At 38.8% G+C, this 54,432-nt stretch carries 54 protein-coding genes, 1 tRNA gene and 2 pseudogenes; 31 read left to right on the plus strand and 26 right to left on the minus strand.

The window, feature by feature from the left end; translation table 11 throughout:
* On the minus strand, positions 1–590 hold a 590-nt coding region (locus tag VB711_RS02740; RefSeq protein ID WP_323284156.1), incomplete at its 3' end, for a peptidoglycan-binding protein.
* A gap of 163 nt (positions 591–753) precedes the next feature.
* Between VB711_RS02740 and VB711_RS02745 the strand changes: the two genes are divergently transcribed.
* Positions 754–2,196 (plus strand): hypothetical protein, encoded by a 1,443-nt coding sequence (locus tag VB711_RS02745; RefSeq protein ID WP_323284157.1) that lies wholly within the window; start codon positions 754–756, stop codon positions 2,194–2,196.
* Between the two features lie 247 nt (positions 2,197–2,443).
* Here VB711_RS02745 and VB711_RS02750 read toward each other — a convergent pair whose 3' ends face one another.
* Positions 2,444–3,553, minus strand: coding sequence for a hypothetical protein (locus VB711_RS02750; protein ID WP_323284159.1), 1,110 nt, complete (start codon positions 3,551–3,553; stop codon positions 2,444–2,446).
* 96 nt (positions 3,554–3,649) lie between these two features.
* Here VB711_RS02750 and VB711_RS02755 point away from each other — a divergent pair, with 96 nt between their 5' ends.
* Positions 3,650–4,192, plus strand: coding sequence for a DUF721 domain-containing protein (locus tag VB711_RS02755; protein WP_323284160.1), 543 nt, complete (start codon positions 3,650–3,652; stop codon positions 4,190–4,192).
* Between the two features lie 378 nt (positions 4,193–4,570).
* A complete protein-coding gene (locus tag VB711_RS02760; protein WP_323284161.1) occupies positions 4,571–4,906 on the plus strand; it encodes a hypothetical protein in 336 nt (111 codons plus the stop codon).
* Positions 4,907–5,031: 125 nt separating this feature from the next.
* Here VB711_RS02760 and menB read toward each other — a convergent pair whose 3' ends face one another.
* Both menB and VB711_RS02770 read right to left on the minus strand, forming a co-directional pair.
* Positions 5,032–5,865, minus strand: coding sequence for a 1,4-dihydroxy-2-naphthoyl-CoA synthase (gene menB, locus VB711_RS02765; protein WP_323284261.1), 834 nt, complete (start codon positions 5,863–5,865; stop codon positions 5,032–5,034).
* 775 nt (positions 5,866–6,640) lie between these two features.
* A complete protein-coding gene (locus VB711_RS02770; RefSeq protein WP_323284162.1) occupies positions 6,641–7,153 on the minus strand; it encodes a tetratricopeptide repeat protein in 513 nt (170 codons plus the stop codon).
* A gap of 91 nt (positions 7,154–7,244) precedes the next feature.
* On the opposite strand from VB711_RS02770, the pseudogene VB711_RS02775 reads away from it, so the two are divergent.
* The 5 genes and pseudogenes from VB711_RS02775 to VB711_RS02795 form a co-directional block, all read left to right on the plus strand.
* Positions 7,245–8,732 (plus strand): annotated as a pseudogene (locus VB711_RS02775) (protein kinase domain-containing protein); the annotation flags it as partial.
* A 429-nt stretch (positions 8,733–9,161) separates the two neighbouring features.
* Positions 9,162–9,458 (plus strand): hypothetical protein, encoded by a 297-nt coding sequence (locus VB711_RS02780; RefSeq protein WP_323284163.1) that lies wholly within the window; start codon positions 9,162–9,164, stop codon positions 9,456–9,458.
* Between the two features lie 8 nt (positions 9,459–9,466).
* Positions 9,467–9,868, plus strand: a complete 402-nt coding sequence (locus VB711_RS02785; protein WP_323284164.1) for a PIN domain-containing protein — start codon at positions 9,467–9,469, stop codon at positions 9,866–9,868.
* 190 nt (positions 9,869–10,058) lie between these two features.
* Positions 10,059–10,460: a hypothetical protein gene (locus tag VB711_RS02790; RefSeq protein WP_323284165.1), complete on the plus strand. Its 402-nt coding sequence runs from the start codon at positions 10,059–10,061 to the stop codon at positions 10,458–10,460.
* Entirely contained in the window at positions 10,460–10,975 is a 516-nt protein-coding gene (locus VB711_RS02795; protein ID WP_323284166.1) for an HNH endonuclease signature motif containing protein, read from the plus strand. Before VB711_RS02790 ends, VB711_RS02795 begins: the two co-directional genes overlap by 1 nt.
* Here VB711_RS02795 and VB711_RS26435 read toward each other — a convergent pair.
* The 6 genes and pseudogenes from VB711_RS26435 to psbZ all read right to left on the minus strand — a co-directional run.
* Positions 10,891–11,304 (minus strand): annotated as a pseudogene (locus VB711_RS26435) (COP23 domain-containing protein); the annotation flags it as partial. The gene VB711_RS02795 and the pseudogene VB711_RS26435 overlap by 85 nt on opposite strands.
* A 61-nt stretch (positions 11,305–11,365) precedes the next feature.
* A complete protein-coding gene (locus tag VB711_RS02800) occupies positions 11,366–12,631 on the minus strand; it encodes a glutamate-5-semialdehyde dehydrogenase (RefSeq protein ID WP_323284167.1) in 1,266 nt (421 codons plus the stop codon).
* A 92-nt stretch (positions 12,632–12,723) separates the two neighbouring features.
* Entirely contained in the window at positions 12,724–13,131 is a 408-nt protein-coding gene (locus tag VB711_RS02805; RefSeq protein WP_323284168.1) for a hypothetical protein, read from the minus strand.
* A 190-nt stretch (positions 13,132–13,321) separates the two neighbouring features.
* Positions 13,322–13,393: transfer RNA gene (locus tag VB711_RS02810), tRNA-Gly, on the minus strand.
* A 190-nt stretch (positions 13,394–13,583) separates the two neighbouring features.
* Complete coding sequence (gene ribH, locus VB711_RS02815; protein ID WP_323284169.1) at positions 13,584–14,126, minus strand: 6,7-dimethyl-8-ribityllumazine synthase; 543 nt, start codon at positions 14,124–14,126, stop codon at positions 13,584–13,586.
* Positions 14,127–14,322: 196 nt separating this feature from the next.
* A complete protein-coding gene (psbZ, locus tag VB711_RS02820; RefSeq protein WP_323284170.1) occupies positions 14,323–14,511 on the minus strand; it encodes a photosystem II reaction center protein PsbZ in 189 nt (62 codons plus the stop codon).
* Positions 14,512–14,807: 296 nt separating this feature from the next.
* Between psbZ and VB711_RS02825 the strand changes: the two genes are divergently transcribed.
* The 3 genes from VB711_RS02825 (at position 14,808) to VB711_RS02835 (ending at position 19,349) form a co-directional block, all read left to right on the plus strand.
* Complete coding sequence (locus VB711_RS02825; RefSeq protein WP_323284171.1) at positions 14,808–17,501, plus strand: CBS domain-containing protein; 2,694 nt, start codon at positions 14,808–14,810, stop codon at positions 17,499–17,501.
* 258 nt (positions 17,502–17,759) lie between these two features.
* Positions 17,760–18,098 carry a hypothetical protein gene (locus VB711_RS02830; protein ID WP_323284173.1) on the plus strand — a complete coding sequence of 113 codons (339 nt, stop codon included), beginning with the start codon at positions 17,760–17,762 and terminating at the stop codon, positions 18,096–18,098.
* Between the two features lie 882 nt (positions 18,099–18,980).
* Positions 18,981–19,349, plus strand: a complete 369-nt coding sequence (locus tag VB711_RS02835) for a hypothetical protein (RefSeq protein ID WP_323284262.1) — start codon at positions 18,981–18,983, stop codon at positions 19,347–19,349.
* Between the two features lie 163 nt (positions 19,350–19,512).
* Here VB711_RS02835 and VB711_RS02840 read toward each other — a convergent pair whose 3' ends face one another.
* Genes VB711_RS02840 through VB711_RS02850 form a run of 3 tightly spaced genes read right to left on the minus strand, consistent with a single transcriptional unit; the run spans position 19,513 to position 22,089 of the window.
* Positions 19,513–20,487: an acetamidase/formamidase family protein gene (locus VB711_RS02840; RefSeq protein WP_323284174.1), complete on the minus strand. Its 975-nt coding sequence runs from the start codon at positions 20,485–20,487 to the stop codon at positions 19,513–19,515.
* A 33-nt stretch (positions 20,488–20,520) separates the two neighbouring features.
* Positions 20,521–21,132, minus strand: coding sequence for an urease accessory protein UreG (ureG, locus tag VB711_RS02845; RefSeq protein ID WP_323284175.1), 612 nt, complete (start codon positions 21,130–21,132; stop codon positions 20,521–20,523).
* 54 nt (positions 21,133–21,186) lie between these two features.
* Positions 21,187–22,089 carry a hypothetical protein gene (locus VB711_RS02850; RefSeq protein WP_323284176.1) on the minus strand — a complete coding sequence of 301 codons (903 nt, stop codon included), beginning with the start codon at positions 22,087–22,089 and terminating at the stop codon, positions 21,187–21,189.
* 713 nt (positions 22,090–22,802) lie between these two features.
* Between VB711_RS02850 and sigC the strand changes: the two genes are divergently transcribed.
* The 4 genes from sigC (at position 22,803) to VB711_RS02870 (ending at position 26,542) form a co-directional block, all read left to right on the plus strand.
* Positions 22,803–24,050, plus strand: a complete 1,248-nt coding sequence (gene sigC / locus VB711_RS02855; protein WP_323284177.1) for an RNA polymerase sigma factor SigC — start codon at positions 22,803–22,805, stop codon at positions 24,048–24,050.
* A gap of 199 nt (positions 24,051–24,249) precedes the next feature.
* Positions 24,250–24,705 carry a transcriptional repressor gene (locus VB711_RS02860; RefSeq protein WP_323284178.1) on the plus strand — a complete coding sequence of 152 codons (456 nt, stop codon included), beginning with the start codon at positions 24,250–24,252 and terminating at the stop codon, positions 24,703–24,705.
* A 210-nt stretch (positions 24,706–24,915) separates the two neighbouring features.
* On the plus strand, positions 24,916–25,656 hold the full coding sequence (locus VB711_RS02865) for a Uma2 family endonuclease (protein WP_323284179.1): 741 nt from the start codon (positions 24,916–24,918) through the stop codon (positions 25,654–25,656).
* Positions 25,657–25,846: 190 nt separating this feature from the next.
* Positions 25,847–26,542 carry a response regulator transcription factor gene (locus tag VB711_RS02870; protein ID WP_323284180.1) on the plus strand — a complete coding sequence of 232 codons (696 nt, stop codon included), beginning with the start codon at positions 25,847–25,849 and terminating at the stop codon, positions 26,540–26,542.
* A 210-nt stretch (positions 26,543–26,752) separates the two neighbouring features.
* On the opposite strand, the gene VB711_RS02875 is transcribed toward VB711_RS02870, so the two are convergent.
* Positions 26,753–27,037, minus strand: coding sequence for an Npun_R1517 family heterocyst differentiation transcriptional regulator (locus tag VB711_RS02875; RefSeq protein ID WP_323284181.1), 285 nt, complete (start codon positions 27,035–27,037; stop codon positions 26,753–26,755).
* A gap of 1,162 nt (positions 27,038–28,199) precedes the next feature.
* On the opposite strand from VB711_RS02875, the gene VB711_RS02880 reads away from it, so the two are divergent.
* Positions 28,200–28,556, plus strand: a complete 357-nt coding sequence (locus tag VB711_RS02880) for an NAD(P)H-quinone oxidoreductase subunit M (protein ID WP_323284182.1) — start codon at positions 28,200–28,202, stop codon at positions 28,554–28,556.
* Positions 28,557–29,122: 566 nt separating this feature from the next.
* On the opposite strand, the gene VB711_RS02885 is transcribed toward VB711_RS02880, so the two are convergent.
* Together VB711_RS02885 and VB711_RS02890 are read right to left on the minus strand one after the other, a co-directional pair.
* On the minus strand, positions 29,123–30,619 hold the full coding sequence (locus tag VB711_RS02885; RefSeq protein WP_323284183.1) for a pitrilysin family protein: 1,497 nt from the start codon (positions 30,617–30,619) through the stop codon (positions 29,123–29,125).
* Between the two features lie 12 nt (positions 30,620–30,631).
* Positions 30,632–32,161: a pitrilysin family protein gene (locus VB711_RS02890; protein WP_323284184.1), complete on the minus strand. Its 1,530-nt coding sequence runs from the start codon at positions 32,159–32,161 to the stop codon at positions 30,632–30,634.
* A gap of 143 nt (positions 32,162–32,304) precedes the next feature.
* Here VB711_RS02890 and VB711_RS02895 point away from each other — a divergent pair, with 143 nt between their 5' ends.
* The 3 genes from VB711_RS02895 (at position 32,305) to VB711_RS02905 (ending at position 33,613) form a co-directional block, all read left to right on the plus strand.
* Positions 32,305–32,919: a TetR/AcrR family transcriptional regulator gene (locus VB711_RS02895; RefSeq protein ID WP_323284185.1), complete on the plus strand. Its 615-nt coding sequence runs from the start codon at positions 32,305–32,307 to the stop codon at positions 32,917–32,919.
* A gap of 120 nt (positions 32,920–33,039) precedes the next feature.
* The gene (locus VB711_RS02900; protein ID WP_323284186.1) at positions 33,040–33,243 is read left to right on the plus strand and encodes a hypothetical protein; all 204 of its coding nucleotides are present in this window, start codon (positions 33,040–33,042) and stop codon (positions 33,241–33,243) included.
* Positions 33,236–33,613 (plus strand): hypothetical protein, encoded by a 378-nt coding sequence (locus VB711_RS02905; protein ID WP_323284187.1) that lies wholly within the window; start codon positions 33,236–33,238, stop codon positions 33,611–33,613. Before VB711_RS02900 ends, VB711_RS02905 begins: the two co-directional genes overlap by 8 nt.
* Positions 33,614–33,760: 147 nt before the next feature.
* On the opposite strand, the gene obgE is transcribed toward VB711_RS02905, so the two are convergent.
* Entirely contained in the window at positions 33,761–34,795 is a 1,035-nt protein-coding gene (gene obgE, locus VB711_RS02910) for a GTPase ObgE (RefSeq protein WP_323284188.1), read from the minus strand.
* A 565-nt stretch (positions 34,796–35,360) separates the two neighbouring features.
* On the opposite strand from obgE, the gene VB711_RS02915 reads away from it, so the two are divergent.
* Positions 35,361–36,464: a glutamate--cysteine ligase gene (locus VB711_RS02915; protein WP_323284189.1), complete on the plus strand. Its 1,104-nt coding sequence runs from the start codon at positions 35,361–35,363 to the stop codon at positions 36,462–36,464.
* A gap of 27 nt (positions 36,465–36,491) precedes the next feature.
* Here VB711_RS02915 and VB711_RS02920 read toward each other — a convergent pair whose 3' ends face one another.
* Positions 36,492–37,868: an ATP-binding protein gene (locus tag VB711_RS02920; protein ID WP_323284190.1), complete on the minus strand. Its 1,377-nt coding sequence runs from the start codon at positions 37,866–37,868 to the stop codon at positions 36,492–36,494.
* 176 nt (positions 37,869–38,044) lie between these two features.
* Here VB711_RS02920 and VB711_RS02925 point away from each other — a divergent pair, with 176 nt between their 5' ends.
* Complete coding sequence (locus tag VB711_RS02925) at positions 38,045–38,275, plus strand: hypothetical protein (protein ID WP_323284191.1); 231 nt, start codon at positions 38,045–38,047, stop codon at positions 38,273–38,275.
* A 365-nt stretch (positions 38,276–38,640) separates the two neighbouring features.
* Positions 38,641–38,850: a hypothetical protein gene (locus VB711_RS02930; protein WP_323284192.1), complete on the plus strand. Its 210-nt coding sequence runs from the start codon at positions 38,641–38,643 to the stop codon at positions 38,848–38,850.
* 6 nt (positions 38,851–38,856) lie between these two features.
* Here the strand turns inward: VB711_RS02930 and VB711_RS02935 are convergent, their stop codons facing one another.
* Both VB711_RS02935 and VB711_RS02940 read right to left on the minus strand, forming a co-directional pair.
* Positions 38,857–39,219, minus strand: a complete 363-nt coding sequence (locus VB711_RS02935; protein ID WP_323284193.1) for an aspartyl protease — start codon at positions 39,217–39,219, stop codon at positions 38,857–38,859.
* Between the two features lie 244 nt (positions 39,220–39,463).
* Complete coding sequence (locus tag VB711_RS02940) at positions 39,464–39,691, minus strand: hypothetical protein (protein WP_323284194.1); 228 nt, start codon at positions 39,689–39,691, stop codon at positions 39,464–39,466.
* 295 nt (positions 39,692–39,986) lie between these two features.
* Here VB711_RS02940 and VB711_RS02945 point away from each other — a divergent pair, with 295 nt between their 5' ends.
* Complete coding sequence (locus VB711_RS02945) at positions 39,987–40,238, plus strand: hypothetical protein (protein ID WP_323284195.1); 252 nt, start codon at positions 39,987–39,989, stop codon at positions 40,236–40,238.
* Positions 40,239–40,253: 15 nt separating this feature from the next.
* Here VB711_RS02945 and VB711_RS02950 read toward each other — a convergent pair whose 3' ends face one another.
* A complete protein-coding gene (locus VB711_RS02950; protein ID WP_323284196.1) occupies positions 40,254–40,643 on the minus strand; it encodes a type II toxin-antitoxin system VapC family toxin in 390 nt (129 codons plus the stop codon).
* Positions 40,633–40,839: a hypothetical protein gene (locus VB711_RS02955; RefSeq protein ID WP_323284197.1), complete on the minus strand. Its 207-nt coding sequence runs from the start codon at positions 40,837–40,839 to the stop codon at positions 40,633–40,635. The genes VB711_RS02950 and VB711_RS02955 overlap by 11 nt, the downstream gene beginning before the upstream one ends.
* Positions 40,840–40,997: 158 nt before the next feature.
* On the opposite strand from VB711_RS02955, the gene VB711_RS02960 reads away from it, so the two are divergent.
* Positions 40,998–41,243 carry a hypothetical protein gene (locus VB711_RS02960; RefSeq protein WP_323284199.1) on the plus strand — a complete coding sequence of 82 codons (246 nt, stop codon included), beginning with the start codon at positions 40,998–41,000 and terminating at the stop codon, positions 41,241–41,243.
* 175 nt (positions 41,244–41,418) lie between these two features.
* On the opposite strand, the gene VB711_RS02965 is transcribed toward VB711_RS02960, so the two are convergent.
* From VB711_RS02965 to VB711_RS02980, 4 genes are all read right to left on the minus strand, one after another.
* The gene (locus VB711_RS02965; RefSeq protein WP_323284200.1) at positions 41,419–42,525 is read right to left on the minus strand and encodes a hypothetical protein; all 1,107 of its coding nucleotides are present in this window, start codon (positions 42,523–42,525) and stop codon (positions 41,419–41,421) included.
* 133 nt (positions 42,526–42,658) lie between these two features.
* A complete protein-coding gene (locus tag VB711_RS02970; RefSeq protein ID WP_323284201.1) occupies positions 42,659–42,958 on the minus strand; it encodes a type II toxin-antitoxin system RelE/ParE family toxin in 300 nt (99 codons plus the stop codon).
* Positions 42,951–43,175, minus strand: coding sequence for an addiction module protein (locus VB711_RS02975; RefSeq protein ID WP_323284202.1), 225 nt, complete (start codon positions 43,173–43,175; stop codon positions 42,951–42,953). The genes VB711_RS02970 and VB711_RS02975 overlap by 8 nt, the downstream gene beginning before the upstream one ends.
* Before the next feature lie 82 nt (positions 43,176–43,257).
* Positions 43,258–43,566 carry an RNA-binding protein gene (locus tag VB711_RS02980; RefSeq protein ID WP_323284203.1) on the minus strand — a complete coding sequence of 103 codons (309 nt, stop codon included), beginning with the start codon at positions 43,564–43,566 and terminating at the stop codon, positions 43,258–43,260.
* 355 nt (positions 43,567–43,921) lie between these two features.
* Here VB711_RS02980 and VB711_RS02985 point away from each other — a divergent pair, with 355 nt between their 5' ends.
* From VB711_RS02985 to VB711_RS03015, 7 genes are all read left to right on the plus strand, one after another.
* The gene (locus tag VB711_RS02985; RefSeq protein ID WP_323284204.1) at positions 43,922–45,508 is read left to right on the plus strand and encodes a B12-binding domain-containing radical SAM protein; all 1,587 of its coding nucleotides are present in this window, start codon (positions 43,922–43,924) and stop codon (positions 45,506–45,508) included.
* A 209-nt stretch (positions 45,509–45,717) separates the two neighbouring features.
* Positions 45,718–47,025, plus strand: coding sequence for a DUF3326 domain-containing protein (locus tag VB711_RS02990; RefSeq protein ID WP_323284205.1), 1,308 nt, complete (start codon positions 45,718–45,720; stop codon positions 47,023–47,025).
* Between the two features lie 188 nt (positions 47,026–47,213).
* Positions 47,214–48,563, plus strand: coding sequence for an aminotransferase class I/II-fold pyridoxal phosphate-dependent enzyme (locus VB711_RS02995; RefSeq protein ID WP_323284206.1), 1,350 nt, complete (start codon positions 47,214–47,216; stop codon positions 48,561–48,563).
* A 207-nt stretch (positions 48,564–48,770) separates the two neighbouring features.
* Positions 48,771–49,871 (plus strand): aminotransferase class I/II-fold pyridoxal phosphate-dependent enzyme, encoded by a 1,101-nt coding sequence (locus VB711_RS03000; RefSeq protein WP_323284207.1) that lies wholly within the window; start codon positions 48,771–48,773, stop codon positions 49,869–49,871.
* A gap of 13 nt (positions 49,872–49,884) precedes the next feature.
* Entirely contained in the window at positions 49,885–50,100 is a 216-nt protein-coding gene (locus VB711_RS03005) for a hypothetical protein (protein WP_323284209.1), read from the plus strand.
* Positions 50,101–50,199: 99 nt separating this feature from the next.
* On the plus strand, positions 50,200–53,532 hold the full coding sequence (locus VB711_RS03010) for an amino acid adenylation domain-containing protein (protein WP_323284211.1): 3,333 nt from the start codon (positions 50,200–50,202) through the stop codon (positions 53,530–53,532).
* Between the two features lie 48 nt (positions 53,533–53,580).
* Positions 53,581–54,426, plus strand: a complete 846-nt coding sequence (locus VB711_RS03015) for a class I SAM-dependent methyltransferase (protein ID WP_323284212.1) — start codon at positions 53,581–53,583, stop codon at positions 54,424–54,426.
* Positions 54,427–54,432: the final 6 nt, after the last annotated feature.

Genomic DNA, 54,432 nt, shown 5'->3' on the forward strand with positions numbered 1-54,432 from the left:
GGAGTCGGAGTCGGAGTCGGAGTTGGGGTTGGGGTTGGGGTTGGGGTTGGGGTTGGGGTTGGAGTCGGAGTTGGGGTTGGGGTTGGGGTTGGAGTTGATTTAGTTTTAGAATCACCAAAGACAATTTTTTTGGCTTCTGCATCTAACTTCTGACGAAGTGCTAAATCAGCGATACCAGTTTGCTTCAATTGATATTTTTTCTGATACTCTTTTACTAACTCCTCTGTGCGAGAACCATAAAATTGGTTGCGGGGAAGGGGCGGAACCGGCTTCAATACAACATTCAAATTGCCTTGCAGAACTTGAATGATAGTAGCGGCCAAATTTTGGGTTTTTGCACCTGCTCTACCATCAACAATCAATTTATAACCTTTTTGAAATTCAGCGATCGCCTTTTTGGTATCATCAGCAGTCAAGGAACTATCATTAACTTGGACGTTATAACCCAATCCCCTCAATACAGCACGGAACTCTTCTGACCGATAATTACGTTGACGGTTGGCAAATGCCGTATCTAAAACCACTACGTTAGCTGTAACCAAGCAGGCCAAAGCAACAGTCGCACCCGATTTTCTAAAATCACACCACATTGTTAACACTCCCTTGAATTAAATCAAAAATATACAGAGGTTCTCAGGTGCATTTTAAGTTTCTTTAACAACATCTTTATTGATTCTTTATTAATTTTTATGAATTTAACAATCCAGAAACAGAAAATCACCAAAATAAATTTATACCAAATGTTTAAAGCTAATGCAAAAATTTAAACTCCCCAAACTGCGTAACCTGTGGTTTGAAAGGCTGATGGCAATCATAGCCACCCTTAATTTAGTTTTGGTACTCATAGATTTAAGTTACGTGCCTTGGCGGGATTTTTACTTAAAACGACTGCCCCAAATTACCAAAATTTATGACCCAATTAAAGGGATAGAACCCCATCGAGATACAAAAAAATATCTAGAAACAGTAGCAGCATTAGAAACACAGGTAACTGAAACAGGATTAAAATCTCCCGAAACCCAAATCAAATTTGAAGAACTGCGTCGTCTCAGCAACGAGATGATTGACAGCAACCCCTTCACAGGTGCAGGAAAAAGTGGAACACTGGAAAAAATCAAAAACCGGATGCGTTTCCGCATTGGTGAAGAATCCGCAAAAAGCGCCTTTAACACCTTTTGGAGTCAGAGTTATTTATCTGAACGTGGTTGGAATCAGGAAATTAGATTTTTTAACCAGCAAATTGCCCCCTGGATTGCCACCAATTATTACCGAAAAATCGGAGAAAACGGGGAACTTGTCGATAATTTCTGGATCATTGACTTACCATTTATAGTCATATTTGCCCTAGAACTGCTGGGGCGTAGTATTTATATCAAACGTCAACATCCTTATTTAAGCTGGTTAGAAACGATTTTATGGCGTTGGTATGACCTATTTTTGCTGTTACCCTTGTGGAGATGGTTGCGAGTTGTACCTGTACTGGTGCGCCTTGATCAAGCACAGCTAATTAATCTCTACGTGGTGAGAAAGCAAATTCATCAAGGAATTGTTGCCAACTTTGCCGAAGAAATCACAGAAATTGTCGTGGTGCGGGTAATTAACCAGATTCAGGGTTCAATTCAAAGGGGTGAGATTACCCGTTGGCTATTACAACCAGAAAATACCCGACCTTACATAGATATCAATAACGTTAATGAAGTAGAAGCGATCGCTACCCTTTTTATCCAAACCATAATCAATCAAGTTTTACCCAAAATCCAACCAGAAATCAATGCCATTTTACAGCACAACATCGAAACAGCCTTTCAGCAAATACCAGTTTATCGCCAACTCCTCATCCTCCCAGGCGTAGAAAAAACACAAAGCCAACTAAGTGAGCAACTATCCAACCAAATCACCACCAACTTATATAGTGCAGTCTTAAATGCAGTTAAAGATCCCGTATCTGCTAAACTTTCCAAACAGCTAGTAGATAAATTTAGCACGGAATTAGCAGAAGGAATCAAGAAAAAACACGTACTCACAGAAATCCAAAGTCTAATCATTGACTTTTTAGAAGAAATTAAAATCAACTACATCCAGCGTCTTTCCCAAGAAGACATAGAGCAAATTATCGAGCAAACTAGGAAAATGCGTAGCCCAACAAAGCCATCACCCTCATCAATCAGCGCCCTAGTAAATAAAATTCAAAAATAATCCAATCCTCTCTGACAAGTGTAGGTTTTTAATTTAGGTGTGAGTTGACACTCTCAAACACAATTTTAAACCGTGTGAAAACACCAAACACCTGTCAGCAGGAGGCAGGGGAGGAATAAATCTTATATTACCAATCACGATCACGGATTTAATGGATTACACAGATTACACGGATTTGAAGATTATCCCATTACCAATTACCAATCACCAATTACCAATCACCCATCACCCATCACCCATCATGATCCTATGGCGTTTGAATCTTAGCTTTAATTCCCTGGGCTTGTAGCTGCTGGACTCGTCGTAGGGCATCAGTTTTAGTCTTTAAAGCGCCCAAATAAATATACTTTTTGCTGGGTGACAGATAAGCATCACGAACCACTTTTCGAGAGGCAGCTAAACTATCATTACCTTGATTATCAGTCACTATATAATAATATCCATCTGCTGAAGGTTTAATTTCAGTATTTTCATCTATTGGCCGAGTTATTTCTGGTTTTTGGTTTGGTTTTTGGGTTGGTGTTTGAGTGGGTTGTGGTGAGGGTTCTGGATTAACACTGAGGACAGAAGCTAAGGGGGGTGGGGTGGGAATTATCGGTTGAGCCGGAATGGGATTAGGTAAAACAATCGGGGTTCGTTGTACCTTGGGTTTTAACCCCACAATATCATTAGGTTCTCTCACTTTTGGGAACTCACGGGCAGCCAAATTAGGATATTTAGGTATGGGAGTAATTACTGGTACTGCTGTAAGTTGGCGATCGCTCTCAACGGTGGGAGACGAATTAGAGTTAAAAAACTGAGCCAAACTCAACTGTGGCAAGCTTTTAGGATTAAAGACAATATAACCCAAAGTCATACTTGCCACCAATAGCAGCAGCATAGAACCAATACCCAAGGGAGAAAGTAGACTATCGCTAGAATTACTTAACTTTTTGGTTTGTGTTTCTTCTTCCTGCAAACTCCGACGCAAAGCTTCACTAGATTCTAAATAATCATCTGGTGCTTCAGAAGTATTATCAGATGGCAGAATATCTTCGCTCTCAGGAGTCTGAATCTTTGTTGGTACTATACTACTACTGGATGGTGATGCAGAAGAAAACTGAAGATAATTTAATTCAGTTGGGGACGGAGTTTGAACGAAACTGGTAGTAATGGTATGGGACTTGGAAACTTGATTAACATGACTCTCTGTACTGACTGATTTGGGTTTCTTTGACTCGTGGAGTGTGCGTCGATATCGGGTCAACTCTTGATCTAACTGCACTTCTAAACTAGCTAATGCGACCACCAGTTGAGGCTTCAAGCCAGGTATTTTAGAGGATTGATGACGGGAATTGATCGGTGAATTTTGACTCATATACACGCTGCCTACAACGTAGATTGCTGAATGGATTTTTAGTATACTTTGTTTCTATAAATATCCCAGATTACAACTTACATTATTTTCAACTCAATGTTCAAATCAGTTCATGATATTTTAAATTCTTTGGAACAAAAGGCCAAATGGCAAGAGCAGCCTTTTCAAATCTTGGTTAGGTGTTGGGCAGAAGTGGTTGGAACTGTAGTTGCTGGTAACACTCGTCCTTTGTCCATTCAGCGCGATGTTTTATCGGTGGCTACTTCTAGCGCGGCTTGGGCGCAAAATTTAACTTTTAGCCGTCAAACCCTACTTTTAAAATTAAATCAAAAGCTGGCTACCCCCTTGGTAGATATTCGATTTTCTACGGCTGAGTGGAAAACTGTACCCCTTGCTAGAAAACAGGAACCAATTGTTTCACCACAGAGTCATCCTAGTTATGTAGGTCAAGAGATCAATTTTGGCTTTCGTAGGGGAGAGAATGCTTCGGAGGCCTTTGCGAGTTGGGCTAAAGCAATGCAAGAGCGATCGCACTCTTTACCCCTTTGTCCCGTCTGTCAATGTCCCACCCCACCAGGAGAACTCCAGCGATGGAATGTCTGTTCTCTTTGTTGTTCCAAGCAGTCCATAAATCATTGATCATAGTGATCTAGTTCCTTCGTTTATCCGTAAATTATCTGCTATTATATTCAACCCCTATTTTTAGAATTAGAAGAATTAACCACCTGAACAGGACTTGAGGGTATATAAAGGACTTCTTTGAAAAGTGGTATAAATCTAAAGTTAAAGTCTTAACTTTGATCCCCAATGCTTTTTAGCCAAGATTGGCGTGCGTTCACTACAGTAATCATTTACATATATAACAAGAATCTAAAGACATCATAAAGTTTATTTTAGACTGGGGATCGCTAGAACCTATATAAAATAATGGCTGATTGCCTCTTATTGCTGTTTGGAATTGAAGGAAAATACTAAGTGTGATAACCACCGATAAATAGCACTTAAAGATGAACCCAAATGAAACCAATTAAACCTTTAGCATCTGCCTGTAAATATTGCCGTCATTACCAACCAGAAGGCCGTCGTGGTGGAACGTGCAGTAAGTTGGGAGCGCCAGTACAAGCAACATGGAAAGCTTGCCCTTTGGTACTTCCAGCCTTTGCCCCTTCTTGGGAAACATTGGAAGATGCTTGGAGTTTACCTGTAGCGACACCTGTTTTACATACAACTCATACAATCAAATCTGATTTAGATACTGTTACCCTACCAGCCGGATCATGTAGCTACACACCCACCCCAGAAACACCTATCTGCTCCTCTCCAGAGGAAAACGCTCAGACGGTACTAATTTAGACTCTCATACTTTAATCAATTTGTTTTCTGCTGAATATAAGATTTGACTTTAAAATTTTTTGATTCTACAAACTTTGTCATCTTTAAAGATCGCACCTACCTCACAGGTGCGATTTTTGCATTTTCTAAGGCAACCAAGGAAATTCCCGGAAATTAGGCGGACGTTTTTCTAAAAATGCCTGTTTTCCCTCTGCACCTTCCTCTGTCATGTAATAGAGCAGAGTAGCGTTACCAGCAAGTTCTTGTAAACCAGCTTGTCCATCACAATCAGCGTTAAATGCTGCTTTTAGACAACGAATAGCGATCGGACTTTTTTCTAAAATTTCTTGCGCCCATTTTATACCCTCAGTCTCTAGTTGTTCAACGGGGACAACGCAGTTAACCAAACCCATATCTAAAGCTTGTTGAGCATCATATTGACGACACAGAAACCAAATTTCTCGCGCTTTTTTTTGTCCAACAATGCGGGCTAAATAACTAGCTCCAAATCCGCCGTCAAAACTGCCAACTTTCGGGCCTGTTTGTCCAAAAATGGCGTTATCTGCGGCAATGGTTAAGTCACAAATCAAATGCAGAACATGACCCCCACCAATAGCATATCCAGCCACTAAAGCTATTACTACCTTGGGCATAGAGCGGATTAGCCGTTGCAAATCTAACACGTTTAAACGGGGAATACCAGCATCATCAACATAACCAGCTTGTCCCCTGACACTTTGATCTCCTCCAGAACAGAAAGCGTATTTACCATCTGTATGGGGACCCATACCCGTAAATAGAACTACCCCAATAGTGGTATCCTCACGAGCATCCCAAAAAGCCTCGTAGAGTTCAACTACTGTTTTAGGACGGAAAGCATTACGTTTATGGGGACGGTTAATGGTAATTTTGGCAATACCATCGGTTTTTTGATACAGAATATCTTCGTAGGTTTTGACGGTCTTCCAGTCAGTTTGCATCATGAATGAAGTGGGCTGTGGTGCTTGAAAATTTTATCGTGACTTGGTGTGTTTTCCATAAGAGCAAGTCCAAATTTTTGATTAATTTGTAAACCGAGGTTAAATAAGTTGTTTATTAAATAGGGCTTGCTTAATAAACCTAAAACTGAGATATATCAAGAACTTGAAGGTTAAAAGGGTGAATCAGGTGCAAGGAATAAGGGTTAAAACTACCAAAAATCTATCACTTGACCAGATTCAAGACTATCTTCTCTTCTTCTAATTCTTCCTTCTGACTCCTGACTCCTGACTCCTAGCCCTAACGAAAAGACTTTTTCAGCAACCCCTAAATATAAACCCGTTTAGTAATAAGGGTAAGGATTTCAACGAGTTCTTAACTTAACAAAATCGCATTGTCATATCTTGCAATTCCTACCTATTGCTTGTCAAAAATATTATTTATTATCTTAGTTTCTCTCTCTATTTTTAGGATTTTATTGATGATCTTTTTGATAAATGCTTGCATACCTTAAATTAAATATCGTTGTTGAAATAGCTTTTAAACCCCCATATAAAGCTTAACTTTTTGCGTTCATAATTTTGTTTGTCATTGATACTTAATTATTCAAACCATAAGTTTTGATTGACTATCAATGTAGTTTAATAATGTAGTTTAATTATACTGCAAATTGAAGTGCGGAATGTGGGATAGAAAATTATCAAAATCCCATCATTCAATTACAATCAAACATCCTGTTAATCCTTTAATCCTGGACATCCTGATTCAGACAAAATATTATTCTTGTAATTCTCTAATTCTATTCAAAGCATCTTGATAATCTTCATTTTTGCCCTGTTGTTGATATAATTTTGCTGCTTGCTGAAAATCATTTATTGCACCTTGTCTATCTCCTAAATCATAACGGGTAAGTCCCCGATTGTAGTAGGCATTGGCATAGTTAGGATTAATTTTTATAGCTTGGGTGTAATCAGCGATCGCACTTTCTTTATCTCCTAATTCATAACGGGTAGCACCACGTCCGTTGTAGGCTTCGGCAAAGTTAGGATTAATTTTGAGAGCTTGGGTGTAATCAGCGATCGCACTTTCTTTATCTCCTAATTCAGAACGGACATTTCCCCGGTTGTGGTAGGCATCGGTATAGTTAGGATTAATTTTGAGAGCTTGGTTGTAATCAGCGATCGCACTTTGTTTATCTCCTAATTCATAACGAGCAAATCCCCGGTAGATGTAAGCATCGGCATCTTTAGGATTGACGCGAATGACTTCAGTATAGGCAACAATAGACATAGATCATCATCAAAAATGGGTAATCAAACGCCTTAAACCAAACCGAAATGGCAAAAGATGAAATAGACATGAATTTGCCAAAAATAAAAAACTATTCGAGAAAGAAGCAAAACATCTAGAAAAATTAAATCATCCCCAAATTCCCAAATTAAAAGAATATATTATTGATAGCCAAAAGTTTCCATTAATAGTCAAACAAGAATTTTATCTGGTTCAGGAATATATAGAAGGTTCAGACTTGCGACGTGAATTAATTCCTAGCGTCAGAATGAGCAGTAACGAAGTCTGGCAAATGTTACATGATATTTTAGAAGTATTAGCCTTTGTCCATCGTCAAGGATTAATCCACCGCGACATCAAACCAGAAAATATCGTCAGACGCAAAAGAGACGGTAAACTGTTTTTAGTTGATTTTGGTTCAGTTAAAGATATGACAGAAGCCAAAATCAGAAAATCAAGCACTTTTGCTCACACTGAAGCCTACACTCCCATAGAACAAAAATCTGGTTTTCCTACATTTACCACAGATATCTATGCTGTAGGCATGATTGGGATTGAAGCCTTAACAGGAATACATCCTAATTTCAAAAAACAAAAATATATCACAACAGATGATACAGATACAATTATTTGGCGAGAATATGCCGGAGAAATAACCGATGACCTCAAAAAATTAGCTGATGTTATAGATATAATGGTACATCCCAAATGGGAAAAACGCTATAACACCGGAACCCAAGCCTTAGAAGCCTTACAAAAAATAGCTCCCCCACATCCCACAACCAGAATACCTAATTATCAAAACGATCTTCCTGTTAATTCCATCATTCTTTTTGAACCTATAAACAATCCTCAAGAAATAGTTGCCAATTTAATCAATACAGTATTAACATTACCAGAATTTTATGAAATCTCAATTATCCCTAGCAAAGAAACAATTGCGGTAGCTCCATCTCCACAAGGAGAAGCTACAAATTTGCAACGAATAAAGGCAATTTTACCAGTCTTAATTATTAGCGGAATATCCTTTTCTGGTTTTATTGCTGGATTTGGTATTTATCGTCTTGTAATTTATGTTTGTTGTCGTGTCCCAGAAGAAGAATTAAATCAAACATATACTCACCCAGAACCGAACATGGGTTTTATCATCAAATATTCTGACAAATGGAGAACCCAACCCATACCACCAGCAGAACAAGAAAAAGTTAAAATATTACCCCGTAACAATCAATTCCCAAAAGCCGATTGTCAGTTACAACTTAGCGTTAATATTGATGATTTAGGTAAAGCCATATCTTTAGAAGATCATCAAAAAGAAGTTGTAAAAACCATTATCAGTGATAACTTAAATAGTCTACCAAAAACGAATCAAGAAGTCACATTAAACAAATCTCAAGGTTATCAAATCGTCTGGAATCGTCAAGAAAATGGATGTACATTGAAGATATTAGAAAGGGGTACTCTATATTTCAAAAAAGCCTATTATATTATTTATAAAGCCCCAGAAAAAGAATATCAGCAGTTCTGGCCTATGGTAGAAAAAATGATTGAGTCTTTTGAAATTAAAAATGGTAATTAATTGCTGCAAAATTTTTAAGGAATATGAATTAAATAAAGTGCAAAAGTAGGGTGTGTTAGCGACAGCGTAACGCACCATTCCAGGTTAAATCAGAATTGCAGGTTATTAAACTTGCGTTCCTAAAGAAGTTACACCATAACTGTTGATAATAGTTAAGTTTTCTCTAAGGAAATTAATTAAATATTCTTTATTCACGATTATTTCTTCTAGTAGTTAATTGATTGGGTTAAGAAAATCCAATATTTTTACATTTTATATAGATTCTATGGTTGGGTTTCGTTCCTCTACCCAACCTACCAATTATAAACTTAATTATCATCCTGTAAATCCTTTAATCCTGGACATCCTGTATCCCTTACGGGAGGCGGTAGCCATTTCTGACAATTATATGATATACTATTAAAATAGTGGAGATTAGAGGTAATAATTATGCTATCAACTGATATTAAACAAGAATTAATTATTAAAAGAATTGAGCAAGTCGTATCTATTTTAATGGCAGAAGATCCTTTATTTAAAGAGGATCTTGATTATTCAGAAATAGTCAAACATTTGGTCAAAATTGTTCAAGATAATTTAACATCTGAAAGATTTAATAATATGTCTGATGAAAAGTTAAAAGAAAATTGTAGTTTTGTCATGGCAACAGAAGTATTATCTAAAATTGGAGAAGATTTCACGCCTGAACAAATGGCAATTTTTGATGCAGCAATTAAACGAAAATAGGTAATTTCATGAGTTTTTTATTAGATACTAACATTGTTTCTTTGGCTATTAAAAACGATTTTTACATCAAGCAAAAGCTAGAAGTAATGAAATTTGAGGAGGTAGATATTTATATTAGTTGCATTACCTATTTTGAAGTTAGGAGAGGGTTTTTGGCGGTTGATGCTCCCAAAAAAAGAGAAAGATTTAATCAACTTTGCCAAAAGTATTCCATTCTTTTCTTAGATGATTTGGCAATTTTAGAAAAAGCTGCGGAAATTCATGCGAATTTAAGACTAAAGGGTTTACCGATTCAAAGTGAAGATGTTTTAATTGCTGCAACTGCAATGATTAAAGGTTTAACGGTTGTTTCTAATGATAGTGATTTAACAAGAGTTGAGGGTTTGATACTTCTCAAGGTCACAATTTGAGCTTTTGTTTAAAGGGTATATATGGATGTAAAAACGCAAGTTATGAACTTCTTTAGTAGAACTTAGAGAATTGGTTGCAGTGAGAAAAGTTATTAATGAGGTGGATTAATAATTGAATTGTCAGAATCAGCCTGATTCTGACAATATTAAGTTACAATTTCAGGTATATGTACATGAGGTCAGATTGCTAATGACTGCACCTACAGAAATTCGCCAAAGAGCAATGACACTGCTAGAACAATTACCAGGAGAGTCGTTAATTAAAGCAGTGGAATTTTTAGAATCCCTTTCTCACGAGTTTTTACAGCTATCAGAAACGTCAAAAACGCCAAATAGCGAAACTGCTTTATTGCAAATTATTCAACGTCGTTTATCTCCTGAAGAACAACATAGATTATCTTATTTGCGTCAGCAAAATGAGAATGAAGAAATTACAGAAACAGAGTATCAAGAACTACTTAAATATATTAACCGCATTGAACAACAAGACGCTGAACGCGCAGAAGCATTGATTCAGTTAGCTCAACTTCGTCAAGTTGATTTGAAAGTTCTGATTGATGAGTTTTTACCTACAGATATTAATTTAACCTGATGTCAGAGCGAGTTTCAGAATCAATTAGGCGTATTGTTGCTGCTCGTAGTCGTGGTTATTGCGAGTATTGTCGTTGTTCCGAAAAATTTGCCACAGAGAGCTTTACCGTTGAACATATAAAACCTCGAAAAGCAGGTGGTGAGACAGTTTTAGAAAATCTCGCTTGGAGTTGCTTTGGCTGCAATGGTCATAAACATACTAAAACAGAGGGCATTGATCCAGAAACAGGGGAAAAAATAGCATTGTATAATCCCAGACAGCAAGTTTGGAGCGAGCATTTTGGTTGGAGTGATGATTTTACTCAGGTTATTGGTAAAACAGGTTGTGGACGAGTAACAGTTGAATCTTTGCGTTTAAATCGCTATAAAGAAATAGGTCTTGCAGTAGCACCCCGGCGAAAATATTGTAGTTGGCTTAACACTTTTCCAACATCTGTACCTGGTTTAAGGGTGATCAGAACATCTTCTTTTAAACAATTAGCGCCTTTTCTCTCAACAATACAAATGACAGGATAATTGTTCACATTTTTTCTAGATGTGAGGTAAGGGAGCATTTGATTGTCGTCGTATCGCTGTAATCTGTTGGTGATAATTTGACAGCGTTGTGCTTTATCAATACGAAAATATTTACTTCGCCAAACCAGCATGGGTATACGGCTACGATTCCCTTTCACATAGGTGATGGGATATTGACCAGTGGTGTCGCAGTTATATTTTCTACCAGCGTAGCTTGGTTGATCCAAGGCTAGTGTTATAATAGGAGTGACAGAAAGCCCTAGAAGTATCTGCCAAATTTTTTTTAGTTCCATAAATCTACTATAAAGTGGCTTAATTTTATGATACATATTATAGCAGTATTATTCAATCTTGCGATCGCTTGCGTAGCGTAACCATAGTCCTAAAACATCAAAATCGACCATTGCCCAACACAATATGCTTAACTGTAGTCAGAGTTTCTAAACTAATAAATCCCCTTCTGTGACCTTTTTGATTAGACATTCCCCAAAATACCGCATCTCCCCGTGAAGGATTGCGAGAAAAACGAGGGGAAGCATTTATATAAGTGGATGCACTGTTAACCCCTAACGCAAATTGACGACTTTCTTGATAGGAATCTGTGACAATACAATCAGCATGACCGCTACTATGTTGATTAATCCAAGCGATCGCACTCTCTAAACTATCTACCAATTTAAAAGCCACGGTCTTTGTTAAATAAGGCGTTCCCCATTCTCCATCTTTGGCTAACTGCAACTGGGGAAAGGCTTCTACCAATTCTGCATCGGCTTTGAGTTCAAAACCTTTATCTTTGAGACTGTTCCACAACACAGACAAAGAAGAAGGTAAGGCTTGACGATGAATTAAGACTTTCTCGATCGCATTCACCGGATCAGGTTCACTCTCGTGACTATCAAGAATCATCCAGCGAATCATCTCCAAACTACCATTCAGCGACCAATAAAGATAACAATTACCCATCGCTGACTTTAACACCGGACAAGTTGCCTGTCGCACCACCTGTTGAATCAAACTAGCACGTCCGTAGGGAATAATTAAATTTACATACTGATCCTGAGTTACTATATCTCTGATAGATGCACCATGTTCGGCTGTCACTAATTCTATACAACCTGCTGGTAAACCAACTTCAGTAATGGCGGTTTGCAGAACTTCCGCGATCGCTGCATTAGAATGACTAGCTTCCGTACTACCTTTGAGAATAATACTATTGCCAGTTTTCATGCAAAAACCAGCAGCGATCGCTCCCAAATCTGGAAACGCCTCATAAATAAATCCTATCACCCCCAAAGACATTAATTGAGAATAACTTTGGGAGTCTTCCTGCTGATAATCAGCATTTCTCACCCGACGCAACGGATCTGATAATTCCGCCAAGCGTCGGAGAATTTCCACTGTATTCTCTAACCTAGAGGGGGTTAGCTTCAACCAATCTAAAATCAATTCTGGAACTGCCATTTCCCGACTTGCTTCTAAATCTAAGGTATTGGCTTCCAGGATGTCATCATAACCCCTTTCTAAGGCCTGTGCCATGGCCAGTACAGCCCGACTCCGGTCTGCCCCTTTAGTAATTCCCAACTTCAGGGAAGCCTGATAAGCGCGTTTGGCGCTTTTTATTGGTTCGGGGTAATCATCAAAAACTTCAACAGTCATCCGATTTTGGATTTTGGATTGTGGATTTTGAATTTTGGCTTGATTCCACGGATAAATCCGGGGTGTTCCCTGTTCCCTTTTTTGTCATTGAGTTAACGTCTATAAGTCAGCCAGAGCATGAAACCTGGCAGAATGGCTAATACTACTGCTACCATTGCCCAAGCAATAATGCTAGAACTATTTGCCCATCGTAAGGCTAATGGTAGCCATATAATCACTAGCACGAAAATAATGCTTAACGCTATGGGTAAATAACTTTTTCCCCATCGAGGTTGGATCATATGCCAACTATTACCCATCCAGCGCCAACTGCGTTTGTAAGGATAACTTGTGGAAAGTTGCTCCAACACATAACCATTATCTTCTAGCACAAAAATTTGTTGGCAGCGATCGCAACCAAATGCTTCTGTCAAGGTAATCGGGATCAATTGTCCCCGGCGACGGCAAGGACAGTCATACTGCTTGTCTAAATCTATTCTTTCAGGTTTTTGAGATTCCACAAGCGATCTTAATAACTTGAGGGTATTTTTTCGCAAATCTTCCCCACTTACCTACACTTTTGGCAGGGATATTCTGGTACATCTTAGCAAAATACACCCTGCTTACTAAACCTTAAATGGCATAAAATTAATTTGTCAGTGGAATAATTTTTCCATTATCCAACAACCCTAATTTAATATTTATTTAGAAAGCGGGTAACGCGATTCGAACGCGCGACATTCACCTTGGCAAGGTGACGCTCTACCACTGAGCTATACCCGCAACTCTCACATAAATATTATCTTGTCAGATTTATCCTGGTTTGTCAACCCCTAACTTTTAATTTTTTATGAGGACTTACCCAATTGTGACAGTCCACAGGGGATCTCAAACCCTGACAGTCCTGTTTTCCGTTCGTGATTGAGACAACAGGCTAATTAATTTTTCCCATTTTTCCCATTTTTCCCATTCTCTATGCCATATCCCCAACCACCTGGGGCAAGGATTGAGAACTCAAAGCAAAAGGTTCTGCCAGATTAGAGCGTAATTGACGCATTAAACTGGCCATTTCTATGGCATTCATGGCATAATCCCAGCCATGATTACTTTTAATTCCTGCTCGTTCTAACGCTTGCTGCATGGTATCTGTCGTCAAAATACCAAAAATCACTGGTACACCTGTTTGAAAACTGGCGGCTGCTATACCCTTAGCTACTTCAGCAGATACATAGTCAAAATGGGGTGTTTGTCCCTTAATGACTGCTCCTAGACAGATTATAGCATCATAACGATGAGAAAGTGCCAACTGGCGGGCTACGGTGGGAACTTCAAAGCTACCTGGTACCCAAACATAATCGACTTGATTGCCTTGGGGATCAGGATTAATACCATGACGTTTTAGACAATCTTGACACCCTTCTACAAGTTTGACGGTAACTAAGTCATTGAACCGACCAATTACTATTGCAAACCTTAAAGGGTCTGTTTGAGTAAAATTTCCCTCAAAAACTGCCATGACTGCCTCTTAAATGAACTATAACTGCTTTCCTAACATACTTTTCTACATTTAATATAGAAGAGCAGGAAAGCAATTTTAGTAAAAGTGGTGGAAAAAGGAAAAAATCTCTCTTCTTCTGTCCATTACTTTTACCTGAGCCTTTCTGCCCCTCTATTTTTTATGTTATCTGCTAGTTGCTGGTGTAGGTTGTCTCTTACACCACAAAAAAGTTTAACAACCCGACTAACAGGACTAAAACAGTCCAGACTCCCGAACCAACCCAAAGCAGCTTTTTAGATTCCACCCAATTTTGGGGAGTAGCATAGGCAACAGGAACGCCGATAACTAGAACGAAAGACATCAGAACTAGCGATATTAAAGCGATTTGGAATACTATGGTCATTTTTACTTTTCCCAAGATATCTAAATTGTTGTTTTTCCCACTGCCGTTGTATTGATAACAGAGTGAGTGTCTCAGTGACCCCTATGCAGTCACAGGGTATCTGCTGATGATTTTATATTTTCATATTTTAAGACTTTCTCATCCCTAAATGTATATGTTTAAAAAAAGGTGCCTGAGAATGTTCTTTTCCCCCTGGTCCGGTTTTCTAATTTCTGGACTGGGAAAAATTGGTTCACTATAGAAGGGTGGGTTGTTTCCCAAAAATGAAACAGCTTGAACAATGGGGAATTTAAGATATGGATTTAGTTCTTTGTCACACAACTGCTGATTTTGATGCTTTAGGGGCGGCGGTGGGGTTAACTTGTCTCCGTCCAGGGACTAAGATTGTATTATCTGGGGGGGCGCATCCGCCAGTACGAGATTTTTTGGCATTGTATCGGGATGAATATCCTTTAATTGAAAGGCGTTCTGTCAATCCAGAGGAAATTAGATCACTGTTTGTAGTAGATACCCAACAGCGCGATCGCTTAGGTAAAACTGCTGAATGGTTCGGACTGCCTAATGTTCAACAAATCGTCGTTTATGACCACCATCTCGGCCATGCAGGAGATATTCCCGCAACCCAATTATATGTGGACTCGGTGGGCGCTACGACAACTTTAATGGTGGAAGAGTTGCAAAAACGCCAAATCTCCCTCACACCAGCCCAATCGACGGTGATGGCTTTGGGCATTCATGTTGATACAGGTTCTTTAACTTATGATCAATCTACACCTAGAGATGCCTTAGCTTTGGCTTGGTTAATGCAGCAGGGCGCGAGTTTGGCAGTCATTTCTACTTACCGTGATCCTGGTTTATCTGCCGAATTACAACAATTATTAACGGAATCTCTCGAAAATTTACAATATCTTTGTCTACGGGGATATACCATCGCTTGGATTACTCTGAGAACTGAAGGATTTGTGCCTGGTTTATCCAGTTTAGCCTCAGAAATCATTGATTTAACTGAAAGTGATGCCGTACTATTAGCCCATGAGTGTCCCTTGGGTGAAGGCGATTTGCGGTTAACAGTCATAGGGCGATCGCAAATTCCCCAGACAAATCTTAACCTATTATTTCAAATTTTCGGTGGTGGTGGTCATTCCCAAGCCGCATCACTAAATCTCCGCACAGCTACATCACAGCCCATCCTCCAACAACTCCTAGAAGGCTTAAAAGCGCAAATACCCCATCCCCCCACCGCCAGAGATTTGATGTCCTCCCCAGTCCGTAGCATTCGCCCAGAAGCCACCATTGCCCAAGCCCAGAATATATTGTTACGCTACGGAAATTCTGGTTTATCCGTCGTCGATACCCAAGGACAATTAGTAGGCATTATTTCCCGACGAGATTTAGATATCGCCCTACATCACGGTTTCAGTCATGCACCAGTTAAAGGTTACATGACCACCAATTTAAAAACCATCACCCCAGATACCACGTTGCCACAAATTGAATCCTTGATGGTGACTTATGATATTGGGCGCTTGCCTGTATTGGAAAATGGTCAATTAGTAGGCATTGTCACCCGCACAGATGTATTGAGAGAACTACATCAAGCAGATGAGGAGCAAAAATTTAAACCTCACAACTCAAAAGTTAAAATTAACGTCAATGAGTTACAAAATCGTCTCACTCCTCAATTATGGCAATTACTCGCCACCGCCGCCCAGGAAGCAGAAAAACGAGGTTGGCATCTTTATTTAGTTGGTGGTGCAGTGCGGGATTTACTCTTAACAGAATCAGCCCCAGGCACTTTAATGATTACAGATATTGACTTAGTAGTTGATGGTTTTCACAACGCCGCAGATGTTGGTGCAGGGGTACAACTGGCAAAAGCACTCCAACAACTTTATCCCCAGTCCCGATTAGAAGTTCATGGTGCTTTTCAAACGGCGGCTTTACTATGGCATAAAGACCCAGAACTAGACTCATTATGGGTAGATATTGCCACCGCTAGAACAGAATTTTATCCTTATCCGGCCGCCAACCCAGAAGTTGAAGCCAGTTCCATTCGTCAAGATTTATATCGCCGTGATTTTGCGATTAATGCCATGGCGTTAAGACTAACATCACCCCGTGCTGGTGAATTACTAGACTTTTTCGGCGGTTTACTAGATTTACAAGCCAAGCAACTGAGGGTTTTACATCCTAATAGTTTTATTGAAGACCCTACCCGCATCTATCGTGGTGTACGTTTTGCAGTGCGTTTTGGCTTAGAAATTGAAAAGCAAACCGAAAACTATATCCGTTATGCCATTAATAGCGGTGTTTACGATCGCACTAGCCAAGAAAATACCAAAACTCCCGCCCTCCAAACTCGCCTGAAAACAGAATTAAAATATATCCTCACAGCCCCTTACTGGCAAAATGCCTTAGAGTTACTCGATCATCTGGAGGCGTTACAATGTATCCATCCTACCTTGAAGTTAGATTCACAGCTTTTGCGTCAATTACGTTTAGTAGAACGCTGGTTAAGGAAATTTGATCTTCAACAAACCTTAATTCCCTGGGAAATACGCCTAGAAGTTTTAATTGCTGACCTAAAACCCCAACATCGCGCCAAAGTAGCCAAAAATCTACAATTGGCTGAAGATAGCATCACCAGATTACAAAATTTAGCCACCAACCTAGCTGAGGTGATAGCATCATTACCCACTTGCCAGCGTCCCAGTCAAATTGTCCATTTATTGCAAAAATACAATTTACCAACCTTAATTTTAATCGCTTTGTCTAGCCCTAGAGCAATTAGGCGGCGAATTTGGCAATATTACACCGTTTGGGCAAATGTGCAACCCCTGTTAGATGGTAAGGATTTAAAGCAACTAGGTTACAAACCTGGACCCCAATATCGGGAAATCCTCGATCATTTACAAACTGCTACACTCGATGGCGTAATTAAAGATCAAGCAGAAGCCAAGGAATTTTTAACTCAACATTGGCAACCCTGAATACTTTTATGTTAATTTTTATTAAGCAATGTCTCATAATCTTGCTACTTGTTACATAAAAATTTAATAATTTATTCATTAGTGTCCATCAATTGCCTCTGTTTAGAAGAAAGCACTGGTTTTTTATGGTGTTACCACTATAAATGAGGGGTGTAAAATCTATCCTTCCAACCAAGTAACGCAACAAAATGTAACGTTTTGCTGTAATGATTAACAATTACAGTCATATTGCAAAATATTAAAGTCAGGAGAATTTTCATGTTTGGGTTTATCAAAAACTTAATTGGTGGTATTTTTGGTTTCATCACTGGACTGTTTGGGAAGAAAGATAATTCCTACTACCTAGAACTGAAGGAAGATGGTACTGAAAAGACACCAACACCAACCACAATTACAAAAGTTGCTGAACCCGTTGCAGCAGCAAATCCCGCGAACGTAACCAAACCTGAACCAGCTAAAGTAAGCCCAAAAACAGAGGCTACATTTGCACCCAAATATCTTTCTCCTTCAGTGACTACTTCTAACGGTCGTCGTCGTCCTGGTGCAAATATGGATATTTATCTAGATATGGCCAGACAAGTAAAAACTCCTGGATAATTTCGGTAATGGGGCATTAGTAACATAATTTTCTATGGCTTGCCCCTGAGTTAAAAAATTAACGAACTACACTATTGTTTTATTCAACCTACAGCTATCTTTAACACTATTTTCTCTATCTGACGCACCGCACTAATATACGATTCCCAAAGCCTGAAGCTAAAAACATTAAATCAGGTAGGTTGGGTTGACGTTAGGAAACCCAACGTTTACGGGCTTTTGTTGGGTTGCGGTGTCGCTTAACCCAACCTACGAAAATTCTTAACCGATAAGTATTGCATATCATCTGCATTTTGTATAGTGCGTAAATCCTAGATTATTTTTAAATTTATTTCTAAAAAATTTTAATTACGCATTAACAGAGGTATGTTGCTAAAGACATACCATTAAGTCCTAAAAAAAATTATTGCTTTAGATAGACATTGACAAATTAACAACCAAAACTATCGACAGAGATAGCTTAACTTTTGTTTTGTTACACCTATAATTAGAATCTTAAAAACCGCTCAATTTGACCAAATAAACTTATAGAAATTTCCCGGTGGAAAATTTTGTAGGTATTTAGTACATTTACAGCAGATTGCAGATTAATGAGGTACAGAATCAAAAATAAAACCTAGACAGCAAGCCAGTTTTACTCCTGACTCCTGACTCCTGACTCCTGGTGTAATTGGCATATCATTTTTTTGAAAATAACTGCCAAATTGTCTCTCCGTAATCCTGTCCCCAAAATATTAGGGTGTGCATGAAAAGGAAAATAATTAATATTGTAGCAGGAAGAGTTTGAATGCGAGGTCATTATAGCTTATTTTTTCCTTGAGTTTATTTAAGATAAACAGAACTTACTCAAAAACACTAAGAGATATGGTGAAGGTAAATAATATGTATAGTGAGAAGATATTTCAAAACAAAATAGAAACAGAACAAAGCGAAATTAAACAAACAACAGCACAACAAGATAATCTCAGTATCCCTGATTTAGCAGTGTCTTTAACTCCCCTCGGTTTTGTCTTTATTTGGGCTATTATTTTGTTGATTTTGCAAAAAATACGTGCTAATTTAGATGAAAAGATGGTTTTTTCAATCAATGGTTTGCACAAAGTACCGTGTAAAAATTGTAAGTTTTTCTCCAATAACCATTATCTTAAATGTGCTGTAAAACCTGATATTGTGATGACTGAGGAGGCGATTAATTGTTCTGAATATTGTCCTAAAAGAGTTAATTTTTCTGCCAAAAATTTATTTGGCTAGTCAATAATTAGATTGTCTAATATCGGTCATTAGTTAGTTTTTGCAGTTTTTATATAGCGATTCTCATTCAAGTGAGGTACAAGCAGTAATAATTAAACGCAGATGGACGCAGATAAACGCAGATAAACGCAGATAATTTTGTACTTCATTAGACTAGGAAAGGCTATAAAAAGTCAACAATGTTTTTATTGGAAAAAATTGACTTAGGTAACATTCCATGTACTCCTTTTTGTGGACTATTAACCACTTGAGTAATATGAAAATTTACGGCTAAACTACATAAAACATAGGCATCTTCTGGAGGTAATTTGATGAAGCATTCTAGAAAATCAATCATATTTTTTAAAGCCAGTTCTAAAGCTGTATCTAAAGTCTGAGCAAAACCCATTGTAATGAAGTCTGTAGCGGTTTCGGCTATTGGTGTTGTGAGGTTTAAATCTTTGCGAACTTTGAGTTTAATTCTACCATTCATAGATGTTTCAATAGCCGTAACATTGACTTCACCATCTCCTTGTGCTGAATGTCCATCACCAAGGGAAAATAATGCACCTTCTAGAAATATGGGTAAAAATAACCGAGAACCTGCTTGTAATTGGCGGTTATCAATGTTCCCACCATAAGCACCAGGGGGAATTGAATTGCGGGAGTTTTCTGGGGTAGCAACACCTAAAATACCAAAGAAGGGTTTGAGGGGAATTTTAATATTAGAACCTAGAGGAAATTCAGCATAGTTATTTTTTAAATCTAGGGGAATAAATCTCAAAGCGGGTTGAGTAAATTGTTGGGGTAATGCTCCCCAACCGCTACGAATGGCGTTGAAACCAATTGGTAAACGAGGTGAAATGGCTTCTAATTTTATTTCTAAAACATCCCCCGGTTCTGCATTTTGGACGTAAATGGGTCCGGTGAGTAAATGGGGTCCATTAGCGATTTTGCGTTCTGGTGGTAAGTTTAGACAAATATCTAGAAATTCTGGTGTGAGAAATTCCTCTGGGGCTTTGTCGTGAATGTAATAACCAGTGTAAGTTTCTACATCAATTGTGTCTCCAGAGTTAACTGTGAGTGCAGGTTTTAAGTTAGGGGAAAAACCACCCAGATGTACGGTATTTTTATTAGCTTTGAGAATGTGATGTGTCATGAGTTAAGTAGATGACAGGTGAGAAGAAATGAATTATTTCTCCCTGTTACCTCCTAGATGTATAATTACAAAATCAATGATTTCAGATAATCCGGTTTTAGTTTTAAGATTGGTGAAAATAAATGGTTTATCACTACGCATTTTTTTAGCGTCTCGTTCCATTACACCCAAGTCAGCACCGACGTAGGGCGCAAGGTCAGTTTTATTAATTACCAATAAATCAGATTTGGTGATACCTGGTCCTCCTTTGCGGGGAATTTTGTCACCAGCAGCAACATCAATTACATATATTGTTAAATCGACTAATTCGGGACTAAAGGTAGCGGCTAAGTTGTCACCACCACTTTCTAAAAAAACTAAATTTAAATCTGTAAATTTTTCTTCTAGTTGTTCAATTGCTGCTAAGTTCATGGAAGCATCTTCGCGGATAGCTGTGTGGGGACAGCCTCCGGTTTCTACACCCAAAATGCGATCGCTCTCTAAAGCCTGAGAACGTACCAAAAACTGAGCATCTTCCTGAGTATAAATATCGTTGGTTACTACTGCTAATTGATACTTTTCACGTAATGCTTTACATAAAGCATCGACTAATGCAGTCTTTCCAGAACCTACTGGTCCAGCTACTCCAACTCTAAACGGACTCATAAAACCTCACGGTATGGGGGAAAATAGTGATTAAAATCATACCTTGAAATTCTACTAATTTTTTAGCTGAGTATTAATCGACTCTTGACGTTTAAAGATAATCATCTGATTACCAATCACTGAATTACGCGCAATGAGACGATTTTGAGCATCAATTAGTTCTAAATGGGTAAAATTTAGTTCTTGAGAACGTTGTAATATCTCCGATGCGAGTAAATTCTGTTGGGATGGGGTTATGTTATACCAATCATCACTAATTTTAATAGTTAAATCGCTGGTACGGAAATTAGTTTGAATGGATTTTATCAGATTTTCAGGATAGCGATCGCTCTGTTGTAAATTATTGCTAATTTCCCCAATTTGTTTTTCAATCGCCACAATCAAAGCCTGTTCTGGTTTTAACTCTACAACGGCTTCCGGTGTGGGTTCAGGTGTGGGTTCAGGTGTGGATTCAGGTGTGGGTTCAGGTGTGGGTTCAGATGTTGCTTCCGGTGTGGGTTCAGATGTTGCTTCCGGTGTTGGTTCAGGTGTTGGTTCAGGTGTGGGTTGAGGTGGTGTACTTATTGTTGGTGTCGGTGCTGGAACTTCCTCAACTCTAGGAACTGTTGCTACTTCTACAGATTTACCACTAAACAACGTTGAAGCAGTCCAAACTATCCCCACAGTCATTACCGTCAAAATTACTGTTAAAACTGTATCTGACAAGTTGTTAGACAGATTAGAGGGTAAAAACAAGCGGACATTTCTCAAAAATCCACCCCAGCGTCTGGGATTTTCCTCAGTCCTAGAAGGCTGTTCTGTTTCCAGATTAACAACTACTGATTGTAAAACAGCGATCGCTCCCCTCAAAAATTGAATTAACGGTACCTTCCACAGCGATCGCTTTCTCTGGTAGGTTTTTTTGTAAGGATGAGTTGTTTGTTTATTTCTGGATTCCGGCTGATTGTCTTGTGACATGGAACTTGATCACGATTAAAGGATGAAAAATATAAATTTTGCAATTAATTTCAGGATTTTGCCCCTTTTTTCTCCTCGTGACTCCTGAATCTAATTTTTACAAAGAAAGCCAAAAGGTTAAGAGTATTAATTAAAACTTTAGTTCTGGGTTTAAAACCCAGTTTGAATGAATAATTATATCGAGATTGCTGGGAACGACGTATAAAACGCCATTATCACAATTCCACTCTTTTAAAGGTGGGTTTCCTTCTGCTTCCCCTGCCCCCTGCCCCCTGCCCCCTGCCTCCTGCCTCCTGCCTCCTGCCTCCTGAAATCATCCTGAGAAAAAAATGTCAAATCGTCAGGAAATTTCCTCAAGGGTCGTGTAAATATAGCCATGTAGTTTACAAACACCATAAATACTAAGAATATCACCATACTGAGTAACAATTAAAGCTTTAGAATAATTCAAGATTTAGGAAGATTGACGATGAAATTCCCTCTGTGCTGTAGATTCGAGTAGCTCTTGGTTTAAGGGAAAAATTCAAACTGCCGATCGCGTTAGCTATGCAAGCACTCAGAAAACAAGTATAATCTTTCTTTTGCAAAGAAATCTACTGGAACTATCACCCTTGTTAATTCATCTTGGTTCAGGGGAATAATAGCAACAGTTGATTAGCTGATGTAATTTTAACTGACCGCAATTTATTGTTATCTGGAGCGATTAAGACCTCATGCCACCAACCTCTTTTTATGCTGATGCCCCCTACGATTCCCACAAGTCTAACCCATTAGACTCTGATCTTACGATTGATGAAGGCGATTTGTCACTAGACGACGTTCAAGATTTAGAAATAGCTGCTGTTGAGGCTCAAAACTTAGGCGACTCAACCAACCGTCGTAGTACAGATTTAGTACGTTTATACCTCCAAGAAATTGGTAGAGTCCGGTTGTTAGGACGAGATGAAGAAGTTGCTGAAGCTCAGAAAGTACAGCGATATTTAAAGATGCGGGTTGTATTAGCGAATGCAGCCAAGGAAGGTGATGAAGTAATTTCGCCCTATCTGCGGTTAATTGAATTTCAGGAGCGGTTGACATCAGAATTGGGACACCGCCCTTCGTTAGAAAGATGGGCTAGTACAGCCGGTGTGAACCTATCGGATCTCAAGCCAATTTTATCAGAAGGTAAACGGCGCTGGGCAGAAATTGCCAAGTTAACCGTAGAAGAACTAGAACAGGTTCAAACCCAAGGACTCCAGGCTAAGTCCCACATGATTAAGGCCAATCTGCGATTAGTTGTTTCTGTGGCTAAGAAGTATCAAAACCGGGGCTTAGAACTGTTGGATTTAGTCCAAGAAGGTACACTTGGTTTAGAACGGGCTGTAGAGAAATTTGACCCAACCAAAGGTTATCGGTTTAGTACCTATGCTTATTGGTGGATACGTCAAGGAATTACCAGAGCGATCGCTACTTCTAGTCGCACCATCCGCCTACCAGTTCACATTACCGAAAAACTGAACAAAATTAAAAAAGCGCAACGCAAAATTGCCCAAGAAAAAGGCCGTACCCCCACCCTCGAAGACCTAGCACTTGAGTTAGACATGACAGCAGCCCAAGTCCGGGAAGTGTTGTTACGAGTCCCCCGTTCTGTTTCCCTAGAAACCAAGGTCGGAAAGGATAAAGATACTGAGTTAGGTGAATTACTAGAAACAGATAATGTCACCCCGGAAGAAACCTTGATGCGGGAATCTTTACAAAAAGATTTACACACTCTATTAGATGACCTAACTAGCCGTGAGCGTGATGTTATTTTGATGCGGTTTGGGTTAGCAGATGGTCATGCTTACTCTTTAGCAGAAATTGGTCGCGCCCTTGATCTATCACGGGAACGTGTACGACAAATTGAATCTAAAGCTTTGCAAAAACTACGTCAACCCAAACGTCGTAACATCATCCGTGATTATTTAGAATCTCTAAGTTAGGCAAAAATTAGGGTGATATAGCCGTAGTCAGGTAGGTGAGAATATAAAGTGATTATCAAACTCAGACACCAAAATATTTTCAATCCTGCCCCCCTCCCTTGTACATTTAGCAAAGATTCTCAATAAGTCATGATTGTTGCAAATCTGGTCTAAAATTTGCTATATTCTCAATTAACAGGCTTTGTTGAGAAAATTTAGTATGACTGTCTACACAACTGGTTCACTCAAGGCAGAACTAAACGATCGCGGTTGGCGTTTAACTCCCCAGCGCGAAATAATTCTACACATTTTTCAAGAACTTCCCCAAGGCGAACACTTGAGCGCCGAGGATCTTTATCAGCGTTTAGAAACTGACGGTGAAGGGATTAGTTTATCAACTATTTATCGGACTTTGAAGTTGATGGCACGAATGGGGATTCTGCGAGAGCTAGAATTAGGTGAAGGGCATAAACATTATGAAATCAATCAGCCCTATCCCCATCACCACCATCATCTAATTTGTGTTAAATGCAATACAACTATTGAGTTTAAAAACGACTCAATTTTGAAAATTGGCTCAAAAACATCACAAAAAGAAGGTTTTCACCTGCTGGACTGTCAATTAACCATTCATGCTGTCTGTCCTAAGTGCCAAAGGGCATTAATGCCACTTTAGTCTATGACCTATGTATGATAACTGTATGTTCTCATGCAACGGACAACTCCAATAGTACCGTTAGGCAAAAGTTAAAAATCAAAAGGAATAACAATAGGGGTTTTTAGCTTTTAGTCATCGGTACTGTATACAAAACCTATAGATAAATTTATTCGTGTTTGTCTAGTTAGTTAAATCTATAATCAATACAAGCGCTTGGGATAAATCATTATGTTAAAATTAAACCTGCCAAGGTATTTACCCTCAGCAGAAGAACTACCTGATTCTGACGAAACGCCTGTGGATAATGAACTACAAGAATTAATACCAGGGTTACTCAAAGCTATATTGCTCTTACTATGGGCAGATAGAATGGACTGGTTATTTGCTATAGATATGGCAATTTATTATCATCCAGATCAACCAGCAATTGTCCCTGATGGCTTTTTGAGTTTAGGGGTAGAAAGATTTTATGATGAAGAATTAAGGCCTAGTTATGTTTTATGGGATGAAAATGTTCTCCCTATTTTGGTCTTAGAGGTGGTTTCTGCAAATTATCGCAAAGAATACAGCACAAAATTAGAACAATATGCAGCTTTAGGTGTGCTGTATTATGTAATTTATTCTTCTCGTCGTCGTCGCAAACCCCATTTAGAAGTACATAAGTTAGTTAATGGTAAGTATGAGTTACAGTCAGACAATCCTGTTTGGCTACCAGAAATTGGTTTAGGAATCGGTTGTGAACGGGGGAATTATTGCGGTGTGACAAGGGAATGGCTGTATTGGTACGACGAAACAGGTAAGCGTTATCCGACTCCACAAGAACAGATTAGTGCTGCCCAGCAACAAACCAAATTCGCTGAACAGAGGGCTAAATTTGCCGAGCAAAGAGCGCAACAAGAGGCTGAACGCACCCAACAATTAGCTCAAAGATTGCGGGAGTTAGGAATAGATCCCGATGATCTTGGGTAAGTTGCTTTTTTAGATTAAGTTAGGTGGGTCAGAATCTAAAAATTAGTGATTTTAGCCTAAATTATTTTGTTTGACTCACCCTACAGACTACAAAATATCCAAAAATTAATAACTCCCTGCATAATTTCCGTTAAGCAATTCTGACCAAATTTCGCTAAATTGGAAAAAAGAACACTTTAGGAAACTGTCAATGTCAGCACAATTGTTACTGGTAGATGATGAACCGGGATTGCGGGAAGCCGTCCAGGAGTATTTGCAGGAAAGCGGTTTTAGTGTTCAAGCTGCCAGTAATGCCCGTGAAGGATGGGATTTGATGCAGCAAAATACACCAGATTTAGTGATTTCTGATGTGATGATGCCCCAGGTGGATGGCTATCAATTTCTGAAACAACTGCGAGATGATCCCCGATTCCAAGCATTGCCGGTTGTGTTTTTAACAGCCAAGGGAATGACAGGCGATCGCATTCAAGGCTACCAAGCTGGTGTTGATGCTTATTTACCCAAACCTTTTGATCCTGATGAATTGGTCGCGATCGTGGAAAATTTATTAGCCCGTCGTAATCTTCAAGTTACAGTCACCGGTGAAGAGAGCGAAACTATTAATATTGCCGATTTGGCCAATCAAATTCGCCAAATTAGGGAAATATTAACTCATAGAAACGCGATTACCCAATCCCCAGCCCCTTTTAAAATTGATTTAACCCCCAGAGAGCAAAGTGTTTTAAACCTTGTAGCCGAAGGATTGATGAATAAAGAAATTGCCCGTCGTCTAGAAACCAGCGTCCGCAACGTCGAAAAATACGTTAGTCGTTTGTTTGGTAAAACTGGGACTAATAGCCGTACAGAGTTAGTTCGTTTTGCCCTAGAACATGGTCTGGCTAAATAAACCACTTTTAAGAGTTGTGTAGGTTGGGTTGAGCAGAGCAAAACCCAACGATATCTGATTCATTCCCAGAGACAAATTATAGAAGGAGTCAGGAGTCAGGAGTCAGGAGTCAGAATTAAAACCCTGTTGTGAAACGAGTTTCATCAATGGCTTAGGTCAAACTACGCTAACAATTGATGTCCTAACCACCTTGGCGGTTACTTTACCTAACTAATCACTGCTGTTGTCAACTACATTACGTAAACGCATCAATTGACGACGCATTTGAGGTGAAGCTTTAAACTCAGAAACCTCTTGGGCTTTGACGGAAGCTTGTAATGTCTCTAAAAAGTCATCAGATCCCTCAGTTAAAGCATCTAGCAATACCTGTAAAAGTTGCTCGCGATCGCTCAATAGACTCTTTTCCTCAATTAAACGGAATTTAAGATGAATTTCGCACTCATAAACACCCACTTCGAGATTATTTATTTGGCGCGGCAATGCTTTGGAGTTCATAGTTTTGAGGATTCCTTTACTTGGTGGTCATGAGGGAGAGGAGGTAGGTATCTAGAAAAAATTCTTTATATTTGCTTTTGAATCCAACGGGTTTGTAGTCAGAATTTTTCCTCATCCGTCACATTTTTATGCCATTTTGCCCCCTGTATTTCTACTAATTGGATATTGGATGGTTAGTTTCTGACATCAAAGAGCTAAGTAGGGCTGATTTAAGTCATAAACTATTATTCAGTTTTTGAGATTCCATACAATAAAGTTTTTGTAAGAACTTGTTCGACTTTATTAAAAGTTTTTACATTAACTTTATCTAAACGTCAATAACCGTTTAAGTTTTTACTATTCATTTGGTGTTTACACGTAAGTGCAAATGCACATATTTTAATTTTGAGCAAAGCCAGATATGGGTGTGCCAAAATCAAGTAATATCACTAAATGTCAGCATTGTTAATGAAGAAATTAAGGTGTACTTAATCAGCCATGACATAAAAAGCCAAACTTTTGCACCGGATTATTACATATAAACAGAACCAAATCATTTTAGCCGATAAGCTGACACAAGAGTATGTCTGGTTTGTCAGCCACTAGATATACTGAACAAGGTAGAAAAATTTTCAGATTTGACATAATATCAAGGAAGGTAGGAATGTGAACACAGGTAAGTGGTTTTAGGTGCTGTGCCAATGGATTAGTTGACTGCTGCAAAACATCTGTTTAAGTTTTTCTCTCTTGCTCACAATATTGATTGAGCAATTGTTTTTTCGCTTCAGTGAGCCAATTAGTAATTATTTTTTCCAAACAGGCAAAAGTATTTTCTCGTCTATTCTGCTGTATTCTCCATCTGGTATCTATTTGATTGGCAAATACAAGGGGGAAGAATCGTTAAACTCCTGATATATTCACGAAGTAATCAAATCTGATATAATGGGACTAATAGGTGTAATCTAATTAAATGCTGAAAAGCAGCCTGTTTAACTTTCATGGAATAATTTTACAAAAAAGCTCCTAGTGCTTATTCTTCAAAGAAGAGTTTCTAAGCAGCCCACACTTACCAGGGAACTTTCGGGGAGAAATTTCTCGCCTCAAGGTCGCCCTGTCAAGAAAAGTGTGTGGAGTATGTCACAATAGTTGCAGTGTAACTCACCCACAACTTACACCTTAATTTATGGATAACCCGACGCTCCTCAAGTCCACAACCCGCCATGTTCGGATCTTTGCGGGTGAAATAGACCGTGATGAATTAGTTCCTAGCAACCAGGTTTTAACGTTAGACATTGACCCAGACAACGAATTTAACTGGAATGAAGATGCTCTGCAAAAGATTTATCGTAAATTCGACGAATTGGTAGAAGCTTCTAGTGGCGAGGATCTAACAGATTATAATTTGCGCCGGATTGGGTCAGATTTAGAGCATTATTTGCGATCGCTCTTGCAAAAAGGCGAAATTAGCTACAATCTCTCCAGCCGTGTCACAAACTACAGTATGGGACTACCTCAAGTTACATCTCAAGTTAATCAGTAATTTTCCATCTGACGCACCCTACTCAGGCGGTTTTTCCTTTGTGCTGTGGTGTGTCAGACCGGATTATAAAAATAACCTCTCTCCCAGAAGAAACAAGCCCTGGCGATTATAAATCACGGCTACACAAACAAAGTCCACCTGCGTGGACTGAAGAAAAACCACTGATTTTCAACCCACGGAGGTGGCCTTCCCTACGGAAAGCCGCTACGCACCATGCCTGTGTAGTTGAGCCAGTGCGTTGGGCGGCTCTGCCGACTTAAAGCAACTGGCGTGCGGTTTCTAACCGCCGATTTAATGTTAACAGGACTTGTGTGTACACAGTAGCCAGAAGAAGAGAGGGTTGAATATCCAACAGCTTATTTAGGGCTTGCTGATAGCGTAGCGTACCGTTAGGCATATAAACCCAAAAGGCGGTGGGTGCAAGGTTATAGCGTCTTGTGTCTGAAAAACCTTGCACTTTTGTGGATAGCCAGGGATGAAAAAATGTTTTTAACTCTCCTCCTGACTACTGACTCCTGACTCCTGACTCCTAGCCCTAACGAAAGGACTTTTTCCGCAAACCCTATTTAATTTTGTGCTTGGGTTTGAGATGCAGGAATTGTCACATCTATTGGGGTGACTTGAGCGGAAAGCTGGGTTAATGGGGGTTTAATTGCGGTTTGATTTCCGACTACCAGGGTAATTAGGTTTTTTGGTTGCAGATATTTTTTCGCTACCCTTTGGATGTCTGCTGTGGTGGTGTTGGTAAGGGCTTTTTGATAGCGAAACAGGAAATCGGCTGGATAACCATAATATTCGTAACGCATTAACCGTGATAAGGTTTGGGACGGGTCTTGAAAGTTAAAGACAAAGGAATTGAGTGTGGAATCTTTGGCGTAATTTAATTCTTTGGTTGTCACTTGTTGGGTTTGCAGACGTTTGATTTCTGTTTTTAAGGCTTTGACAAACTGGACTGTAGCATCAGAACGGGTTTGTCCCCCAGCCATGAACATACCTGGATAGTCAAAACGGGGACTCCAGACACCATAGACAGAGTAAGCTAAACCTTGGCGCGATCGCACTTCGTTAAATAATCTACCACCAAATCCATTCAATACCCCATTCATTACATCCAAGGCTGCGTAATCAGGATTATCAAATTTTCCGCCTAAATGGCCAATGAGGACGTTACTCTGGGTTAATTGGGGCTGATTTACAAAAAACACACCACCTAAATTAGCTGGTGATACTTGTGGTAACTGGGGTAAAGTTAATTTCAAATTCGGTTTCCAGTCGCTAAATTTAGCCTCAATGAGCGATCGCACTTTTTTGGCTTCAAAATCCCCTACAATCCCTAATATCATATTATTGGGATGAAAATATTCCTGGTAAAACTTGACCAAATCCTCGCGCGAAATCTGATCTAACGTTGCATACTCCACTGTTCGCGCATAAGGACTATCTTCCCCATAAATTAATTTCTTAAACTCCCTACTAACAATATTCTTAGGATCATCATTTCTTCTAGCAATCCCACCCTTAATTTGCGTTTTAGCTAAATCTAATTTTTCTTGGGGAAATGCCGGTTCTCGTATTACCTCAGCAAACAATCCCAACACCGTTTCTAAATCTTCACTCAATGCGTCAAAACTAGCAGTACCAGCACCTTCACCAATGCCAGTTTCTACTGCTGCTGCCCGTTGTTCCAAAATTTCATTTAACTTATCAGCAGAAGATTTCTGAGTTCCCCCAGTCCGCATTACCGTACCCACCAAACTAGCTAACCCCACCTGATTAGCTTGTTCCCAACGAGTCCCAGTTCTCAAAAGTGCCGTTCCACTCACCAATGGTAGTTCATGATCTTCCATTAAATAGACTACCAAACCATTTTTTAGTGTGTAACGTTCATATTTGGGAATTTTAATTTCCGTCAATGGTGTAAACTGCAAATCTGTGTAATGTTTGGCTTGTGTCGCTGCCGAAGAAAAATTAAATGTCACCAATAAAAATGATAAAGACAGCAACAAAGTTAAAATCAATTGCCGACGTTTAAACCATTTACTTCTCACTGCAAAACTGACCATATTTGTAATTCCTTATTTTGACAACAACTTGCCAATCGTCCGATTTTCTGGTACAAAAGTGGCTACTGCTACTCGCTGAATATCGGCAGGAGTAACTGCGGCAATTTGTTCTAATTGTTTAAACAAATTCCGCCAAGAACCAGTTTTTACTTCATACTCTAATAACTGTTGTGCCATACCCATATTTGAATCGAGGGTACGCAATAAAGCAGCCCTAGCTTGGGTTTTGACTCGTTGTAATTCTGTTGCAGTCACAGGTTCAGTTTTCAGCTTTTCAATTTGTTGTCTTAATCCCTCTCCTACCTGATCGACTGTGTGACCGGGAGCAGTGAGAGCATAAAATAACATTAAGTTGGGATATTTATCTCCTGGAAAACCACTAAAACCTTGAGCATTTAACGCCAAACGCTGGGTTTCCACCAAAGATTTATACAGTCGTGAGGTTCTTCCGTCGCTCAAAATACTACCCATGAGTTCATAAACTGCATTGTCTGGATGGGTGATAGCTGGACGGTGATAACCTTCAAAATACCAAGGCTGAGAAGATAATTGGAGAGTGACTTCTCTGGGTTGGGTTTGTTTGGGTTCTAGGGGGAGTTCTTGCTGGGCTTTAGGTTTAGCAGGAAACCGTCCAAAGTAAGTTCGCGCTAGTTTTTTAACTTCTGTGGGGTTGACATCACCAACAATAGCGATCGCTAAATTGTTAGGTACATAATAATTATCAAAGAATTGTCTAACATCACGGGGGGTCAAATTGCGAATATCTTGATCATAACCAATCACCGGTCTTCTGTAGGGATGAACCTTAAATGCTGTATCAATAAAGGCTTCCAACATTTGTCCGACGGGAGAATTTTCTACCCGCAACCGTCTTTCCTCCAAAATTACATCTCTTTCCTTATAAAACTCCCGAAACACCGGTTCTAGAAAGCGCTCGGATTCTAAAGACATCCACAGTTCTAACTTATTGCTAGGAAAACTGTAAAAATAACGGGTAGCTTCAGTAGAAGTTGTCGCATTTAAACCCACACCCCCCGATTGCTCAACAATTTGTCCCATTTCATTTTGCTTAACTAGCTTCAATGCTTGGGATTCCACCGACTTAAATTCGGTTTGCAACTGCGTCAGTTCCTCACCCTTAGCGGTTTTAATCGCCATTTCTAGCTGTTCTAAACGCTCTAAGAGTGGTTTTTCAGCTTTGTAGTCTGTAGTACCAATACGCTTAGTCCCTTTAAAGGCTAAATGCTCCAAAAAGTGAGCCACACCAGTTTTTCCTTCTGGTTCATCTATCCCACCCACATCAGCATAGGTAACAAAGGAAACTACAGGCGCTTGATGTCGTTCCAAAACAATAAACTTCATTCCATTATCTAGACTAAACTCCGTCAACTCCTGGATCACCCGATCTAGATAGGGTTGAATGGAATTTTGTCCTGGTTGTAGGGCTGTAGCAACATCTGGAAACAATCCCCCAAAAGAGATTATTAGTACCAAAACAGTTAAAAATAGCCGTCGCCACAGACGTAAAATTGAATGATTCATAAGCAAAAGTTAAGTTTCAATGACTTTACTTCGGAAATAGACCAATTGACAAACAAAGCGTTAATGTTGATATTAAGCTTTTTGTCCTTAATGTTAGACAATAATGCTACAAACAGTGTTCCGGTGATATCACAATAACTACCATGCGAGTTTTTAATTCCCCCCCACCATCAGAAGCCCAGACACGCACCCGTATTCTTCAAGCGGCACAAAGGTTATTTGCAGATCAGGGATTTGATGGAACTACCACCCGTGATTTAGCGCAGGCCGCAGGGGTAGCGGAGGGGACATTATTCCGTCATTTTGACAATAAAAAGGCGATTTTGGTAGAAGTTGCCACTAGCGGGTGGGTAGATATTCTCACGGATTTGCTGACAGAATTAAGCGAAATGGCCAGCTATAAAGCCGTAGCTCAAGTAATGCGCCGGAGAATGTGGAATTTACAGAAAAATGCCCAGATTATGCGGGTTTGTTTCATGGAAGTGCAGTTTCACCCAGATTTGCGCGATCGCATTCAAACAGAAGTAATTGATAAAATGACCGATGTAGCCGAAGCCTTCTTCCAAACAGCGATGGATAGAGGTGTTTACCGACAAATGGATGCTAAATTAGTAGCTAAAGTATTTTTAGGAATGTTTGCGATCGCTGGTTTTTCTGACAACACCCTCCTAGAACCCAACGCTTCACCCCAAGAAATGCAGCAAATGGCCGAAGGACTAGCCGAAATTTTCCTTAACGGAGTCCTAGCCAAAGAATAATATCGTTAAACTAAAACTATTGAGAGCGAAAACTAAATTATACAGGTTTAACCCACATCAGCAGGTAAAATTATAAAATTTAGGAGTTACGCATTGACAGAATCTATAAGTTGAATAATTATGGCAGAACCCCAGGAGCAAAATAAATCACGTCATGCAGCAGCAGATGAAGAATGTTGCGACGAAATGGCAGAAAAATACGGTTGGAAACTTGTTGACGTGGAAGAAACAGGTAACGATATTTTGCCAGTAGACTGTATTTTTGACGGTGATACCGAATTTCCCCAGTCCTATTATGATACAGAGGATAAAAACGATGCGTAAGTGGATTGTTTTTCGTGCTGATAAACGTCAACCAGGTTGGCAAGATAGAAAATATGCTCACACAGGTTCCTTAACTAAAACTTTAAGTGAACACTATGATTGCTCAGATACACCATTACCCCAAATTGGTTATCGTCCCCCAGAGTTTATCAAAGTCGAGCAGTTTGTTGACCCCAAATATCCAGAAGCCAAAACCCATCATCGTTTGAGTGATTGGGAAGTAACCAGTATTGAAACCTATACTCCTGATATTCCTGGTATGGGATTTGATATGATTGTGATTTGTTATTGTAAATATGCACCAATTAATGCACCACTTCAACCAATGCCAGAACGTCAGATACCAGTAAAACAAACGATTAAGGTTTAAGAGACTTCCAAATAAAAAACACTCAACCACCTAACGCAAAAAATCTCACTTCGACAAGCTCAGTGACCACTCAAACCTCCTTCCTCTGCGTTCTCTGCGCCTCTGCGGTTCGTTAATTCCGATAATAATGCTGGAAACTGAATAATCTCAATACTGCAACACACCAACCTCCTCCTCAGCCGCATTCATCACATCAAGAATCCGCCAAATTTCCTGCAACATCGGATCTAAACCAGTGCGAGTCACCGCCGAAATTATGAACACCGGCGCATGAGAAAGATGATTTAACTCCCTAGCTAACGCCTCCAAATCCACAGTTTCCCGATCTACAGCATCTATTTTATTTAATGCCAAAACTTGCGATCGCTCTCCTAAACCCCGTCCATAAATTTCCAACTCCTGCTGAATCGTATTATAATCAGCAATAATATCCTCACTCGTCGCATCAATTAGGTGTAACAAAACCCTCGTCCGTTCAATGTGACGTAAAAAATCATAACCCAACCCAGCACCGTGAGAAGCCCCCTCAATCAACCCAGGAATATCAGCAAACACCGTACCATCACCCGTAGGCTTTCTTACCACACCCAAATTAGGTATCAACGTAGTAAAAGGATAATCAGCAATTTTAGGACGCGCAGCCGACAAAGAAGAAATCAAAGTCGATTTACCAGCATTAGGTAAACCAATAATTCCCACCTGCGCCAACAACTTTAACTCCAAACGCAGGAACTTTCTTTCACCCGGTAATCCAGGGAGAGAATATTCCGGGGCGCGATTACGGTTACTCAAAAAATGCTGATTTCCCAAACCCCCCTTACCACCTTCAACCACCCGAAACCGTTGTCCAGGTTCAATTAAATCGCCTAACAAAGCATCCGTTTCTGCATCATAAATAGCAGTACCACAGGGAATCTCAATAATTAAATCCTTTCCTGAAGCGCCCGTGCAATTATTCGGACCACCCCGACCCCCATTTTCCCCTTTAAACAGGTGATTATATCGAAAATCCAGCAAAGTTTGGAGATTTTCCACCGCCACAAAAATCACCGAACCACCACGCCCCCCATTCCCACCAGAGGGACCACCTGCCGGCACATATTTTTCTCGGCGGAAAGCAACAATACCATCCCCACCTTTACCAGCTTCAACTTCAATTTCTGCTTGATCAATAAATTGCATAATTAGTTATTTTCTGTAATTTTGTCAATTGATTTCAGATATGTATTTAATTAAACCTGATCCATGTTAAAGTCCGAAATCTTTAATGGTTCTATTGTGTCATTGCAACCTAAAGAAGCAATTTCATACAGCAGGGAACAGGGTTGAAATAATTTTGCTATTGTAATTACGATAGACCCAAAACTCCTACTTAAATTTATCTTAGCTTAACAATACCTTGTCCAAATCGAAAAAAGTCTTGATCTGTAGGTTGGGTTGACGCAAGGAAACCCAACAAATGCGTTGGTTTGGACTGTCGGTTAACCCAACCTACAAAAAATGGACAAGGTATTATTTAAACAACCTAATTAAACACCAATCCTTCAGTATAACATGAAATATGCTCAAAACAGTTGCAAAAAATTCTTTTTAGTGAGACAATAAATAAAATCAGTATAATATCAGATTCATGAAGCAGAGTTTTGAGTCATCAAACTCATAGGGGTTTCCCTTTCCTTGATGAGATATAGGTTCTTGCAGGAAATTATCTCAATAAGTAGTAAATTGAAAATTTTCAACACTTAATATGTTTTTTTTTGGAATTGAACACGAAGTTGCTTTCCTCAACCGTGACGGAAAGTTTGCAGATTTCTCCTGTACAAAATTTGCCGATTTTAACCAAATTGTTGAGCAATTACCAATATACCCCCAAGATTATCCACAACTACGGGTAGGTGATGCCGGTATTAAAAAGAAACGGTGGTATATTGAGGGATTTGAAAGATTTGCTGATTCAGAAGAAGTAATTGACTGCGTAGCCAAAGGTATTGAAATCAGAACAACTATACATTCAACTATTCAAGGTGCAGTTAATGAATTAACAGAAAGTTTTATTTTACTGCGTCAGGTGGCTGCTAATTTTGGATTTTCGCCGGTTTTAGTTAGTTTTAATCCTGATCATCGAGTTTTTGAACCTCAACCCCCATTAAATGAATTTGAACTTAAACAATTACAGGCTTATCCCGATGAACAAACCGCTAATATTTACATGGTGAGTTATGGACCAGATTTGAATATTTCTGTCGCTGATTTACCGATAGAACGTGTAATTGATATTGGCAAAAAACTCACTTATTATAGTCCTTATATTGTCCCTTTTAGTTATAGTTCTCCCTTTTATGATGGGAAAATTTGGCAAGGTTTATCAGTCAGAACATTTATCAGGACGGGGAGAAGACCAGCAACACTTGTTTTTGTGGCACAAAAAGAACAATTAATTAAAAGTGTACCCTCATTAACAAAAGTTGCTAGGATTCCCGCCGAAGTGGGAAGGATTGAATTTAAAGCTTGTGATAGTTGTGATGATTTTGCTATCTATGCAGGTTTATTGGCATTATTAAAAGGTTTGGCATTAGATCAAACTTTACCAGGTCGGTCTACTGTTCCTGATGCTGAATTACATCAAATTTCGGCAAAATCTGGGTTTGACAATGAGGAAATTTTCACCAATGCCACCAAGCTTTTACAAGCTGCTGAAATTGCTCTAGCTGATGATCCAGATATTAAATTTTTAACACCACTAAAAACAATTTTAACACACCGCAAAACCAAATCACATCAATTGATTGAAGTCTTTGAGCGTGTAGGTTCAATAGAACAGACATTAAAACAAACTTACCAAATTTTGTAATATTCAAGGTTGATTTTTCTCAATTAATTAATCACAACATGAGTTAATTATGTATGTTTTAAATAAAGGATTAAGCTGAAATTTAACTACCTCTTCTCCTATAACTTTTTCTACTAAACACCGTCGTGTTAAAGATTGTATAATTTGTAAAAATCTAGCATTTGATACTTCAAAATCAGCAGGTTTTTGAGAAATATCTATAGGTTCGTTTTGTGTTGCTAACCAGTTAATAACCTTATGCTCTAACTCTGATAAACGCTCTAAATGATTTTCTAAAATTGCTTCTATATCTCCTAAAAATAGATCATCATTAGCTGTTAAAAACAGGGAAACTTTACCATTAAAAAATTCTCTTATAGTTAATATAATGATATTTAACCAACCAGGATGACCTTGATAAAGTCTTATTGATTCGTCCCACTTATCCTCATCTTTTAATCCTTTTTCTCTCAATATTCCTTTAGCATCTTCTCCCAAACCTTGAAGAGATAATGTTTTTGTGTGTTTGTTTTGAATTTCTAAAGTTTCTATATCTGGAGGTTTATCCGAACTAATCAAAATTAAACAACTTTGATGAGATGAGGTAGCAACTTTATGGAAAAATTTACTATAATTTTTATATTCTGTTAAATATTGACCTGCTAAGTTACCAAATTGAAAAATATTTTCTACGTCATCAATAATTACTAAACAACGAGATGAGCTAAAATAATCTATGATTTCAGGTAATGGGTTAGATTGGGATTGAGAAAAAAATTGTTTAAGTTCATCTTTAAGAGTTATCAGTTGAGGAAGATGATCAAGACTGCGATAAATAATATAATCAAATTCCGTTTTAATTTCTGAGATTAATTTTAGAGTTAAAGCAGTTTTACCAATTCCACTTAATCCGTAAATTGTGATTAGTCTAGTTTTATTTTCTAATATCCATTGTTTGAGAGTAGCAATTTCTGAACTACGTCCATAATTATAGTTTAATTCTGGGGATTTCGTTAAGTCAATTCTAGGTGTTTGATTTTTGGGTTGGGGAGGTTTAAAATGCTCCTGTTCATAGTTATTAGTTTGTAGTGATTTATCACAAATATTAATATTACCTTCATTAACTTGTACACAGTAACCAAAGTTATCCCCTTGAGAAACACGATATTTTTTTTCTACTTCACGACGAACATTATAACTATTAATGTCTTCTTCTAATGCTTCACCTAACTTTTTCCATAATTTAGCCGCTTCTTTTTTGATATGATCTTCAGTGCAGTTATTATAATCTATAGCTATTTGCCAATATTTTTTACCCTCCCAAACACCTTTGAGAATTGCTTCTTGTACAGGAGTAAGATATTCACCTGTGTTCTCAAAGATTAAATTATCCATGTATTGTAAAACATCATCAATGTTCTGCATATTATGTTTACACTTATATATTGGTCATATTACAAGTATACCAAATCTTACAAATTCCTACTAAATCCTACTAAATCCTACTAAAAGTTGTGTACTAAATCCTACAATCATTGAAAAATTAAAAGATACTATCAGAGATAAGGGACTTCCATAGATTTTTTAAGGAGTGATATTCTATGTTATCAACAAATTTACTACATCTTGCTATTGAACCTATAACAACAACAGTAGGCTTAATTGCTTTAGGAAAAGCTTTAGGGCTGTTTGGTGCAGCAGCTGGTGGTTCAATAGCTGGTAAATATGCTGCTGGACATAAAGGTAAAAAAGCATTAAAAGAGGGAATGAATTTTACTCTAGCTAACATTAGACTCGCTGAAGATATTAATGACAGAGCTTCTCAAGACTAAAAGGACACTCAAGAGAAACTTTCTACTCTTTCGACACTATTTTCCCTATTCAAAATTTATCTAGTTGTGAGTAGGGAAATTTTTAATTGTTTTTACTAACCAGGAGTGGTGTATGAAAATAATACCAAAAAATGCAGCCCCTTTCATTCTAATTATACTGGTGATTTTTGTTGTATATTTTATTGCTAGTTGTGTTGCAGGGTAGAAGATAAACTACTTGTGTTATTCTTCGGTTGTAGTAGTGGTAAGTTGAGTAAAACGGATATAAATATCATTCAAAACTCCATGTTATTAATTCCGTTTTACCCAAGGATTTGCTATAATAAGACTAAACTAAACTAAACTGTTTCTACAAAAAAATATTTATGCCATCACCTAAAATTATTGAACTTGAACAAATATTACAAACTTACTCCATTGAAGATAAACAATGGTTATTAGAACAGTTAATTCAACAACTGGGATCAAATAACCAACAACAAACAAAAGAGATTATTTCAGAAACTATCAGTTATGTAGGTTGGGTTGTTCGCGTTAACGATAAGTTTCAATTTCTGCATCTCTGCGTGAGATAAAAAAAATTACCCCAAAGTCAAAATACCCTCTGGAAAATCCACAACTAAACGCAACAACTTTAACCACTCAGAACCTAATAAAATTTCATTAATTCCTTTCCCCACATTCACAGGAATTTGATAACTCCTTCCGTCTAATATCCCTTGAACTAAATAAATCTGAAATTTTGATTCACCTTTCGCAGTGCGTAACATTTCCTCCCCACTATACACCCATTCTAATCCATCTAAATCTTGTGTATCAATAGCCATGAAACCTGCAAAGCCCGTATCAAATAGGGCATCTATAGGAAGATTTAAGCCATCATTAGTAACTAATTCAATCTCAAAAAATAATTGCCCATTATCTCCAAAATAACCATCTATCATATTGTGCCAGTTGTCCCCGTTTCATTCAAACAAAAAACGAAATGTCTTGAGGATATTTAGCTTTTCAACATTCTTTTATGAGATTGCATTCTATCCTGATCAATTAAATATTCTCCACTATCTGGTTCTATGGCAATATACCAACTTACTGATTTTGCAGTTGGTTAGATTTTTGTAACTTGAATTTGATAATTATTATTATGATCCTATGCTTATTTTCGTATGTCAAAAAGTTTGTAAAGCTTTATAGAAATGGTGCTTTCAGCTTGAATGATTTAAATTTATCGTTATTAAATAAGAATAGTTTTATTTTTCTCCATAAAAGCGATGAAAGAACCGCAATTTCACCACTCATTTTTATCTCTGTTGCTTCTGCGTTGCTTAAAATTCCTGCAAATTTAGCTAGGGGATGATCTTTGCGTGTAGCTTTCACACGATGTAAATAATCTAGCAAAAGTTGTACAATAGACATCTCCAAAAACTAAATATGCGTGACCTACAACCCCTGTAGAGACGTTCCATGGAACGTCTCTACAATCTTTACCGGAGATGTCTAATATCATCAGGAGTTTCTTCGATTTCTTGGATTAATTGCTCCCGGTTTGTCATATATTTAAACCTCTAAAGCATAATAAATGGCAAACTGACAAGTCAGTGCTTACGCGATCGCTCTCCTCTAGTTTATCTCATGTGAACTGACAAGTCAGCGCTTACGCTATCGCCCTCGCAACTGCTATAATGATGTCAGTGAGTGACGAGAAAAAGTGATGTCTGAACTAAAAGTTAGTATCAGTGAAACCACACACAAAACTCTGCTAACGATGGTAGAGGACTCTGGTGAGACAATTCAATCAGTTTTAGATCGAGCTATTGAGAATTATCGCAGGTCTTTGTTTCTGGCACGAGCCAATGAAGCTTTCACTGTTTTAAGGCAGAATGAAACACTGTGGCAAGAGGAGGTTTCTGAGAGACAGTTATGGGAGCAAACTATAGCGGATGGAATTGTAGTTTATTACTGACTATTTAAAACAAAATTACCAATGCTCCAATACCAACGCATCTACATAATCAAAATCTGTATCATCTGTAACTAATATCCATCCTTTTTCCAAGCACTGAGCAGCAATCCAAATATCATTCATTGGTATTGGTCGCCCTTTTCGCTTTAACATTAAACGAGTTTGAGAATAGATAAAAGTTGTTTCTCTTCCCAAAGGTACAACCGTACAAGTTGAAATAAACTCCAGATAACGCGGTAAATTTTGTAATGGACGGGATGAATTTTCAGCCCCAAATAACAATTCTCCTGCTACCACTAAAGGTAAAATAACTTCTGGTAATGTTAACACTCTTTCAATAATTGCAGTGTCACCATTTAAAAAACGAACTGCAACAGAAGTATCTAAAGCAATTTCACCACTCATTTTTATCTACCTGCCGACATTCAGCAATTGATTGTTTTATCTCTGTTGCTTCTGCGTTGCTTAAAATTCCTGCAAATTTAGCTAGGGGATGATCTTTGCGTGTAGCTTTCACACGATGTAAATAATCTAGTAAAAGTTGTACAATATCATCAGGAGTTTCTTCGATTTCTTGGATTAATTGCTCCCGGTTTGTCATATATTTAAACCTCTAAAGCATAATAAATGGCAACCTGACAAGTCAGTGCTTACGCGATCGCTCTCCTCTAGTTTATCTCATGCGAACTGACAAGTCAGCGCTTACGCTATCGCCCTCGCAACTGCTATAATGATGTCAGTGAGCAACAAGAAAAAGTCATGCCTGAACTAAAAGTTAGCATCAGTGAAACTACACACAAAACTCTGCTAACGATGGTAGAGGACTCTGGTGAGACAATTCAATCAATTTTAGATCGAGCTATTGAGAATTATCGCAGGTCTTTGTTTCTGACACGAGCCAATGAAGCTTTCACTATTTTAAGGCAGAATGAAACTCTGTGGCAAGAGGAGGTTTCTGAGAGACAGTTATGGGATCAAACTATAGCGGACGGGGTTGAAAGTTAGTGGCACAAATCGCTAGAGGAGAGATATCGTTATTTTGGAAATAGGGAGATCGCTTTACCATCCTATACAAAAAATAGCGATCGCTACCCTCGTAGCAGCCATCGCTATCATTTAAACAAAAAATGTGGTCTAATGAAATGCGACTCTATGGGAAAAGCGATAACACTTATGTGTTTTAAGAATGAGAAAGAGATTTGAAAACTTGTACTTCCAAGTCATAAATTGGAGACATAATACCCGTATTTCTGTCATTCAGAAGATTAGCTTCCATTTTTGTTAGATATTCTTTGATCTCGCTCCTAAGAATTGGCTCATTGACTTTACGAGTTTGATAGTGATCTATTAAGTCCCAAGCAACAATTCCTATCCCTAATATTGGACCTACAATCGGTGCAGTTGCAACTGCCACAGCTTCTCCTAAAGCCTCACTGGCAACTCCTCCAGCTTTTCCTAGCATCTTTCCTACAGTCTTCCCAGTAATTTTACCAACAGATTTTCCTGCAAATTTACCAAAAGTCTTAGCACTTGTTTTTACCAGAATTACTCCTCCAGCAATAGCTGTACTTCCTGCTGATTTAAAGGCAAGTGAAGTCTCTCTGTTACTTTCGGAAGAGCGTGTTATTAGAGAGATATCCTGAAGGTATCGTTGCCATCTCGATTCAGGGATATTAAAGTTTTGTTTAGTATTATTAAGTTGAGTTTTCAGGCTATTGATGTAGACATTGCGAGTCTCATCAGTTAAAGTTTCAATCTCAAGTTGAGCAATTTTCGGCTGCAATACCAGGTTAGTAAATTGAGACTGAACTATTTGATTTAATTTTTCTTCAGCAGTGGGAGTATTACCATTAAGCCAGTGATAACCAGTTTGGAAGAGGGATTGAATACCAATAAATTGCTGATTCCAGTATCCAAAATACCAAGGAAGAAACCTGTCATCTACTTTTACCATTAGCTCATCTACCCACACATCTAACTTATTAGATGCAAATTGTTTAGCTTCCTGACGGGCATTTTCTAAATCCTTACGAATTTCTGAATTAAGTTTAGTTAAATCTATTACTGGTGGAGGTATAGTAATGATTGGATCAGGAGGTTTTAACCCGTTTCCAAGTGATGGTACAACAACAAAAGTCCCTATTATTGCTGCAATAATAAACAGTACAAATAACCAAATCAGTTTATCTGCTATTTCTATAATCAGGCGAACAAAAACCGCCCAAGTTGGCAAGTTTTCATCTTGATTTTGTATCGAATTATCTTTTGTCTGATCTTGTTCATTCATGAGAGGTTTGTAGAGGAATTTTATATTAATTTTGCCAAGCTACTTAGTGATCCAATTACTGTCTTCATCGTGTAAATCCTTAAATCCTGGACATCCTGATTCTGACAGTTTACCTAACTAACAACTGACGTAATTATTTTAACCGCTTACGCCATTTTTTAGGATCTTGAGAACAGTGAAACACCGCGTATATAGTTGTTATATTCTCAACGTATTCGTAGAAAATAGCATAAGGAAACCTACGGACTAAAGCACGTCTGTAAGTTTCATGAGCAAATTCATACATTTCAGGATTTTTGGCAATAAATTGGATGCAAGCATCAACACACCGCAAAAACTCGTCACCCAATCCTAATTCTTGTCCCTGATACCAATCATAAGCATCAGCAATGTCTTGTTCTGCTTGCGGTAAAGTAATAAGACTCTTAACCATTGCTGCGACTACGGATTCTTGCTTTTACTGATTCCCAAGAACTAGCTAAACTAGGATCTTGTAAATGGAGAGCTTTTCTTTGAGCAAGTTCTTCTTTTTGCCAGTCTAATACAGGAAGATTAGGTGATTTCGTAGCAATATCATCCCATAAATCTTCCAGAAGTTGTAGCTTTTCTGACAACCCTAGTTCAAAAATCGGTGCAAAGTCTACTTTCATAATCAACTAAGCGATCAAAATTGTTTCTCTATTCTCACATACAACAGGCAAATTGAGAAGAAAGTCAATCAGTCCTAATCAGCTAAACCAGGAATCTTGAGGGGTACAAGGGCTTTATGCAGTACACTAAATTTGCACTTAAATACATCTCGCGGCGATCGCTATCATTATATCCAACCACAACCGCGCCTATGGTTGTACCAATTTCTGGATACATTTCTGGACTCATCCCCCCTTGATCTAAAAAATCTGGGATTTTGATTAACCCCTTAACTAAAGACTCATTAATATTGACAAAAACGCCAAAAGGTGTATGAAATTCTACTTTTTCTAGAACAAAATGTCCTAGCTTATACTTAGATTTAATATTTTCCCAACTTGTACTATCCATAAAAAATTATCTTAACCCAAGTTGCTAGTTACTCCTATCCTACTCTTAAATTACCTAAACTTTTAATAACGTTCGCGTAGCGTGCCGTCAGGCATACCACAGAGGCACAGAGAACACAGAGAAAAAACATAAGTAATTTTGGAGTGGGAAGGGAGTATCAAGTCGAGGTTTGTATAAGTGATGATGCGTAATGAGTGAAAAAATTACTGTCTTCATCCTGTTCATCCTTAAATCCTGGACATCCTGATTCAGACAATCCCCCACTCTCACATACAACAGACAAATTGAGAAAAAAGTCAAATAGCCTTAATTTTGGTTACAGTTAGATCACAAATAAATCGTGAGGGGTGATACTATGCGCGTTTTGCTAGTTTATCCAATATTTCCAAGCACATTTTGGTCTTATGAGAAAATTTTAGCCTTAGTCGATCGCAAGGTACTGTTACCACCTCTGGGTTTGGTGACAGTGGCAGCGATTTTACCCCAAGAGTGGGAATTTAAACTTGTAGATCGTAACATTCGCCCTGCAACCGAGGAAGAATGGGCATGGGCAGATATTGTGATTTTTTCTGCCATGATCGTCCAAAAACAAGATTTACTAGATCAAATCCGGGAAGCGAAAAGACGCGGTAAGTTAGTAGCTTTGGGTGGTCCCTATCCTACCTCTACACCCCATGAAGTGGAAGCAGCAGGGGCAGATTACCTCATTCTTGATGAAGGGGAACTGACTTTACCCATGTTTGTGGAAGCAGTGCAACGCGGTGAAAAATCGGGAGTCTTCCGGGCTACAGAAAAACCTGATGTCACAGGTACACCCATTCCCCGCTTTGATTTATTGGAATTTAATGCCTACGATATGATGTCGGTACAGTTTTCGCGGGGTTGTCCCTTCCAATGCGAATTTTGCGACATCATTGTTTTATATGGACGCAAACCCAGAACTAAAACACCAGCACAACTTTTAGCAGAGTTAGATTATCTCTATGAGTTGGGTTGGCGTAGGGGTGTGTTTATGGTGGATGATAACTTTATCGGCAACAAACGGAATGTGAAATTGTTGCTAAAAGAGTTAAAAGTCTGGATGGCAAATCATCAATACCCATTCAATTTTGACACAGAAGCCTCCATTGATTTGGCACAAGACCAAGAAATGATGGAATTGATGGTTGATTGTGGTTTTAAAGCTGTGTTTTTGGGCATTGAAACTCCAGATGAAGATAGTTTACAACTGACGAAGAAGTTTCAAAATACTCGCAGTTCTTTAACTGAATCGGTAGAAACTATTATTAAAGCCGGTTTACGGCCAATGGCTGGGTTTATTATTGGTTTTGATGGAGAAAAGGCCGGTGCAGGTGAGCGTATTGTGCGTTTTGCCGAACTTGCTGCTATTCCTTCCACTACCTTTGCCATGTTACAAGCACTACCCAACACTGCATTATGGCATCGCCTGAAAAAAGAAGGCAGACTGCGGGAAAATAAAGATGGGAACATCAACCAAACCACATTGATGAACTTTATCCCCACCCGTCCTTTAGAAGAACTAGCCAGAGAATATGTTGAAGCCTTCTGTGCTTTATACGATCCTGTAGCCTATTTAGATCGCACCTATCGTTGTTTTTTGATGTTGGGTTCTCCCAAATGGACAGCACCAGCTAAAACGCCAGAATGGGTAGTGATCAGAGCATTATTAATTATAGTTTGGCGACAAGGTTTTAAAAGAGAAACACGCTGGAAATTTTGGCATCACTTCTTTAGCATTCTCAAGCATAACCCTAAAGTGATTGAACAGTACGTTTCTACCTGCGCTCACATTGAGCATTTTATGGAATATCGGCAAATTGTGCGCGATGAAATAGAAAGTCAGTTGGCTGCTTATTTAGCCCAGGGTGCAGAAAAACCTTATGTGCCTGTGAAGGAGAAAGTAGAAGCGGTGGTTAGCTAAACACATTAAAAGGCGATGTCTAGTTTGGGCATCGTCTCAGCTTTTTGATTTATTTGCATAGGCGGACATATTCTTTCAAGTTGGTATTCCAAATCATAAAACTATGTGAATTGACGGCAATACAAATACTTAATTTTTGCTGAAATTTAGTTATAACTGCTCAATTTCATGTATAAGTAGAGGTTGAATATAGTAAAGTAGGTTAAATTGTGTCCCAAGTTATTACTAAAGATTTTGAAATCCAATGTCCTCCGCAGCAATTAATTTGGAGTGAAATTGCTGATAGAATTGCAGAAATCGGACTACCAGGAACACCAATCCGAATAATTTTAACTGCAATTCGAGATAATAAGTTAGTATTTGAAACCAGTTTTTTAGAAACAGATAGAAAACCTATCTGGCCTTCTTTATTAAATATTCGTCCTCGTCAAATATCTTCGGCTAAACCTTTTGTTGTTGTCAGCATTATTCCTACAGGAGTACGTGCGGAAATAGGAGGTTTTGCCGGTGATGCTACCCCAAGCGTCAATCTTTTAGCCAAAACTTGTGATTATTTAGTTGTTAATCCCAACTCAGTTACAGCTTCTGACCTTTATTATGCCAGTGACAATGTTCTTTACCTAGAAGGAAATTTAATTTGCCATCTTTTGTTGGGAAATACCACTCTAATTCCAGAAACTCGCACCAAAATTGGTGTGATTATTGAGAAAACCCAAGAGAAATTTTTGAACAATATCCTTAATGCTCTCAATGCTTTGAGAACTGTTGGCGGAATCAATATTGATCCTGTAGTAGTAACAGGTGGACAAGTAAGCACCAAATGTACTTATTCCTCCTATGGTCATGCCTCTGGAGAATTTGAGGGCATTGATGAGTTGATGAAAGCCTTAGATATTGTTGCTCAGACAGATACCAATGCTGTTGCTTTTTCCACCACTCTCTTAGTTGAGGATGAAGTTCGACAGCAGTATTACAACAAAGAATCTATACCAAATCCCTGGGGAGGAGCAGAGGCAATTCTTACCCACATGACGACGAATTTTTATCCTTTTACTGCTGCCCATTCACCATTACTGCTAGATGAAGCTCATACCATGTTTGGGACTCTAGGAGACCCACGGGATGGTGCAGAGTTAATCTCTAGTTCATTTCTCTGTTCGACTTTGAAAGGATTAACCCGCTCTCCACGTCTAGCAAAATTTGATACTCCATTGCCATCAGGATGCCAGGGAATTTCTGTAGAAAATGTCTCAGCAGTGGTGATGCCAGAGAGTTCAGTAGGCAATATTCCCTTCTTTGCCTCTCTTGAGCAGAATATTCCAGTTATTCTGGTTCGGGATAATTACACTCAGTATGAAGTAACTCCTTCTATTCTGGGAATTGACCATGAACATAGAAAAATTTACTACGTGAATAGTTACATGGAAGCTTCTGGGTTACTCCTCGCTTTACGACATGGAATTGCCCCTGAAGCCACAACACGTCCTATGCCCCCAATAGAGCCAATTTTTCTTTAATATCGAATTTTTTCAGTCGCTGCTAACACTTGTCAGCAAAACTCAAAACCGAGGGAGGAGAGAGCATCTCACTTGGGTAAATTTATTCCTACGGAGAATAGCAAAGTCAGACTAGCTTAACTCAACAGGATTTTTACAATTTTGGGATGCTCTTCAATTGAGTAAATTAAAGGTCAAACAGCAGGCTTATGGAACCTAAAGCGAGTGACATGGATGGCCAATTGTCCACTTATCAGATGATTGCATCTCATTCCCCAGAAATAAAAGTTCGGCTCCACACTCCTGCTCATCAAGGAGTTCCAGGAGTATCTGAATATTTTGGCGATCGCATCTATGCTTACGATTTACCCTTTTTTAACCGTGATAAATTTGACAATGTAGAAAAGCGCATTTCTAGTTTGTATAAAACTAAACATACATTTTGTCTGACTGGAGGAGCCACCCAAGGAGTTTTAATTGCCTGTAGCATACTGGCAAGAAGACACCGCAAAGTTGCCATCGGTCTAAATAGTCACCTGTCGATAATCCATGGATTTATCCTTTCGGGAACAGAACCATTTTTTATTCCATCTCGTTCCTTCATGCCCACAGATGAAGAAGTTATTCAAGCATTAGAAACAGCAGATGGATCTGTGACTGCACTTTTTTTAACACATCCTAGCTATGATGGCATCACGACGGACTTAGGCAGGATTTCCCAATACTGCCGTAGTAGAAATATTGAGTTGATAATTGATGAAGCACATGGCACTCATTTTCCTTTCTTAGAGGAAGAAAATTTATCAGCCTTGGCATTAGAATGTGACTTAGTTGTTCATAGCCTGCACAAGTTTGTTGGTAGTCTTGTGCAAACAGCATTAATTCACTTACCGGCAGGTTCAGTGATTACCGAGGAAGAAGCACTCACCACCCTGGCATTGTTTGAAACTACATCAAGGAGTAATCTCCTATTATTAAGTATAGAAGAAGCTATTCATCTGGCTTTTGGAGATGAGAGAAAATCTATTTTTCACAAGGTGGCTGGCAATTGTGATCAATTACGGTGTCTGCTAAATAATTGGGGAAATACTTTAACTTATGATGACCAGGTGTCCGATCCATTCAAACTGTTTTTGTATAGCGATCGCATTTCCGGTGATCATCTAGCTAAATTACTCTATGAAAGTGGTGTTTATTTTGAATATTTTGATCCCAGAGGAGTACTACTAATTTTCTCATTTCAAAATACTGATGATGATTTTGTCCATGTAGCTAAAGTATTGGCAGAAATTTACACAACTCTGGCTACTCAAGCGCCCAGAGAATTATTTGACGAGCATATCTTCATTAGAACTCCGGTGATGCGGTGTTTACCAAGAGAGGCTTTTTTTGCATCCACAAGAAAAGAAGTTTATCTCCAGGAAGCAAAAGGATTGGTGAGTTGTCAAAGCATCAAAAAAATTCCCCCTTGCGTTCCGATTTTGATACCTGGCGAAGAAATCACTGACTGGCATCTCCAGACAATAGCACCAGATACCTTAGTTAAAGTCATGAGTTAAAGAAGTAGTGTTTAGGAAACAGTCTAATCTTAAGTTCCACTAAAGAAGTTGTTTGCAACTGAGGATTTATAACTTAGCAAATTGAAGAGCTAATAAACTGTACTCAATAAATTTAAAATTGGAGCTTTATTCAGAATGCTGATTATGACTAAGATTTTGAATCGTGAATAAAACCTATACTGTTAAATAATCAAATAGGAGTCCTAGATGAATGATAAATTACTTACTTTTCAGATGATTTCGTCTCATGAATCATTAACAAAACTGAGGCTTCACACTCCTGCTCATCAAGGATATAAAGGAGAATCGGAACATTTTGATGATCGCATTTATGGCTATGATTTACCGTTTTTTAACCGTGACGAATTTGACAATGTAGAAAAGTATATTTCTAGTTTATATAGAACAAAACGGACATTTTTTATTACTGGAGGAGCTACACAAGGAATTTTAATAGCCTGTAGTTTATTGGCAAGAAAACATCGAAAAGTTGCTATTGGTCTAAATAGTCACCTAGCGATAATTCATGGATTTATCCTTTCGGGAACAGAACCATTTTTTATTCCATCTCGTTCCTTCATGCCCACAGATGAAGAAGTTATTCAAGCATTAGAAACAGCAGGGGAAGAAGTAACTGCACTATTTTTAACCTATCCTAGCTATGATGGAAAAATAACTAACTTAGAGAAGATTGCCAAATATTGCCGAGGTAAAAATATTGAGTTCATGCTCGACGAAGCACATGGCACTCATTTTCCTTTCTTAGAAGCAGAAACATCAGCAGTGACATTAGAATGTGACTTAGTTGTTCATAGCCTGCACAAGTTCGTTGGTAGTCTTGTGCAAACAGCATTAATTCACTTACCGGAAGCCTCAGTAATTACCGAGGAAGAAGCACTCACCGCCCTGGCATTGTTTGAAACTACATCAAGGAGTAATCTCCTATTATTAAGTATAGAAGAAGCTATTCATCTGGCTTTTGGAGATGAGAGAAAATCTATTTTTCACAAGGTGGCTGGCAATTGTGATCAATTACGGTGTCTGCTAAATAATTGGGGAAATACTTTAACTTATGATGACCAGGTGTCCGATCCATTCAAACTGTTTTTGTATAGCGATCGCATTTCCGGTGATCATCTAGCTAAATTACTCTATGAAAGTGGTGTTTATTTTGAATATTTTGATCCCAGAGGAGTACTACTAATTTTCTCATTTCAAAATACTGATGATGATTTTGTCCATGTAGCTAAAGGTCTTGGCAGAAATTTACACAACTCTGGCTCCTCAAGCGCCCAGAGAATTATTTGACGAGCAGATTTTAATGAGAACTCCGGTGATGCGCTGTTTACCGAGAGAGGCTTTTTTTGCATCCACAAGAAAAGAAGTTTTTCTCCAGGAAGCAAAGGGGCTAGTGAGTTGTCAAAGCATCAAAAAAATCCCTCCTGGCACTCCGGTTTTGATACCTGGTGAAGAAATCACTGACTGGCATCTCCAGACAATAGCACCAGATACCTTAGTTGAGGTAGTGGGTTCTTAGGTTATTTCTATGGAACAACCAGTTAAAAATCAGTAAAAGCCTTATTCTGTAGGCATTTCATTGAAAACAGGAGCATAATTCTTTATCAGAGGGTTACTTATGAATGAGCATTTTAATGATTCAAAAATACTAGTGGCTCATCTAAAACAACAACTTGATAGCGGACAACTTCTTACCGAGACAGAACAGCACAAGTTATTAATCGAGTGGAATGACACTCAGCGTGATTATCCTCAAGATAAGTGTATTCATCAGCTATTTGCAGAGCAGGTGGAACGCACTCCAAAAGCGATCGCTGTGGTTTTTGAAGGGAAACAGCTGACCTACCAAGAACTTAATGCCAGAGCCAATCAGCTAGCACATCACCTGCAAAGCTTGGGCGTTAGGCCAGAAGTGTTAGTGGGTATCTGCGTTGAACGTTCCCTAGAAATGATATTGGGAGTTCTTGGTGTCCTTAAAGCAGGTGGTGCTTATGTTCCCCTAGACCGAGGGTATCCGTCTGAGCGCTTGGCTTATATGCTGGAAGACTCCTCCGTGCCAGTGCTGCTTACCCAGGCGCATCTGTCCGAGGAGTTTTCCCAATACTCTGCACATACCATCTGCTTGGATTCTGATTGGGTAAAAATTGCCCACCAGGTGAAGTCAAACCCCACGAGCGACGTGTCGCCTGATAACCTAGCATATGTCATCTACACCTCTGGCTCAACTGGTCAGCCCAAAGGGGTGACGATTCCTCACCGAGCAGTAAACCGCTTGGTACTTAATACGAATTACATCAATTTACAATGCCAAGATGTAGTTGCCTTCGCGTCAAACTTTTCCTTCGATGCTGTCACCTTTGAGATTTGGGGAGCGCTACTTCACGGGGCGAAGCTCATTGGGGTTTCTAAGGATGTGGTTCTTTCACCCAATGACTTTGCACAGTTTATTCAAAAGCAAGAAATCAGCGTGTTGTTTTTGACAACCGCCTTATTTAATCAAATGGCGAGTGTTGTTCCCTCAGCTTTTCGTTCGGTACAACATCTTCTATTTGGAGGAGAGGCAGTCGAGCCAAGGTGGGTCAAAGAAGTACTGAAGAATGGGCCACCTCAGCGATTGCTTCATGTTTATGGACCGACAGAAAGTACAACATTCGCCACCTGGTACTTGGTACAGGATGTCGCAGAAGAGGATACAACTATTCCCATAGGTCGCCCCATCTCCAATACGCGCTGTTTTCTGCTGGATGCTCAAAAGCAACCTGTCCCCATTGGTGTCCCTGGAGAGCTGTACATCGATGGAGATGGGCTGGCACGGGGATACCTTAACCGTCCCGATTTAACTCTGGAGAAATTTATCCCCAACCCCTTGAGCAATGAACCAGGTTCTCGTCTCTACAAAACTGGTGATTTAGCCCGCTATCTACCTGATGGCAACATTGAGTTTCTCGGACGTATCGACCATCAAGTAAAGATTCGCGGCTTCCGTATTGAACTGGGCGAGATTGAGGCTGCACTAACTCAACATCCAGAAGTGCAGGAAGTTGTTGTGATCGTTAGAGAAGATATTCCAGGTGACAAGCGCCTAGTTGCCTATTTAGTTGAAAACCCACAAAGCAGCGTACTGTCTGAGCAAAAGCTAATACCGCTTCTCCGCAGTTTTTTACAAGCAAAACTGCCTGTGTATATGATACCTGATCGCTTTGTCATGTTGGATGCTTTACCCCTAACCCCTAATGGCAAAATCGATCGCTCCTCGTTTCCAGTTCCTGATGCTACTAGACCAGACCAAGCAGAAAATTTTGTCGCCCCTAGCACGCCTACTGAAAAAATCCTAGCTGCTATTTGGTCTGAAGTTCTGGGACTGCAACAAGTAGGTATTAAAGACAACTTTTTTGAATCGGGGGGACACTCACTGCTTGCCACCTCTATTGTCTCACGTATTGAGCAAGCCTTTTCTATCCAACCTCCTCTTGATTATCTATTTACGACACCTACCATAGCTTCAGTCAGTCAATACATCGAAAATTCACGCCTAATTGAATCCAGGAGTATGGTGATTGATGCCCTTCCACCTCTGGTACACGTCCCACGAGAGCAACATCTACCCTTGTCTTCTGCACAAAAGTCTATATGGGAGTCAGTAGAGTTGAATCCAGACAGCTGCGGTTACAACTGCCCTATGATTCTACATTTCACTATTCCGCTCTCTGCCAATGTCTTGGAGCAAAGCATCAATGAGATTATTCGTAGACACGAAATTCTACGTACTAACTTTACTATTGTACAAGGTCAACCCCAGCAGGTCGTTGCTCCATCCCTTACCGTACCTCTAGAGATACTAGATTTACAGCATCTACTTCCAGTAGAGCAAGATGCGGCGGTTCAAAGAGTTTTTACTCAACAAGCCCGCCACAAATTTAATCTAGCATCTGGCTCTCTGATGAAGACAACCTTGCTTCAGTTGGCAAAAGAGAAGTATCAGCTATTAGTCACAATACACCACATAATTACAGATGGCTGGTCAATGGGAATCTGGCTTCAAGAGTTAGAAATTATCTATAGCGCCTTCTCCATTGGTAAGCCTTCTCTGCGAGACGCTACGCGAACACCCTTACCTGAACAACCTATTCAGTATGGGGATTTCACTATCTGGGAGCAACAGTGGTTAAACCCAGGGTTACTGGCAAAGCAGCTTGCTTATTGGCAGAAAAAGCTGGCTAATATTCCCACACCACTCAATCTCCTACCTACTAAACAGCCACAGCAAACCACCAGCAGTCAATATGCATCTTTATATTCTCTAGAACTGCCAGAGAGTCTGGGAATTGCCATCACATCCCTCAGCCGTTCCCAAGGAGTTACCAATTTCGTCATTATTTTGACAGCTCTAAAGATACTCTTGTTTAAATTGAGTGGACAAACAGAAATTATAGTCACGGGGATAACGGCTAATCGCCGAACTCCAGTAGTTGAAAAAATGATGGGTTGCTTTTTTAATTGTCTTTATTTGTACTCCCACATTGATGACTCGAAAACAGGACAAACTCTTCTACAACAGGTTAAACAGACAGTTAGTGAAGCGATCGCTCATCAAGATATTCCTGTAAATAATGTGTTTAATAATATCAGCGGTCTCAAATCGCTGCAAACCCCATTTGTGAGTATGATTCCACCAATTTCTGGGCAAGGTGAAATGTTTGAGTCAGAACCCATAGCACTTGTAAATCAAGGTGAACTTTGGAATGAAGAGGAGAATCCGCTAGAAATTTATATTTACTCACCGAAAGCAGATTATTCAGTTATGAAAATTTTAGCATATTACAGTACAAATTTATTTACATCGGAAAGCATAGAGCAGTTTTTTAGTGACTATCAAAATATTCTTCAGCAGCTTGTTGAAAATTTAGAAATAAAAATTTCTGAATTTGAGTTATTTTCAAAAAAATCCTAGTATTCTAACCTAAAAATTTTCATCAATTAAAACAGGGACTAATCACAGATGAATAGTGAAAAAAATCAAATTGTATCAATTTTTGATAAATTACAAATTGACTCTAAATTAGAAAGTGTGAGCAAGATTTATAATAATGAGTCTATCTTATATGATGGGAGACATTACAATCTACTTTATGAGAATAATTACCTTGAACCCGATATACTAGTTCGTGACATTCCTTTTTGGATGGATATGGCAAATCGTTATGGTGAGCCAATTTTAGAATTATGTTGTGGTAATGGTAGAATTTCCATTAGTTTAGCAGAACAAGGTTGGCAGGTGACGGGGATTGATATTTCCGAATCTATGCTAGAAGAAGCTAGAAGAAAATGCTCTCAAGTAGAATGGATACAAGCTGATGTCCAAAACTTTGCCCTTGATCAGCAGTTCTCCCTGATAATAATTCCTTTCAACACCCTGGGACATCTTTCAGATTTACAATCAATTGAGAATTGCTTGAAATTGGTTCGTAAATATCTACAGCCAGACGGCAGATTTATTATTGAACTAGAAAATTATTTGCAAGAAGATAACCTGGAATTCTTATTATCTAAAACTCGAAACTTATATTCAGTATATGAAGATCCTGACGGAAAAGGTACAGTCGTAGTAACTTATGAAAATGAATTACATTTGCCTCAACAAATATGGATTTGGAAGCTATTTTTCCAATTAACAGGACAAAAACAAGAAATTGTAGAAGAAATAAAGTATCGGTTATATTTCCCAAAAGAGCTAGATATGCTGCTGAAGTATAACGGGTTTACAATCGAACATTGGTTTGGTGATTATGATCTAACACCTTTCACTTCAGAATCACCCCGACAAATATTAATTTGCCGTTCCTAATTAGGG

The organism is Cronbergia sp. UHCC 0137 (assembly GCF_034932285.1).
Taxonomy (GTDB): Bacteria; Cyanobacteriota; Cyanobacteriia; order Cyanobacteriales; family Nostocaceae; genus Cronbergia.

Bases quoted from the DNA above. Each gene is read 5' to 3' on its own strand.
- VB711_RS02745 (WP_323284157.1), top strand. From the start codon at position 754: ATGCAAAAATTTAAACTCCCCAAACTGCGTAACCTGTGGTTTGAAAGG.
- VB711_RS02750 (WP_323284159.1), bottom strand. From the start codon at position 3,553: ATGAGTCAAAATTCACCGATCAATTCCCGTCATCAATCCTCTAAAATA.
- VB711_RS02755 (WP_323284160.1), top strand. From the start codon at position 3,650: ATGTTCAAATCAGTTCATGATATTTTAAATTCTTTGGAACAAAAGGCC.
- VB711_RS02760 (WP_323284161.1), top strand. From the start codon at position 4,571: ATGAAACCAATTAAACCTTTAGCATCTGCCTGTAAATATTGCCGTCAT.
- menB (WP_323284261.1), bottom strand. From the start codon at position 5,865: ATGCAAACTGACTGGAAGACCGTCAAAACCTACGAAGATATTCTGTAT.
- VB711_RS02770 (WP_323284162.1), bottom strand. From the start codon at position 7,153: ATGTCTATTGTTGCCTATACTGAAGTCATTCGCGTCAATCCTAAAGAT.
- VB711_RS02780 (WP_323284163.1), top strand. From the start codon at position 9,162: ATGCTATCAACTGATATTAAACAAGAATTAATTATTAAAAGAATTGAG.
- VB711_RS02785 (WP_323284164.1), top strand. From the start codon at position 9,467: ATGAGTTTTTTATTAGATACTAACATTGTTTCTTTGGCTATTAAAAAC.
- VB711_RS02790 (WP_323284165.1), top strand. From the start codon at position 10,059: ATGACTGCACCTACAGAAATTCGCCAAAGAGCAATGACACTGCTAGAA.
- VB711_RS02795 (WP_323284166.1), top strand. From the start codon at position 10,460: ATGTCAGAGCGAGTTTCAGAATCAATTAGGCGTATTGTTGCTGCTCGT.
- VB711_RS02800 (WP_323284167.1), bottom strand. From the start codon at position 12,631: ATGACTGTTGAAGTTTTTGATGATTACCCCGAACCAATAAAAAGCGCC.
- ribH (WP_323284169.1), bottom strand. From the start codon at position 14,126: ATGGCAGTTTTTGAGGGAAATTTTACTCAAACAGACCCTTTAAGGTTT.
- psbZ (WP_323284170.1), bottom strand. From the start codon at position 14,511: ATGACCATAGTATTCCAAATCGCTTTAATATCGCTAGTTCTGATGTCT.
- VB711_RS02825 (WP_323284171.1), top strand. From the start codon at position 14,808: ATGGATTTAGTTCTTTGTCACACAACTGCTGATTTTGATGCTTTAGGG.
- VB711_RS02830 (WP_323284173.1), top strand. From the start codon at position 17,760: ATGTTTGGGTTTATCAAAAACTTAATTGGTGGTATTTTTGGTTTCATC.
- VB711_RS02835 (WP_323284262.1), top strand. From the start codon at position 18,981: ATGTATAGTGAGAAGATATTTCAAAACAAAATAGAAACAGAACAAAGC.
- VB711_RS02840 (WP_323284174.1), bottom strand. From the start codon at position 20,487: ATGACACATCACATTCTCAAAGCTAATAAAAATACCGTACATCTGGGT.
- ureG (WP_323284175.1), bottom strand. From the start codon at position 21,132: ATGAGTCCGTTTAGAGTTGGAGTAGCTGGACCAGTAGGTTCTGGAAAG.
- VB711_RS02850 (WP_323284176.1), bottom strand. From the start codon at position 22,089: ATGTCACAAGACAATCAGCCGGAATCCAGAAATAAACAAACAACTCAT.
- sigC (WP_323284177.1), top strand. From the start codon at position 22,803: ATGCCACCAACCTCTTTTTATGCTGATGCCCCCTACGATTCCCACAAG.
- VB711_RS02860 (WP_323284178.1), top strand. From the start codon at position 24,250: ATGACTGTCTACACAACTGGTTCACTCAAGGCAGAACTAAACGATCGC.
- VB711_RS02865 (WP_323284179.1), top strand. From the start codon at position 24,916: ATGTTAAAATTAAACCTGCCAAGGTATTTACCCTCAGCAGAAGAACTA.
- VB711_RS02870 (WP_323284180.1), top strand. From the start codon at position 25,847: ATGTCAGCACAATTGTTACTGGTAGATGATGAACCGGGATTGCGGGAA.
- VB711_RS02875 (WP_323284181.1), bottom strand. From the start codon at position 27,037: ATGAACTCCAAAGCATTGCCGCGCCAAATAAATAATCTCGAAGTGGGT.
- VB711_RS02880 (WP_323284182.1), top strand. From the start codon at position 28,200: ATGGATAACCCGACGCTCCTCAAGTCCACAACCCGCCATGTTCGGATC.
- VB711_RS02885 (WP_323284183.1), bottom strand. From the start codon at position 30,619: ATGGTCAGTTTTGCAGTGAGAAGTAAATGGTTTAAACGTCGGCAATTG.
- VB711_RS02890 (WP_323284184.1), bottom strand. From the start codon at position 32,161: ATGAATCATTCAATTTTACGTCTGTGGCGACGGCTATTTTTAACTGTT.
- VB711_RS02895 (WP_323284185.1), top strand. From the start codon at position 32,305: ATGCGAGTTTTTAATTCCCCCCCACCATCAGAAGCCCAGACACGCACC.
- VB711_RS02900 (WP_323284186.1), top strand. From the start codon at position 33,040: ATGGCAGAACCCCAGGAGCAAAATAAATCACGTCATGCAGCAGCAGAT.
- VB711_RS02905 (WP_323284187.1), top strand. From the start codon at position 33,236: ATGCGTAAGTGGATTGTTTTTCGTGCTGATAAACGTCAACCAGGTTGG.
- obgE (WP_323284188.1), bottom strand. From the start codon at position 34,795: ATGCAATTTATTGATCAAGCAGAAATTGAAGTTGAAGCTGGTAAAGGT.
- VB711_RS02915 (WP_323284189.1), top strand. From the start codon at position 35,361: ATGTTTTTTTTTGGAATTGAACACGAAGTTGCTTTCCTCAACCGTGAC.
- VB711_RS02920 (WP_323284190.1), bottom strand. From the start codon at position 37,868: ATGCAGAACATTGATGATGTTTTACAATACATGGATAATTTAATCTTT.
- VB711_RS02925 (WP_323284191.1), top strand. From the start codon at position 38,045: ATGTTATCAACAAATTTACTACATCTTGCTATTGAACCTATAACAACA.
- VB711_RS02930 (WP_323284192.1), top strand. From the start codon at position 38,641: ATGCCATCACCTAAAATTATTGAACTTGAACAAATATTACAAACTTAC.
- VB711_RS02935 (WP_323284193.1), bottom strand. From the start codon at position 39,219: ATGATAGATGGTTATTTTGGAGATAATGGGCAATTATTTTTTGAGATT.
- VB711_RS02940 (WP_323284194.1), bottom strand. From the start codon at position 39,691: ATGTCTATTGTACAACTTTTGCTAGATTATTTACATCGTGTGAAAGCT.
- VB711_RS02945 (WP_323284195.1), top strand. From the start codon at position 39,987: ATGTCTGAACTAAAAGTTAGTATCAGTGAAACCACACACAAAACTCTG.
- VB711_RS02950 (WP_323284196.1), bottom strand. From the start codon at position 40,643: ATGAGTGGTGAAATTGCTTTAGATACTTCTGTTGCAGTTCGTTTTTTA.
- VB711_RS02955 (WP_323284197.1), bottom strand. From the start codon at position 40,839: ATGACAAACCGGGAGCAATTAATCCAAGAAATCGAAGAAACTCCTGAT.
- VB711_RS02960 (WP_323284199.1), top strand. From the start codon at position 40,998: ATGCCTGAACTAAAAGTTAGCATCAGTGAAACTACACACAAAACTCTG.
- VB711_RS02965 (WP_323284200.1), bottom strand. From the start codon at position 42,525: ATGAATGAACAAGATCAGACAAAAGATAATTCGATACAAAATCAAGAT.
- VB711_RS02970 (WP_323284201.1), bottom strand. From the start codon at position 42,958: ATGGTTAAGAGTCTTATTACTTTACCGCAAGCAGAACAAGACATTGCT.
- VB711_RS02975 (WP_323284202.1), bottom strand. From the start codon at position 43,175: ATGAAAGTAGACTTTGCACCGATTTTTGAACTAGGGTTGTCAGAAAAG.
- VB711_RS02980 (WP_323284203.1), bottom strand. From the start codon at position 43,566: ATGGATAGTACAAGTTGGGAAAATATTAAATCTAAGTATAAGCTAGGA.
- VB711_RS02985 (WP_323284204.1), top strand. From the start codon at position 43,922: ATGCGCGTTTTGCTAGTTTATCCAATATTTCCAAGCACATTTTGGTCT.
- VB711_RS02995 (WP_323284206.1), top strand. From the start codon at position 47,214: ATGGAACCTAAAGCGAGTGACATGGATGGCCAATTGTCCACTTATCAG.
- VB711_RS03000 (WP_323284207.1), top strand. From the start codon at position 48,771: ATGAATGATAAATTACTTACTTTTCAGATGATTTCGTCTCATGAATCA.
- VB711_RS03005 (WP_323284209.1), top strand. From the start codon at position 49,885: ATGAGAACTCCGGTGATGCGCTGTTTACCGAGAGAGGCTTTTTTTGCA.
- VB711_RS03010 (WP_323284211.1), top strand. From the start codon at position 50,200: ATGAATGAGCATTTTAATGATTCAAAAATACTAGTGGCTCATCTAAAA.
- VB711_RS03015 (WP_323284212.1), top strand. From the start codon at position 53,581: ATGAATAGTGAAAAAAATCAAATTGTATCAATTTTTGATAAATTACAA.